Here is a 57,671-nt window from a genome sequence, read left to right as displayed (position 1 = left end):
CGCGGCGAAGGTGCGTGACCATGTGGCCGACGGCGACGGCCTGTTGGGCCGCCGCCCGGTGACGCTGGCGGCGCGCAGGATCGCCGACGGCTGGGAGCGTGCGGGTGCCGCGGGCGGCGAACGGATCGGCTTCGACACGGCCGTACTGCTCGGCGCGGTCGAACGGCAGTCGGAGATCGAACGGCTGACGAGTCTCGGCGACTCGCTGCTGGCGGTCACGGAACCTACGGAGACGGCAACCGCCGCGGCCTTCGCGCACACCGCGGTGCTCGCCGGCCGCCCGGGCAACGCCGAGCCGCTCGCGGAGGCCGGGCGACTGTTCGGTCGCCTGGCGCATCTGCTCGACGCGGTGGAGGACCTGGACGCGGACGAGGCGACCGGCGCGTGGAACCCGGTCACGGCGACCGGCGCCGACCGCACCGAGGTCCGTCGGCTCTGCGACGACGCGGTCCATGGCATCCGACTCGCCTTGTCCGACGCCGAGTTCGTCGACGGGCGGCTGGCACGGGCGCTGCTGGGCGGCGAGCTGGAGCGTGCCGTCGACCGCGTCTTCGACCCCCGGCACCGCCACCACCAGCACCGCCCCCAGGCACGGGGCCCGCGTGTCCTGCCCTGGCTGGGACGCCGTACGACGGCGGACACGCTCCCGGGGACCGGCACGGGCACGGGCACGGAGTGCGGCGTCAGGGCCCTGACGGACGCGGGCCCGCAAGGCGCGACGATGGCGTCGGGTCGGCCCTCCGAGGACGAGTGCCGGCGGTGTGGCCAGTGGCGCCAGCTGTGCCGCGATTGCAGGCTGTGCTTCAACTGCTGCACCTGCAACGAGGACGAGGGCCCGGATGACTTCGAGCCCTGGCAGTCCGGCGAGGGCAGCGGCAACTTCCGCCGGGACGGTTCCGGCCGGGACGGCTCCAGGGGCGATGGTTCCGGAGGCGACGGCTGGTCCGGCGGTTCGGGCGGCGGCAACTCGGGCGGCTACTCCGGCGGTTCGGGCGGTTCGGGTGGAGGCGGTCGGGGGTCCGGTGGCTCCGGTGGCGATTCGGGTGACGGCTGCTGCGGTGGCGGCGGCTGCTGCAACCCGTGCAAGTGCTGCTGCGACTGCTGCGACTGAGCGACGCACTCGGCTACGGCCGCGACCAGCTTCTGCCTCCACCCGTCGTGTGCCTCGCCGGACCGGTCCGCCTCACGCGGGGGCGCGCGGAAGGCGGACCGGCGCTCACGTCGTGACGGCCGGGGCATGCCCGCGCGGCATCCCCCGGCCAAGCCGTCACCGCACCGCCCGCCGTTCCGCGTTCCACCGCCGCAGGGCAAGGGCGAAGCCGACTCCGGCCAGCAGCGCGGGAACGGCCAGTTCCACCGCAAGCGACGCCATCCAGTCGGGAATCATCTTCCGCGTCAGGCCACTTGTGTACTGGCAGGTCGCGCGCGGCGGAAACAAGCTGTACTCCAGCGTCTTCGGCGCTTGGGTCCCCCAGTCCGCCCCCACCGAGCAGGCCGACGACGGCCCCGCGAACAGCTTCCAGCCGACCAGCACGTAGAACATGAGGAACACGGAACCGATCACGAAGAACGCCGCCCCCGTGCGGCGGAGCTTCTCCACCCTGGACATCGGCACCACCAGATCGCCGCCGAGTCGCGGCTCGAAGCATTCCGCCACGAGCGCCACGATCAGCGACACGACCAGGACCAGCAGAACGCCCCAGAGCAGCACACCGAGGACTCCCCGGCCGCCGATCGAGGCGACCTCCCCGTTCTCGAACTCGCAGATGGTGGCGGGGGGAAATGCCTGGTCGCGCACCCGCAGGAGTCGGCCCGGCCCCCGCGTCAGACCCTGCATACACCGCTCGTCGAACTCCAGCATGCCGATCAGGGCGACCCCTGAGCCGACGACCAGGGCGACGAACGACAGTCCCGCCGCGGCCCATAGGCCGCCCGTCCGATAGGCGCCATGCGTGCGCGTGTTCGACATTGATGCACAGTAACCAACCGCGACGGTGTTCCAGGCGCGATCTGCGGCCCACGCAGCATGGGCGCCCCCCAGGGGGCGGAGTCATAGCGGTGTGGCCGCGTACCGCGCCCGTGCCGCGCCGCCGAGCGGAGCGAAGGGGCCTGCCCGTCAGCCCGGCGCCACGTCCGAGATCAGCGCCCGGACGCGGGTCTCGATCGCGTCGCGGATGGGGCGTACGGCGTCAACGCCTTGCCCGGCCGGGTCGTCGAGCTGCCAGTCGAGGTAGCGCTTGCCAGGGAAGACGGGGCAGGTGTCGCCGCACCCCATGGTGATGACGACGTCGGATGCCTGGACGGCCTCGACCGTGAGGATCTTCGGGGTTTCGGCGGAGATGTCGATGCCGACCTCGCTCATCGCCTCGACCACGGCGGGGTTGACGGTGTCCGCGGGAGCCGAGCCGGCGGAGCGGACCTCGATGCGGTCGCCCGCGAGGTGGGTGAGGAAGGCGGCGGCCATCTGGGAGCGGCCGGCGTTGTGGACGCAGACGAACAGGACCGACGGACGCGGCGCGGTGGAAGAGCTCATGAGCAGGGGCCTTCTCGGCGTAGCGGATCGGTCAGGAGACAGCGGGTTTCGGATCGCCGTGCGGGACGACGACCCCTTCCGGGGCGTGAGCAGAGCGGCCGTAGACCAGCACGACGACCCCCAGCCCGACCACGGCTCCCAGCAACTGGGCCGCGATGAACGGGGCGACGGAGGCAGGGGCGATGCCGGCGAAGGTGTCGGTGAACGTCCGGCCGATGGTCACCGCCGGATTCGCGAAGGACGTGAACCAGTACGCGGCCCCGATGTAGGAGGCAACCGCAGCCGGGGCGAGGGCGGCGCGGCCGATCCGGCTGAGGCCGAGGATCAGCAGAATCAGCCCGGCCGTTGCGACGACCTCGCCCAGCAGCAGGTGCCCGGCGGACCGGTCGTGGGTGGAGAACTTCACCAGTGGCTTGGCGAACATCGCGTCGGCCAGGACCGCGCCGCCTATCGCACCGGCGATCTGGGCGGGTAGGTATGCGGCGACGTCCCGCAGGGCCAGACCATCCGGATCACGACGGCGGGTGAACCAGGCGGCCAGCGTGACGGCCGGGTTGAAGTGCGCACCGGACACGGGCCCCAGCAGCAGGATGAGCACGCCCAGGCCGAAGACCGTGGCGAGCGAGTTGGCGAGCAGCTGCACACCGACGTCGTGCGTCAGGTCGGTGGCCTGGATACCGGAGCCGACCACGACCGTCACCAGCAGCGCGGTGCCGATCGCCTCGGCGGCGACACGGCGGCCGAGCGGTGCGTTCACGCGGTGACTCCGGCGGGTCGGGTGGCGGTCAGGAACGCGGCGAGGTTGTCCAGGACGCCGGGGAGCGCCCAGTAGTAGACCCATGTGCCACGACGCTCGCAGTCGATCAGCCCGGCTTGGCGCAGGAGCTTGAGGTGGTGGGAGATGGTCGGCTGGGACAGGTCGAAGGCCGGAGTCAGCTCACAGACGCACACCTCTCCGCCCTGGCCGCGGGAGGCAATCATCGACATCAGACGCAGTCGGACGGGATCGCCCAGAGCCTTGAAGACCTTCGCCAGGTCGGCGGCCTGGTTCTCGTCCAGGGGCGCAGCCGACAGGCCAGGGCAGCAGGCTGCGTCCTGGCCGATCACCTCAAGCTCTTGCTTCGACATACCTCTATGTTGACATTCTTCAATTCAAGGCGCAAGGTTGAATTGAAGAACGTCAATACAAGACGTTCCGGGGCCTTGCCATGCCCCGCCACATGGGAGTGTGAAATGAACGAGCAGACCACCGACCTGCGAGAGTCCGTCCGCCGACGGTACGCGGCGGCGGCCGTGAAGGTCACCGAGGGCGGCAGCGCCTGTTGCGGGCCCGAGCCGGTCGAGGTCGACGAGAACTTCGGCTCCACCCTGTACGCCGCCGACGAGCGCGATGCCCTGCCCGCCGAGGCCGTCGCCGCCTCACTCGGCTGCGGCAACCCCACCGCCGTAGCCGAACTCCGCGAAGGTGAGCGCGTCCTCGATCTCGGCTCCGGGGGCGGCATCGACGTCCTGCTCTCGGCCCGCCGCGTCGGCCCGACCGGCAAGGCGTACGGGCTGGACATGACCGACGAGATGCTCGCCCTGGCCCTCGCCAACACGGCGAAGGCCGGCGCGACGAACGTCGAATTCCTCAAGGGCACCATCGAAGCCGTCCCGCTGCCCGCGAACACGATCGACGTCGTCATCTCCAACTGCGTGATCAACCTGTCCACCGACAAGCCCGCCGTGTTCGCCGAGACCTTCCGCGTCCTGCGACCCGGCGGCCGGATCGGCGTCTCCGACGTCGTCGCCGACGACACCCTCACCACAGACCAGCGGGCCGAGCGCGGCGACTACGTCGGCTGTATCGCCGGCGCGCTGTCCTTCGCCGAATACCGCGCGGGACTGGAGGCGGCCGGCTTCACGGACATCGACATCACCCCGACCCACCCGGTCGCCGACGGCATGCACTCCGCCATCGTCCGCGCCACGAAGCCCACCACAGACGCCCCCGCAACGTCTGCTTCCGATTCCGACGGCTCCTGCTGCGGCGTCACCGCCTGCTGCACCCCCGCCGAGCAGGCGACCGACCCGTTCACCACCGTCAGCGCGGCCAAGGACGCCGCCGGATGCGCCTGCCAAAGCTGACCCCTCACGCCCGCCGACAGGCACGCACACACCCACTGGTGCGTGGTTCGGTTGCTCCTCCTCAGCGCAGTTGCTGGGCCAGTCCGATGATGATGCCCTCCGGGCCGCGGACGTAGCAGAGCAGGTAGCTGTCCTCGAACCGGGCGATCTTGCCGAGGAGTTCGGCGCCGTGCGGGCGCAGTCGGGCAACGGTGTCCTCGATGTCGTCGACGGCGAACATCACGCGATGCGTGCCCAGGATGTTGTGCGGCTGGTTGCGCGGCCCGGCGCTGACAGCCGCCGGGCTGCGGTACTTCGCCAGCTCGAGCCGACTGTGACCGTCCGGAGTACGGACCATCGCGATGTCGCAGTGCACACCGTCGAGTCCGGTGCACTGATCGGCGACGAGGCCCTCGACCTCCGTCCGGCCCTCCAGCTCCAAACCGAGCTCCACGAAGAACGCGATAGCGGCGTCCATGTCGTCGACGACGATGCCCACATTGTCCATCCGCTGAATCGCCATGCCGGTTTCTCCCTCTTCCTCGTACGGCCGCTGGTGGCCGCTGATGTCCCTGGGACGGAGCCGCCGGCGCGTTCTCGACATCCGCGGACCGCCGAACTCCGAGAGAATCCAGATCGCACCTCAGCACCACCGCAGGGGACCTGCGGGCCAGGCACCTTCACCGAGGCTCCGGGAGCCACTCCTCTTCGAGGATGCTGAAGACCTCGGAGTCCCGCTAGCCGTCCCGGATCAACGCGGTGTGCCGATGCCGCCCCTCATACGTCATACCGAGCTTGCCGAGCACCCGAGACGACGCGCGATTGCGTGGGTTTGCAGGTCGCGTAGATCCGGTGGAGCCCGAGCCCCTCAAACCCCCGCGCCAGCAGCTGTCGCCCGATCGCCGTGCCCACGCCACGCCCCCAGACCCTCGGGTGCACGATGCATGCAATCTCGCCCTGACGCTGCGGACGGCTACGAACGTGCAACTCCCCCATGCCGACGAGTTCATCGTCGAACCGAGCAATGTAGGCGAATCTCTTCTGATCGGCGTGCGACCAGGCCTCGACGGCGACTTGCACGAACGCGCGCGTCTGCTCCTCGCTGTTCGGCCCCAAGGCTGATACCGGCAGGCCTCCTCAAGGCCGGCCCAGGAGTGCACCGATTGCCAGTCGCCCAGCTTGAGCTGACGCAGAGTCACCCGATCTTGGTCCACGCGCTGATCTTGGCACATCTCGGGTACAACGGTGGCAGGACGTTGACTGTCCGTCACCACCGCGAGGCCACACCCCGAGAACCCGCATACGGATGCTCCGGCACCTGACGTTGGGCGCCGTCAGGACCAGCCGACGCCACGGTCAGGTGCTGCGTGCTTTGAACACCGCCGCCACCAACGCCAGCACCCGGTCCCTCCAGTCATGGGCGGGGTGCGCCATGGCCGACTGAGCGACCTTGGAGAAGTACTCGTCGTCCGACACTTCGCCCGCCATCCACCGTCGGCCTGATTCGATAATGTCACCGTCAGGAGTGCCCATGGTGTCCCCCCAGTCGTGCGGTCGTGACGTCAGCGTAGGTGTCGATATCGCCGCTCACTCCTATTTGCACCTCTCAGCCTTCTCTACCCGAAGTAGCGGTATTCTCACCGTCCGGCTCACCACCCGGTTGTCCTGGAATCACGGGTGGCACGGTTGGCTCCGCTTTCATCGCACCCGCTGTTCCCAGCAGACTGGCCACAGCTCGTACGTAGGACTCCCGTACCGTCGCCTTATTCAAAGATCCTTTACGGGGGGCGTCGATCACCAGGACGCCCTGCGGCTGACTGCCTGCACAGACGGGGGCGACCACCACCGAGCGATGCCCTCCCCCCAGACTGACCTTGACGTCATCGTCGTCCTGGTTGTCGGGTACGTAGCGGATGCGGTCCAGGTTCAGCAGTTGCCTCTCCACGCTCGGGTCGAACGAGCGGGGTGCCGCGTTGAAGGTGGCTTCGGCGAGTTCCAGTTGCCCGGAGGGCGTCAGCGCGTAATAGCTGCATCGGGCCTGTTTGGGCGCAGCATGGTCAGCAAGCCGCTGGACCAGCTTGGACTCGATCTTCGCGCAGTACTTCGTGCGCTCGCCCGGCACCGTCACCATGAGCCCCAGATGGTCAGCGACCGCTGCGCTCGCCGCCTCGATCTCCACCACAGTCGCCGTCCGGTCCCGCTTTTGTGCCCTGTGCGCCACAAACGGAGTCACCACCGTCGACAGCACACCGATCACAATGAAGGTGATCCTGGCCGCTCCATGCGTCCGCGCCGCCTGTGTGCCGCACAGGAACGTGACACCGGGAGCAGCGACGGATACAGCAACAAGCACGCGGCGCGCCCATTTACGGTCTTTCCGTATCGACATGACGCCTTTCTCAGTCATAAAAGGTCCCGCCTGTCGGCCGGCCGCATAGCGGCACGCGCCAACGAACAAACACAAAGCACGGATTATGACGCGGCATTGGTTCCGAGTCCGCTCAATGCGTCACCTGACCGAGTGAAATCCACCAGCGCGTGGAAGCACGGACCGCCCTGGTCTGCACGCCCCGCGCACTCCCTACGCCAAGGCAGCCGTACCTCAGCAGCTCACAAAGATGATCGCCACCCAGGAGACGCGTTGGCCGAACGAGTAGCCCCCGAAGAAGACTTGTGCACGGTGTACGAGCGAGGTCAGAACCAGTTCAGGCAGTGTGGGGAGCGTTCGGTGCGGAAGAGGGTGTCGGCGCGGGTGGCCGGGCCCGCGTGTCTGATGTCCAGGGACAGGACGGGCTGTCGGTCCGTTGGGACGCAGTCGGCCTTACCGTCCCGGATGGTCAGCAGGTAGCGGCTGTGTTCATTGAGGAACGGGTCGTCGATATCGAGGACGAGTTCGCCGTCCGTGAGCCTACCGCGCCCGGTCAGGGCACGCGGGACGTCCAGCAGCCGTACCCAGAGCCAGTCAGTGTCGCCGCTCACCTCGGCGGCGCGGAAGTTCGCGAACTGCCGGCGCAGCGGGTGGTCGGGCGGGACCGTGAAGACGGCGTCGTCGGTGGCGACGGTCTCGTCGACCGTCATGGTGCCGGACTCGATCGAGCAACTGGCGTACCCGTCCCCGGGACGCCGTCGACGTCCCGGTGGACAGCGATGTACCGCGGCGCCAGCGAGATCAGGGGCTGCCCCGCGCGCAAGGCCCACCAGCGGTGCGGCCGGGACAGCGCGCCGGGATGACCGCGGCGCTACCGGTCGTAGACCTCTTCCAGAATCTCACCGCACTCGGCCCTACGCAGCACTTCGACCGAGCCGTCGTCCGGGCCCGTCGCTGGAGCCTGGGTCACTCCCCTCGCCCGGGGAGCGGCGAGGGCGGCCTCGTGGCGCCGCACCTTCAGCCGCGCCGTGCAGGCCGCCGGTCCGTAGCCGAACCTGCCGTAGATCGGGGCCTCGGAGGCCAGCAGCACGGAGAAGAGCTGGCCGCGGGCGCGCAGTACGGCGGTCACCCCCTGGGCCGGGATGAGCTCGAAGGAGTGCGTGGCGGCGGTGCCGACGGGCCGTCCGTCCGACGTCAGGGCGAGCCGGCAGCGGTCCATTTCGAGCGTCGACCACCCGAGTCCGCCGCCGTCGATCGGGGTTTCCGGGAAGCGTCCGAACGCGGCATGCCGCTGCCTCCTCGGGTGCCGCACCACGACTCGTGAAGTCCGGCCACAGTTCAGCGTCGACCCGTGACTAGGGCAAGCGAATTGCCTCAGACATGGAGTTCCTGCGGGAAGCCGGTCCAGCGGAGCTCCGCGGGGAGGTGACGGGTGTCGTTGAAGAGGAGGAGCGACGGGGGGCGGTCGGGCGCGTATCGGATGACGGTCAGGGCGGCGTTGGCGTGGTTGATGCCCAGCCATCTCCACTTCGGCGCGGCGAGGGCGGCTCGGACGAGCCAGCCGACGAGGAAGTTGTGGGTGATGACGAGTTCGTGGCGCGTCTCGTCGCCGGGGACGGGGCCGGTGAACTGCGCGAGCGCCGCCGCCGCGAGCGCGGGTCCCTGCTCGCGCTCCTCAGCAGGGAACTGATCCAGGAACTTGACCCAGGTATCGGCTGCCTCTGGGGGGAGTTCTTCGCGTGTCGGCAGGTAGGGAATGTAGTCGCCGGCCGCGCTGGAGCTTCGTAGGGGGATGCCGTCGAGCTCTTCGCCGACCAGCCGGGCGGTCTGTTCGGCGCGGGCGAGTGGCCCATGGTGGATCGCCGTCAACGGGACCCCACGGAGCCGCTCCCCGAGCAGGGCGGCCTGGCGGCGGCCCGCGTCCGTCAGCCGGCTCTCGTCCGACGTGGCTTCGCCGTGCCGGGTGAGATAGAGGTAGCGGGTGGCCTTGCTCGTCACGGGCAGGTCCTCCAGTGGCGTCGATCTTGCTGACTCCTGGAGGGACGCTGACCCACGCAGGCCGGTTCCACGACGAGGTCGGCGGCCCACGGGACCTCGGCTCCCGCCCGGCCGGCAGTTCACGACGGTGGGATCAACCACCTGCGGGAAGGGACGCGGGCCTGCGCAGCAGCCACTGCCACAGCGTCCGACGCGGGGGCCGCACCACCACCTTGCCGTGGGCCTTCTGACCGACCAGCTCCACGCGCAGCGTGACCGGCGTGTCCGGGGACGCCCGTACGTGGCGTTGCTTGAGCTTGCAGTGGAGCAGGGCCAGGCCGTCGACATCGACCTCGACGCCCGGCCTCGTGACCAGCGTCAGGCTCTTCCCCGCCATGGCCACATCGATCCGCAGGGTGTCCTGCGTGATCACCGCCTCGGTGAAGTCGAGCGTCACGTCGCACCAGGTCACCGCGAGCTCAAGCCGCCGCGGCAGCACCCAGCGGCCGGTGCGCTCGACCGCGCCGCTGAACACCTGATCGATCCTGACGACGTCCTTGGGCTCCGCCACCTCTGCCGCGACACCGTCGGCGGTCGACACGGCCGGCAGGTCGGCGGTGAGCACGGCCAGCTCGCTCAACGTCCGCGCCGACAGGGCGACTTCCAGGCGCTCGTCCAACTCCTCCGCGGTCAGCAGGCCGTCCCCCGCCGCGATACGCAGCACGTCCACCACCCGGTCCCGGTCCGCGTGAGAGGCTCGCAGCTCAGGCGACGGGTCGAGGCCGGGGCCTGAGCCCTTCCCGGTGGGCGAAATCTCTCCCGACATGCTTCCGTCCCCCTCCTGTTGAACCTCTTTGCGTGACGCAGGCAGCAGCGTCTCAGGGAGCAGACTAGCGCTATATCGCGACATGGTTCCCGGATGGGCTCATCACCGCGAGGCGATGGTCAAGTCGGTGGCCACTCGCGGTCTGGTTCTACGGCGCCAGGGTGCGTAGGACACAGAACTCGTTGCCCTCCGGGTCTGCCATGACCTCCCAGTTGGAGTCCGAGCCCTGGCCCACGTCCGCCTTGGTGGCCCCGAGGCCGATCAGTCTGGTCACCTCGTCCTCTGTGCTGCGGTCGATCGGGCTGACGTCGAGGTGAAGCCGGTTCTTCAAGGTCCTGCCCTCGGGTACCCGTACGAACAGCAGGGTGGGCGGCATCTGGCGGGCCCGAACCTCTTCAACGGTCGGCACCCAGGAGCCGATCTCGACCTTGCCTTCGCTCCGGTCGATCACCTTGAAGTCCAGGACCTCGCACCAGAAGGCCGCCAGTCCCTCCGGATCGTGGCAGTCAACGGCCAGTTCCGTGAACCTACTTGTCATGACTCTCCCAGGTAGTACGGACGGGCTCAGCGTATGCGTACGCACCCGCCATCCGCAGGGCTGGTCAGTCTGCCTCCGGCGCGCTGCGGACGGCGTTTGGGCCCGTCACGACTGCGGCGGGATGTCGACGATCTGATCGAACGTCAAGCCGCTGGACCCCTCGCCTCGTCCGGTCTGTTTGCGTACCCCGAGCCATACCCATGCTCGCCCGTCGCTCCATCGGGTGCGTTGGAAGCTCTGGGTGACCCGGACACCGGCCCGCGGCACCTCTTCCTCGTGCAGTCTGTACCCCACCTGCTGGGCGCCTTCCAGCCCCTCGCGCAGGAGTGAGGTGCGCGGCCGGACAGGCTCCGGTGTGGGGTTCGTGTCGCCCTCCATGATCCGGAGCATCACCGCTCGTTGGAGCTGGACCTCGCGGTTGTCGCCATCCTTGTGGACGGGAATCATCGGGATCCAGTTCTCGGGGACCGAACTCATCACCTTGTAGCGGATTTTCGCGCCTTCCGCGGGCGCCACCGGCTGCGGCGGAACGCCGAGGACGCGCTCAAGTTCCCGCTCGTAGAAGTCGCGTGTCTGGTAGGCGGCCTCGCGGCCGTCCTTCGGCTCGCCCGACGGCATCGGCACGGTGCGCTCGATGCCCCAGACCATGTTCGCCATCTCGTCCCGCGCGAGGAGGACTTCTTCGAGTGGGTCGCCTTCGAGGACTTTCTGCGCCGCGGGCGGGATGACGAGGCTGAGGTCGGCGGGCGTGCGGGCGTCGCCTCGTGTGGACAGCAGGAACATCGCCCAGCGTTGGCGGTCCTCGTCGTCACCCGCGCCGGCCGCCGTGATCCATGTCCGTTCGTTGAACACGTTCGTCACGGCGATACCGCGCACGCTGGCGATGCCGGCGGCAGGCACGGTGAACGGCACGACGAACCAGTCGTTGGCGTAGACGAGTCCGAACTCGATGAGGAGCAGTTTGGCCAGGTCGGTCGTGTCCGGCTTGATGTCGCCGAAGTTGGTACGGCTGTCCTCGAACCGCCACCATCGGGTGTTGGGCATGCCGTTGAACGTCGCCTGCGTCGGCAGCATCGTCAGCGTGGTCCGTACGGGAGGCTCGGCCTGCGGGTCGGGCTCGCCGAGGGTCCCGGATTGCGGGTCGACGTCGAAGTTGTACCAGTCGAGGTGCCCTTGGAAGTACTGCTCGGCCACGAGCACCTTCTCGCCCTCGGCCTCAGGTGCAGACGTGGCGAACCGGTACTCCAGGCGATCGCTCTCCCATGCGCCCGTGCCTTCGGGTTGGTACACGAGCCGTTCGAACCAGGCCACGAAGCGTGCCGCGATCGGGTCGATCAGCGCGTCCATCCCGGCCAGCGAGGCGATGCCGTCGGATGCGTGGTTCGCCGCCCCGTCCACCAGGTGGAAGTAGAGGAGCGCGCCGTCCATCCGTCGGCCCGCCACAGCCGCGAAGTTCGACCATGCGTCGGCGTGAGCGCAGGTGGGGGTGTCGAGTGGGTCGGTGGGGTCGGGTTCGTGCACCGGATAGCGTGCGAGGAACTCCTGCGCCGCCGCGGGCGGAGCGACGCCCCGGATCATCTTCAGCCACTGCCGGCCCATGAGGAGGCGGATGTCGAGGGCGATGCGGTGGGGTTCGGCATCGGGGCGGGCGCGCTGGGAGAACCGCAGCGGCATCCGCTCCGCGTGCGCTTCCAGCGGGATCGCGTCGCTGTACGGCTCCACCGGCCCGCTCGCCGCCTGGTACTTCTGCAGTTTCGTCGTTTCCAGCCGCACCTTCACGGAGATCGGCGAGCCTGCGTCGTCCCCCCGGAACTCTCCCATCTGCCACTGGCGTGTCAGGAACCACAAGGGGTCGCGGACTTCCGCGCGCAGCGCCCGGTCGAAGGCCTCCGTGCGCGGCCGACCCTCCAGCCGGTTCCAGAGGGTGATCCCCGCCTTCGACTTGCCGAGAACGACGGCGGCCAGGTCGGGCGTGCGGAAGGAAGAGGCCACGTCGATCATGTCTCCCGGACGGCGATGTTGTTGTTGAGGGCCAAGTCGGCGGCGATCGTCAACTGCTGTACCTGGGTGGCGAGCACGGTCGCCGGGAGGAAGGGGGCGTACGGCGAGCCGTCGAGGTCGGCGGGTTCGACCGCCCGCTTCTTGGCCAGGTCGAGCGTCTCGTTCAGTGCGTCGATCAGGTCGTCCCAGCGCCAGCGGCCCCGGAAGGCGGTCGGTGTGACGAGCAGCATGGCCTGGGGCGCCTCGGAGTTGGGCCGGTCGTGGTGGAAGACGATGCCGGTGTCGACGCTCTCGACAGGGATGGTCTCGGTCCACTCGTCCAGGAGCAGGCCGCATTGCCGGGCGGTCTTGTCGAAGGCGACGGCATGGTGGGCGGTGTAGAGGAGGCGGTCGCCGTCGAGGGTGAGCGACGCCGGGAAGTCCAGGCCGATCCACCGGTCGTCGGCGGTGAACGGCAGCTGGACGGCGAGGAGTTCGGGCTCGGGGCGCTGGAGGGCACCGGCGAACATCACCACCTGCTCCCAGGCGTGCAACTTCTCACGCACCCGGGCGATCCCATAGAGCCAGTCGTCGACGGGGAAGTCGACGGGGAAGTCGACGGGCGGGCGCTCCGGATCGGTGGGGTGCGTCAGATACGCGAACAACTCCCCCGACGTCGAAGCTGCCACGGCGTTGGCCAGCTCGTCGCCCTGCGCTGTCGCCAGGCTGAACTCGGGGTAGATCTGGAAGTCCTCACCGAGGAGCGCTCGGGCGGCGTCCGCAAGGGCGGCGAGGCGGGTGGCCGCCTTCGACGAGCCGTCGTGCTCGTCGAAGCGGTCCTGCGCCGACCTCAGGCGCCGGTCCAGCTCGGCCTGGACTACGGTGGCCACCCGCACGGCGTCCTGGGTGAATCTCACCATCTCGTCCTCGTGCGCGGTGAGGTCGAACGCCACGAGGTCGAAGTCCGAGATCTGGAGGGCCTTGACGTCGGCGAGGAGCCGGGCGACGGTCCGGCGCTGCGTCGCGGCGAGGGCGGCGAACTGTTGCCGCCTGGCGTCGAAGGCGGGGCGCTTGACGTTGACCAGGTTGCTCTCGTAAGCGGCGGGTGTCGGCAGTGGCGAGGTGGCCGTTGTGGAGATCGCACGTTCGGCCTGGGCGAGGAGCGCGAGCTTTTCGTCGTCGGTGGCGGCGGTGTGCGAGGCGGCGACGACAGTGTCGAACTCGGTGAGACGATCGTCCCAACGCTTCACCAGCGCGGCGCATTGCTCTAGGAGGGCGGCGAAGGCGCGCCGCCGGAAGTCGTAGGCGAAGCCCCACCCGGCCTGCGGGACGGCGAAGCGGGCGGCGCGCGACAGCAGTGCCATGAGGTCGGCGGCGTAGGTGTCCACGTCGGTGAGGATCTCGGTCTTGCGGTGTGCCAGATCGGCCAACGGGCCTTCGAGGCCGGGCAGGAACGACGCGAGGTCGTCACGGAGCGTCTGCATCGAGGCGCGGACGACGTCGAGTCGGGACTTGTCGGCGACCGGTCCGCGGTTGGTGTCCTCCTTGGCCTCGTTCATGAGGGTCAGGTCGGACGGCCGCAATGCCCTAGACCTGGTGGTCAGTTGGCGGAGATTCCGGACCAGGGGCAGCAGCTCGAACACGCTGAAGGGCGCCGACGGCCGCTTCATGTACTCGATCGAGACGGGTACATCGGGCCGGGGGTCGAAGGCGGCCTCCACCGCCTGCACGATGCGGTCGTCGAGTTCGGCCATCGCCTGCTCACGGTCGTCGCGGACGACGACGAGGAGATCGGCGGGCTGGAGGCCGACCTGATCGAGGGTCACCTCCTTCGTCACGGTGGTGCCGGTCGCGGCGGATCGGAACGTCACCGCGCAGCCCACGTCCACGGGTGGCGGCAGGACGCCCGCCAGCCAGCTGTTCAGCGCCGGCTCGGCCTGGGCGCGTGGCGTCATCGGCACCCCCGGTACGGGCGAGTTCGTCGCGCTGACCCCGGGCTCCAGGTGCAGAGCGACCCGGTGGGTGAGGCCGAGCCCGTTGCGGGGCGTGCGGACGACTTCGGGCTCCGGAGGGAAGCTGCCGCGCGCGTAGGCGTCGTAGGTGGATGCCACGCGGTCGTAGTTGCCGAGCACGGCCTGGTGCACGCCTTCCGACAGGGCGAGGTCGGCGATGGCGTCGTGGGCCTCGCGCAGACGGTCGGCCTCGGCGTCGATGGCTGCCTGCTCGGCGGGTGATAGGGGCAGCAGCATGTCACCCTTGCCGAACGGGTAGGTGAAGGTGTCCGTCGCGGTCATGTGCTCGACCAGGGCGAGGCCGTCGACGACGTTGCGGGCCTCGATGGACTCGATGGACACGCCTTCTTGCGTCCGGGTGGACTGGATACGGTCGGCGCGCATCGGGAACGCCTTGCGCAGCTTGTAGATGATCTTGTCTACTTCGGCGAGGCCGTGGCGGTCGTGCAGGCCGCGTTCGAGCTGGTAGCCGAGCAGGCTGGACAGGCTCTGCCCGGCGCGGATGCCCTCGATCATCGCCAGCGCCGTCCGTACCCGCTCGGACGTGAGGTTCACCGCCATCGTCCGGCGGTTGGCGGGACTGGAGTTGGAGAGGTAGCCGTTGCGCAGTACCGCGGCGGTGACGGCGTGATTGAGTGACGGGGCGTGCACGTAGCCGTGGTTGGTGCTGTCGCGGACGAGAGCCGGGGTGCCGGCGAAGGCCTTGCTCAGGTCGTCGTCGGTCAGCTCGACCGGTTCCAGCACCTTCCCTTCGGGCCGCAGTGGTTCGAGCCAGGCGTAGCCACCGAGATGGATGCCCTCGCGGGCCGGTTCCTCCGAGCCGTCCCGCAGGTTGCGCATGGCAGCCAGCTGTGCGTTGACGATGCCGAGCAGCCAGGCGTCGAGCCGGTAGCCGCAGCAGTCGACGTGGTCGGCGAACACGCGCTCGAGCTGTGCCGTCGGTCGGTCCTCCAGGCGTTCCAGGGCCTTGAGTTGCTCATGGAGGTGGGAGGAGGACAGCACGGTGGGGAGGCCGGCGGCGATGTACTCGTGCACCGGCTGGACGGCATGGCCGGTGATGGCGGGCGCCGCGGTGTACAGGGGGAAGTAGCGGCTTTCGCTGTCGAGCCGGTTGTCCCGGATGTGCAGGAACGGGTCGTCGCTGCGGGCCGCCCGCACCTTCTCGGGCGAGTAGATCCCGGCCGACTCGAACAACCGGATGCCGGCATCGGAGTAGCCGAGTTGCAGTGCGTGGCGGAGCAGCAGGTACATGATCGCCGTGGGCTGTTGCTCCCCGGCGAAGCCCCGCTCCTGGTACAGGGCATCGTGCGAGGTTCGGGCAGCGTCGATCAGCCAGCGCACGTAGTTGGCGCCGTCGGCGGTGTAGGAGCGGATCGGGGCCGTCTCGGACAGGGGCCGGTCGTCGACCACGCCGCCCTTGAGGACGTTGTGACGTCCGGAGAACGAGAGGTCGAGGATCGGCGGGTCCTTCTCGCCGGCATAGCCGAGCGAGCCGAGTTTCTGCCGGGCTGCCACGCGTTCGAGACGGGTGAGGAGGGTGCCGGCGAAGTCTCCGAGGCCCAGCAGGTTGAGCCGGTTGAACAGCGTCTTCAGGCTCTCCGCGTACCGCTGCGCCCACTCGACGGAGCCGGAGTGCAGACCGAGGATGTCGAGCAGGATCGCGTGGGGGTCGCCGCTGCCGCCCACGTGGGCCACATCGGCCACCTTCGTCCGGATGTCCTGGTCGATACCGAGCAGGACCGGGTACAGGCGCCGGAGGTAGTCGGCCGTCGGACCACCCGTACCCGCCCCCGTGACGCCGATCCCGCCAGGGCGGTCGAACCACGCCATGCGGGAGATCGCGGTCGTCGGCAGGATGCCGTAGGGCTGCTCGCCGATCCGGATCGACGGGCAGGCACCGCCGGCGATGACGTAGCGGGTGAAGAACGCGCGGGTCGCCTCGATCGCGTCGTCGCTGAAGACGGGAGCCAGCATCGTCTCCATCCAGTAGCCGAGGGTCGCCGGCCACAGTGCCGTGTTCATGGCGCGGGCCGCCGCTTGGTCGCGCCCGCCTGCCGCGTGCGTATGGGCGAACACGGCCGGGTCGATGCCCAGATGCTCGGCCAGCCACTGTCCGTCGCTCTTGTCCAGCCAGTCCCTGGCGTGTGGGAACAGCGGCTGTTTCAGGTCGTCGAAGGCGTCGTCGGGATCGTCGAGGGGGCGTCCGGAACCGACGTCCTCGGTGTTGTTGGTCGGCGTGCCTTGGGGCACGACCGCCAACCCGGTGCGGCGGTAGGAGTGGTGCCGAAGGAGTTCTTCGAGCTCGGCCTTGGCCGCGTTCTCGTCGGCGTTGATCCGCAGTCCCACCACCAGCACCCGGTCGAAGCCGCGCCGCGCCTGGACGGGCGTGAGGTCGACGACGATCCCCATGCCCACGGACACGGCCTCCTCGAAGTCGGCCATCCACCGCAGTTCGTCGGGAATGACGAGGTTGCCGTCCTCGTCGAGGCGGAGCTGGTCGGCCTCTGCGGCGCCGGGGTCGGGCCCGAGGATCAACGGGGAGGGGACCGGTCGGCCCACGACCACGGAAGGAGTGGCGTCGCCGACGCTGTCGTAGCCGACGAAGACGAAGCGGTCGGGCAGGATGTCCGCGCGTGGGGGCCTGGCCCATGCCGTCTGCTTCGTGTCGGCGGCAGGAAGTTCCAGGTAGGCGACGGAGACGGTGACATCGGGTTTGCTGAAACCCGCCGCCGGCGGAGCGTCGAGGTTGGCGGGCGCCGTCGTCGCCACGAGGTGCTCGGCACGAGCGGCGCCGACCGCCGCGACCAGTGTGGTGCGGGCGGCGGCCGTGGCGGCGGCTTCGCCGTCGGCCCGCCATACGGCTGTCCAGTACGCGGCGACGGCGTCCGGCTCGGTTCCTGGCAGCGCCGTGTCCACCACGATGGTGAGGATCACGTCCTGCGGGCTCGCCTTGGCGGGTTTGGCAGGGAGGTTGACGGGTCGGTACTGCCGCACGATCCAGGCGGACCGGCCCGATCCGTGGGCCGAGGCCAGGGCCCGCCATGCGCCCCGCTCGTGGTCCTCGATTCCGCCCGCCTGCCAGATCGCGGTCCAGTAGCGTCCGGCGTCCTCGAACTCCGAAGTGGTGAGGGCCGGATCGAAGGTGTCGATCCAGCAGTCGTCCGGGTAGACGCGCACCAGTAGCTCGTCGCGGGGTTCGGCGCCGGGCTCGGGGGCCGACCTCCTGAACCTCGTCTCCAGCCGCACCGGCATCAGCAGGATCGGGATCGAGTCGTCGAGCCGCCCGATGCCGGTCACCGGGTCGCTGAACACGGCGAACTCTTCGGCCAGTTCCCGCTCGGCCGCGACGGCCACCGCCCGCTCACCGCGCAGCCGCTCCAGCTCCGCGTCGAGGCGTGCCCGCTCCCTGCCCAGCGCCTCCCGGGCCGCGCTGTGCTGTGGATCGTCGGCGTCGAAGACGCGCCGCAACTGTGCGTCCCGCAGGGCCAGCCGCTTCATCTGCTCGCCGGTCGCCTCGATGGCGGCATCGGCGCCGTCGCGTGACTGCCGGGCCCGGCGCAGCTGTTCGCGGAGAGTGTCGAAGGTGCTCATGCCCTACCTCCGGGGAGCATCTCGGAGGCGTGGAAGGCGACCAGAACCGGTGCCTGGAACAGCACGTAGGCCAGCTCGGCGGATGTCATGCCGGCCCGGCTCCACTGCACGTGAGCGTCGTCCTCGAACTGCGGGAACTTCTCGTCGTCGGTTCCGGGGCTGGTCACCGCCAGCGTGGCCGGTGCCGCCGCGATGTCGATGCACCGGCCGTCGGCGACGTTGATCTTCGGCCAGGACAGGTCGTTCCACACCTGGACCGGTTCCTGAAGGTCCTCGTCCAGGCCGAAGCGCGGCTCGCCGGGACGTTCCTTGATGACGAAGAACCACCCGGGATCGTCCTCGGGGTCCAAGCCGTCCTCGCCCTTGGCCTCGTCGACCGTGAGGTCGAAGCCGAAGAAGTAGATGTCGGGGTCGACCTTGGCCTCGTAGAGGGGGGTCAGCACCTTGCTCTTGGGCGGGCTGAGTTCCTCCTCGGGCGTCAATGAGACCAGGCGGCGCTCGACGGTGTTGTCGATGGCACCCGATCGGCGGCACGGCTCCAGGTCCTCGTCGGACGCCGTCACCGTCTTCCGCTGCCAGCAGGCCCGATGGGCGTAGATGACGGCGTTGGGATAGCGCTTGAGCAGCTCGCCGCGAATGGCGAGCACCAGCTCGTCCTCCTTCTCGCCCGGCGCCTCGCGGTTGTCGTGGTCGCCCAGTTCGCTGTCGGGCGCCCACGTGTGCAGCGGCGGAATGTCGCGCAGCTTCTCCTTCAAGGTCTCGTCGTCGAGGCTGTCGGCGTTGAAGAACCCGCGGACGTCCCAGAACTGCCGGAAGGTCGATCCGCGCTGGTCGGTCGGGTACTCGCGCCACAGCAGCTCGCGTGCGAACTCGTGGTTGAGGCCGACCATGTACGACTCGATGAAGCGCTGGTTGGTCTGCAGCAGGGTGACGCTGTTCGGCTCGATCAGATTGATGTTGGGGAGGAACAGTTCCGACGAAAGGGCCTTCAAGGGCTCGTACATGGGCACGTCGATGACGGGATAGGCCATCGGTTCCACGAACGCCGCCGATGGCGGTGTCACCAGGTCGTCCTGGATGCGGGGTGGGACGAAGATCCCGGCCATCACGCGCCGCGGGATGGTGCGCGAGGGGCGGATGGCGTCCAGCCCGGCGTCGGCCTTGGCACCCAGGTCGAGCGAGCCGCGTACGGGGGGCCGGCCGGCGGCGTCGCTGAGTCGGCGGCCCTCGAACGTGTCCCGGAGCGCTGTCTTGAAGCGGGCCGCCTCCACGCTGTCGGCGGCACCGGTGTGCGGCACGAAGCCGGAGCCCGGCTCCGTGATGACGAAGTCGGGGGCGCCGGGGAGCCGGTCGACGGACTCGGGGGTCTGGTCCTCCCCCAGCAGCTCCGCCGCCAGGACGGCCTGCCGCCAGCGGCCGAGCCGGCGGTGGAGGAACAGGCCGATGGCAACCAGCACTACGGCCGGCACCACGCCCACCGGGAACAGCAGCAACAGCAGCACGAGTGCCAGGGCCACGGCGGCCAGGAGCACGAGGAGCGGCAGGAACGCGAACCGCCTCAACCAGGCGAGGCCGAACGCGGGCACGCCCTGGGGCAGCCACTGCTCGGCGAGCTCGCCGCTGGTGACGACACCCGGCGGTGCGGTCTTGGGCGGTGCCGCTGACACCTCCCCCCGGTTCACCCGGTCGATCAGCCGGCCCGGAATGAGGGTGGCGTCGAACGGCAGCGATCGGACCAGTCGTCCCCGCGGGCGCACGACGCGCCGCATCGCGGTCGAGGTCATGGTCGGCTGGACGAGGCTCTGGGCGTAGGCATGGTGCAGAGTGGCGCCGTCGTGGACGATCCGCTTGTTGAGCGGCGCCATGAGCAGCAGGCCCTGTTGGCGGCTGACGCCGACGGCGGGCACGAGGTGGCGGTCGTACCACATGCCCGACACCAGCAGGCCGAACTGTCCGAGCCGGATGCGGCGTTGCGCCTCGAGCACGTTCCCGATCTGCTCCCAGGCGGCGTCCATCAGCTTCTCTTGCTGGTCCTGGATCACTCGGGTGCCGATGCCGGCGGCGGCGCGGAACCGTGGGTCGAGGTTGAGGCGCTGCACCCAGGTCTCGGCCGGTGTGATCGGGGTGCCGTCGCGCTGGTCGAGCACCCGCTTGGTCATGGCGTGCCAAGTGCCGTACAGCGGTGGGGTGATGACGGGGTCGGGCTCGCCCTCGGCCCGGTAGCGGTCGGGGAGGTTGATCAGCCGGGCGAGTTCGGTCTGGAGCGGGCGTGGGAACGGCGTGTCCCACGTCTCGTGCGGGTCGGGTGGCGTGGGCGGCACGGGGTCGGGTGGTTGCAGGGCGCCGCCGAGCTTGAGGATGCCGCCCAACTCCGGTTTGTCGAGCCGGGGCACGCCCGATCCGGGGTCGAGCAGGTCCATCTCGCGGAATCCGACGCGCGGATCGACGGGCTTGGGCTGCAGCAGCCGTACGAGGGCTTCGAAGTCCCCGGTGTCGCCGGTGCGGAAGAACCAGCGGTAGTAGTAGGGAAACGACTGGCCCTCGGGGCGGGCGGTCGGATCCCACGCCGATTTGGTCGCCTCGACGTCGGCGAGGTCGAGGTTGAGTCCGGCGCGCCGGCCCGTCTCGAAGGTGGGCATCAGGAAGGCGTGGTAGGCCTTGTTGGCTTCGAGGTGCCGCGGGCACACGATGCGCGAGTAGGCCAGGTCCGGGTTCTCGTTCAGCACGTCGAGGAACCTGGGCATGACCGCCGCCATGTTCCTCGACACGAACTCGGTGTCGTCGGCCGCCAGGCTGCGGTTGACGTGCACATGAGCCCACGCCCACAACTCGTCGGCCTTGGGAAACGGCGCCAGGGTCGACACGGTGACGTAGGGCAGCGGACGGTCCTTGACGTCGGGTCCGTCGTCGAACTCCCCTTCCTCCAGCACGATCAGCGCCAGCCACGGGCGCAGCCGGCCGGTGGCGGCGTCCGGCGCCGCGGGCGTGTACCGCCACGGCAGGTCCTCGTCGTAGAACTCCATGGCCGCGAGGTAGTTCGGTTCGAAGTTGGTGACCCAGTCGCGCGGCTCGACCCGGAAGATGGCGCGTTGGTCGACGCCCACGATGTCACCGGGCCCGAACAGCGCCACGGGCTGGTCGAGGGTGGCGACGGTCTCCGTACCACCGGTGACCTTGTCGCCCTTCACGTCCAGTCTCACGTTGACCTTGGCGCGGACCTTGACGGCGGGGTCGAAGTCGAGGGCCTGGATCTCGTTGGCCAGGCCCAGGCGCAACCAGGGGAGGAACGAGTACGTTCCCAGTGGCGACGTCACGCCGGTACCACCTCGAAGGTCGGGATCACATGGATGGTGTCGGCCAGCGACGGATCGGCTGCCACCTGGCTGTTCAGGTACTCCCGCGCGCCGGCCTCGCTGGGGAACACCGCCGCGTCGGCGTTGAACGCGGTGTTGTCGGCCTGGTTGACGACGCTGTACGTCTCACCCTGGACGTCGATCTTCTCCGTGAAGGGCTGCAGCCTGCCCTTCGCCGCCTGTGACAGCTCGCACTTGGACACCGCGGCGCCGTTCAGGAAGAAGTCGAACAGCACTCCGAAGAACCCCCGGAAGCGTCTGGCGAACCGTTTGTAGTGGGTATCGATGACAATCTCCTCGTACCGCACGACGCGGCGCACCATGACGGCCGAGCGAACCTCGGTGCCGGCGGCGGACAGGTCGATGCCCGACCGCTCGGGCGCGAAGGCCGGTTTGGAGAGCTTGTCGGCGTCGGAGAAGTTCTGGAACTGCGCCGGGGCGAACTGCTCGAAGGCGTCGCCCTTCCTGTCCAGCGCTCCACCCGATACGTCGATCGACAGCCGGTGGTAGTCGCTGGGTTTCTGCGCGCCCACCCGGTCGAGCGTCAGCCCCAGCGGCAACGCCCGCTGGGAGAAGCGGAGCACCCCGACCGGGTGGAGCACGAGTCCCGGCTCCGATTCCGGGATGCTCCGCAGTGTCACGAGCAGGTTCACCCCGGCCGGCGGGATCGCCCGCCAGTTCTCGGTCTTGCCGAACTCCGCCGTGATGATCGGCTTGATCGGGACGGGGGGCATCTCGGTGAGCCGGGGCTCGCCCCAGGTGGTCTCGAAGTCGACGTCGATGTCCCAGAACAGCAGCGAGATCGAGCCGTGCCCCTTCATGTGCCACGGGGTCGGGCCGTCCAGGAATCCCTTCACGCGCACCGAGAACAGCCCGATCCCGAAGACCTTCACCGAGAACGAGGCCGAGATGTCGATGACGAAGTAGAAGGGTGAGAACTGGAACAGGGCGTCGAAGGCCACATGGCCCTGCACGCTGAGGCCGCTGACGCCGAAGAAGACCTCCGCCTGCGCACCGAACTGCACCGTGTTGGAGGTGACGGCGAAGTAGCCCTCGATACGCACCCGCGCCATCGGTGAGTTCAGCAGGCTGACCGCGATGCGCTGGGGGCTGGGGAAGGGCAGCGGAGGGGGCGCGAACCGCGGGTGGAAGCCGCCGACGCTGACGACGAAGTTGGCGTCGGCGCCGAAGGCGACCAGAAGTCCCATCTCGCCGTCGATGGTCAGGAACGCGATGCGTGACTCGAACAGCGAGGCGAAGAACCACACGCGCTTCTTGTCGAACTCGACGGCCCCGACGAAGTTGACCTGGAGCACGATCACCGCGACGTCGTCCGCGGGGATGGCGATCCTGACCATCCCGACGATGGCGATGTCGCCCGGGATCTCGATGACGATCCCGAGCGAGATGCTGGCGAGTGTCGGGGTGCCCCAGCCGATCTTGACCATCGGGCCGATCAGGAACGTCCCCTGTCGCTGCGGGAAGAACGTGCGCAGGTCGCTGATGATCTTCGGGGCGTTGGCGATGATGTCATGCGGGAACATCACCGACTCGATGGCTCCGGTGCGGACACCGTCGGCCAGGGCCTGAAGGTTCATCGTCCGGTTCAGGCCGATCAGACCACCGACGGCTGACAGGGTGAAGCCGAGGCCGAGTTGGAACCCGCTGCCGAACTCGACGGACATGAGGATCAGCAGTGAGAAGCCCTTGCCGCCGTCGGGCAGCTTGGTGGTGATGATGCCGATCGCCTTGATCGTCACCACGTCGAGGAGCGCCAGTTCGAGGGCGCCGGCGTACTCACCGCGGTCGGGGTCGATGAAGAGGTAGCCGCCGCCCCTCACCACGCCGACGTCGAGCGACAGACCGACGCCCTTCGGCGGCTGGAAGGCGAACGCCAGGTCGACAGGACCGAGGTTGCCGTCTCGGGCCGGAGGGAACGCCAACAGGGCGCGCACGCCGACGTCTTCGACAGCGGCGGCCAGCGGCCCGAGCCGGGCGGTGAGCCCCGTCGCCGCGCTGACGTTCAGGCCGTCACGCTTGAACTCGGCCTCCAGGCTGAGGTGGTTGAGGTCGATCGGCCCCAGGGTCAGGTGCAACGGCAGGCGGATGACCAGTCCGGACGCGCCCTTGAAATAGACGCCGCCGACGTTGGACAGTCCCAGCCCCAAAGAGAACCCGGCCTGGAGGCCGTCACCGCCGACCACCTTCGACACGAACCCGTCCGCCGAGCCCGTGCCGAACACGAACAGGGCGTCCTTCACATCGGTTTCGACGAAGAAGCGGACGTCCGAGAGCTTCTCCAGGCCGACACTGAGCTCCGCCGAGCCGAGCTGGAGCGTGGCGCCGAGCGGCAGCCCGAGCGCGAGGACGGGGCCCGGACCGGCCTGATCGCTCGGTTTGAGGGTCAGCTTCAGGCCGAACTGCACGGCGTCGAGCGGCGACGAGCCGCCGGTCCCGACGACGCCCCCGACGAAGCGCGGCGATCCGTCGACATCGACGGTCACTCCAAGGTTGCCGCCGAGTGACGCCGCGCTGGTGACCGACAGCGTCCACGAGTCCCCCAGCGGGATGTTCAGCTCGCCGCCGAAGCGGATCGCGGCACCCAGCCCGGTCCGCTTGTGGGTGGCGGGGTCGATCCTGGGATACAGCTCCAGGCCAAGATCGACGTTCGGGTCGCGCACGAGCGGGAAACGCAGGGCCGTGAGGTCGTCGAAGAAGTCCTGCGTGGTGAGGTCCTGACCGTCGTTGAGCTTCTCCAGCAGGTCGGGGTCGGGCACGACATAGGTGGCGGGCAGGCCGATCCCGACGGCGAGCACGCGCAGGAAGAACATGAACCGCTCGTAGAGGAACTCGTCCGGCTCGCAGACCGTCTCCTTGAGAGCTCGCACCGGATCCGAGAAGAGAAGAGACAGACGGTTCCAGTGCACGCTCCGGCGGCGATGCGGGCTCTCGTGCGCATTCGCCGGGTCCCTGTCCTCGAGTTCGATGATCCCGACGGCCAGCAGGGCCGCGTACAGGGTCGGGAAGCTTCCTTCCACGAACCGGGCGACAAGGTGGTCGACGATCCTGGTGCCGATCTGCGCCAGGATGTCGGTGTCCGCCAACAGGGGCGTGCCGGCGAAGTTCGCCTGGATCTCGGCGCTGAAGGCGCCGGCCGCCTTCGCGATCTGTGAGCCTGCTGCGAGGAGTTCGCCGAGCGCGACGACGGTCAGCGCTGCGTCACCGTCCTCGAGGGCGTCGAGCAGATGGTCGATCCCGTCGGTGAGCCGGCCGACGCCGTCACCGAACGATGTGAAGGCGGTGACCTCGCTCGGCGCGAGATAGCCGAGCTCTTCGAGGAAGGCCGCTGCCTGCTCGGGGCTGTCCGCCGCCTCGACCAGCGGTAGGACGAGCTTTGTCACCAGTTCCAGATACGGGGCGAAGGCGTCGTCATCCATTACATGGCACCGTTGGTCCGCAGGAACGACAGGTAGGCGGCGGAGGCGTCCGCCCTCGGGCGCGTCGTCACGATCTCCTCCTTCTTGGGGTTCGGCTTGGCGAACGGCGACTCGAAGAGCTCATCGATCGTGAGCGGCTTGAAGGTGAGCTTGCCCCTCACCCGTGTGAACAGCTCGTAGTGCTTGGCCGCGTTCGTGGACCGGTCCTGATAGACGAGCTTCCAGTCCGTCGCCTCGAACTGGGCGGTGCCACCCGGATTCGTCCCCAGGCGTTCGAACGAGATGGGCTCGAGAACCTCGCCCGTGCTGACGATCTCGATGATCCTGCGCTGCTTCGCGATAGAAAAGAAATTCTCGGTGGGTGAATAGACGATGGCGAATCCCGTCTCACTGATCTCCGGCTGCGCATTCGCCTTCGCCGGAGCCTTCTGGAAGTCCCGGTAACGGAATCCCACATCGAACTGATGCAATTCCAACGGAACCGTGGTCCCGTCCGGCTTCGTGCGCGTCGTGCTGTCCGAGAGCGACGGCGCCGGGCTCCCGTTCTTCTTGGAGTTCAGGAAGATCGCCGCGATACGGAACGAGCGGTGCAGATGGGTCTGCAACTCCGCGAGGAAGTCGTCGTAGAAGTCGTAGACGGTGCCTTCCTTCCCGTGGCCGCCGAAGAAAATCCCCTTGCGGGAGCGAACCCCGCGATCCCCGCAGCTGTACACAAGGCTGTGCTCACCGGTCCACGATCCGGTCGGCTTGAACACCTTGTAGAGCGGGTGATTGAAGATGTAGGCGTGATCCCCGACCTGGAGGTCACCGACGAGCGTCGGCACGCGCTCGAACAGGCCCTCGGCGCCGGTGTCCAGGATCATGCTCTCCGGCGTCTCGCGGGTGGTGGAGTGGATGCCCAGACTCCTCGGTCCGCGCGAGTCGACCTTCTTCAGCAGCTTCGGCGCGTCCTTCGCCTCGACGAGCGTGTCCAGCAGCACCGCACCACAGGCCAGACCGCAGTCGACGAGGTTGCCGTCACATGCGTTCGCCTTGGCGGTGAAGACCTTGGAGATCGCCCGCACATAGTCGGGGTCGCCGCTCGCCGGACGCTTGAGCAGGAAGTGGTAGATGCCGGGCGGAGGGGTGTTGGATCCGCCGAGACGTTCCCAGAAGGGCTGGGCGTCGGTGTTCAGCCGCCAGACACCCCCGGCCGACGGGCAGCGGTCGGGGTAGCGGAAGTAGCCCTGCGAGTTGGGGTTGACGAAGAAGTCCATGCGGGTCACGCCGCGCAGCCGTCTGCGGGCGATCCAGAGAAGCATGTCCTGGTTGGCCGGTTCGATCAGCGTCGGGTTGGACGCGATGATGCCGTACAGGATTTCGATCCGCCGCCCTGACTGGATCTTCGCCAACGACGCACCGAGTTTCACCCCGATGGTGTAGTCCTGCTGGGCTTTCACCACCGCTTTGCTCTTAGTGACGACGTCCGTCACTTTGCTGGTGATCGCGGCATCGGTCGGCGTCGGAGTTTCGGCTTCCATTTTACGGATCAGCCGATCAACGAACCACGCGCGGCCCTCGGCTGCGTAGTTCCGGTGAAAATTCGCGGGGACCGCGAGCTTCTTAATCAACGCCTTCTTGGCTGCGGCGTCCATTCGGCCAGCTTGGCAGGCGCAACGAGCCACGACAAGCGAACGCGCGGCATGCCGTCACGCACGGCGCCTCTCGGGTTCGGTCAGGGGCGGAAGCCCTTGACCGCGAGGTCCATCAGCAATCCGCGCTCCGAGGACGAGATGGTCAAACCGGCCCGCGACGGAGTGCTGCGGGTCCTGCGCGCGGCCCGGGACGCCGGCGTACGACGTGTGGTCCTCACCTCCGCGATCGGCGCCGTCGCCTACGGGCACCCGGACCGGAGCACACCGTTCACGGAGGCCGACTGGACGAATGTGGACGCGGGGATCGAGCCGTACCAGAAGTCCAAGACGCTCGCGGAACGCGCCGCCTGGCACTTCGTCGAAACGGAAGGCAGCGGCCTGGAGCTGACCACCGTGAACCCGACCGGCGTGCTGGGGCCCGTCCTGGGACCCGACTACTCCCCTCACTCGGCCTGATCAAGCGCATGCTCGACGGCTCCATGCCGGTCGCCCTGAAGTTCGCCTCCGGCTATGTCGACGTCCGGGACGTGGCCGACCTGCACCTGCGCGCGATGACCGATCCGGCGGCCGCGGGCGAGAGGTTCATCGCCTCCTCCGGCCGGGGCCTGTGGGTCCGCGACGTCGCCGCGATCCTCCGCGAACGCCTCGGGGAACGCGCCGCCGGTACCCCCACACGCGAGATGCCCGTCTGGGCGGCCCGCAGCCTCTCCCTGGTCAACCCCGACCTGCGCACCCTGCGCAAGCTCCTCGGCAAGAACCTTGACGCCACCTCCGAGAAGGCCCAACGCCTCCTGGGCTGGCAGCCACGCCCCATCGAGGACACCATCACCGACACCGCGGAAAGCCTCCTCGCCCTCGACGCCGTACCCGCGAACTGAACACCACACCGCCACGCGATGGGCAACCGTGGACAACCTCCACCAGGCCCACGCTTGTCCCGAGCTGAGGAACCACTCACTGGTACACGGCAGCAATTGCCGTACCAACGCTGGTACCGGCACTGTCGACCCTGTAGGAAATCGTCCAGAGGGCGTCGTTCCTGTCCGGGTCGCCGTAGAGGTGGCCGCCCTCCTCGCAGGCGTAGTTCATTCGCTCGCCGGCAAGGACCGTCGTGGCGCCCGTCATGACACGGCAAGTGTTCCCGTCCGCAAGAACAACCATGATGGGCGTGATCGTCGGCCCTCCCGGGATGTGGAAGTTGTTGCCCGGCAGCGGCTCGGACAGGACGAGCCGCACCATCCGGTTCGGCTGGGTGCCCATACACAACAGGGCTTCCCGCTCAGGACTTTCGTCCGGGCCGAAGCACGGGTCGAGAATCTGGCTCTCTGCAGTGCATCGCCACGCATCAAAACGCATCGTGGCTTCCGAGGACGACCAGCAGGATCCAATGGTTTCCCCGGTGATGGTGACGTCATCAGCCGGGTAGCCGCCTACTGCCCACGGAGCGATCGTGTTGACCACCGTCCTTGTCAGCGTCGCCGCGGGAGTTGCCGTGGGGGCGGGCGAGGATGAGGCAACGGTGCGAAGGGTGCGAGTGGGACTCGGCGATGTTTCGTCCGGGCTCTTCTTCGCAGAAGGGCTGGCGGTAGTAGGGCTCTTGGACGTCGCGGCAGCCCGTGTACGCGGTGTGTCCGGAGATATGGCACCCAATGTGCCCAGGCCTGCTGCGGTGAGCACGACCGTCGCAGCAACCGTGAGCCACGCTGCACGCTTGTGCCGCCTGCGGGTTTCTGCCGCCCCCCACGCGGGGTCTTCCTCGACCCCTGGTATGTGCCACTGACCCGACATGTTGTCCTGGACCAGGGTGGGGTGGACGGGCGCACCGTCCAGGACTTGGGTCGTCTGTCTGCTCAGCAGGTCCGCCGTCTTCTCCGCGAGACTCTGGGCCGTGGGGCGTCCGACGGGCTCCTTCTCCAGGGAGGACTCGACGATGGTGCGCAAGTCGTCGGGTATCCCTTCCAGATCCGGCGTCTCACGCATCACGCGGAACGCGACAGCGTCCGCGGCGCCTGTTCCAAAGGGGAGACGCCCCGTTGCCGCATGAGCCATGAGCGCACCCCAGGCGAACACGTCGCCGGGTGCGCCGACTTCGCCGACGCGGTAGTGCTCTGGACTGATCCACCCCGGGGTTCCCGTCGTCATCCCGGTACGGGTCACGGCGGTCCCGTCGACGATGTGAGCGATCCCGAAGTCCAGTACGCGGGGCCCCTGCGGGGTCAAGATCACGTTGGTCGGTTTGATGTCGCGGTGGATCACACCAGCCGCGTGGATCGCGGCCAGCGCGCGGGCTGTACCCGCGGCCAGAAGATGGAGCTGAACGCCGGCCAGCGACCCATGAATCGCCAAATAGTCCTGCAGGGTTCGGCCGTGAATGTACTCGGTGGCCAGCCATGGAACGTCGGCCTCCGGGTCAGCGTCCAGCAACGGCACGAGACACGGACCATTCACTCGGCGCAGCACTTCAACTTCGCGATGAAAGCGTGCTCGAAACTGCGGGTCAGCCGTGTACTGAGCATGAACGACCTTGATCGCGACGCGCCGCCCGCTGGAATCGGTTGCCGCGTATACGGTCCCCATGCCGCCTGAGCCCAGTCGTCCCAGAACGTTGTACGACGCGATGCGCCTCGGGTCCCCGGGGAGCGGAGAAGTGATCACGGACACGTGGGTGGTTCTCCAGGAGGCAGGCGAGAAGACACGGCTGAGGGACCCCAAACGGTAGCGCCTGTTGTGCACGTCAGTGACCCGAATCTCACGTTGGCCCGCTTAAGAGATCAGGCCCGTCCGGAAGTGCCCGACGCCCAAGCAATGGGCCCCGAGATCATTGATCGGCCCTACCACCGAGATCGGGCACCCGCAGCGAGATCAGCCCTGTCGGGGTGAGCACGCCGAGGAGTTCGTCGTTGACCACGGTGAGCGCGGTCGCCTGGGTGCCGAGGTGGATTCGGCAGGCCAGGCGGTTCGCATCGACATCGAAGAGGGACAGGGTCTCGTCCTGGCCAAGGAGGAAGACGGTACGGCGGCCCTGGAGCATCTGTACCAGGACTCGCTCGGCCCATACGCCGGACTCGCGCCAGCTCGCGCCTACGGAGGGTTCGAGGACCCCGCTCGTCCCCCAGATCCGGTACACCCCACCCCTGTCGGCGAACACCGGCTCGCCGTGCCAGTTGCCCACGCTGAGCACCATGCTGTGGCGCACCTCGCTGGAGTCGACCGCTGACGAGAAGAAGCGCCCGTCCAGGAAGCCATAAATCTCGCGGTATCCCCGTGAGTGCTGTATGAGGATCAGGATCCCTTGGTGGTACTGCGTCACCTGCACATCCGCGTCGGACCCGGCGACGGACGGCATGTGCCACCGGTGCAACAGCTTCCCGTCAAGGCTCCAGACGCCCAGGTAGCTCGCGCACAACCCGACGATCACGTCCTGTCCGTTCAGCCGTGACACGCGCAGCTGAGGGTCGTCTCCACGGCGTACTCCACGCAGTGTGAGGTTCCGGCTGGGCTCGCCCACCACCGTGATCTTCAGGGTGTGTCGGCCCGGCACCGGAAAGTACAGCAAGGGCGCCGCACCGGGGTGTCCCGCAGCCTGCGGGAAGTGCCGGTCGAGCCGGCCGCCGGTACCGAGGGCGGAACCAGTGGCGGCATCCACGACCAGGGCTGGTTCGTTGCCGCGCGGGTGGACCAGCACCGGTCGGCCCGAGACGGTCCCAGTGTGCAGGGGACCCCTTCCGGTGCCGGCGCGGGCGGCGCGGCCACCGCTTTCACTGGGACGCATGGTCCAGGCTCGCAAGGAGGCAGAGCCGCGCTGCCAGGAGACAACGGTGGGCTCACCTCCGGACGTCCGCACCGTCGTGAACCGGGTTCCCGGCCGCGGGTCGACGGGAGTTCGCCAGGCGACTCTCCCCTTGGTGTTGATGAACTCGGCCCCGCCCGACACCGGGTTCATCAGATGGGTCTCGCCCTGCACCCGGACAAACCGACAGTCCTTGGGAGCCGTGTAGGCCCAAGCCCATTCCAGCGTGGTGCGTGCGAGCTGGAACACCCGGCAGCCGGAGCTCCGGAAGGACAGCACTTCGCGGGTGGCGACCAGGATCGAGCCGCCCTGCACGGCCAACGCCACCACATCAACGCCTCGGCAACTCCGGACGAGGTCGGGTTCGAGCCACTGGTCGGGGGTGCTCGGCTCGACCGTCCACCCGACGATCGTGGCAGGGTACGCGGTGTACGGAACTCCGCCCTCACCGTTGAATCTCACGCTGTCCATCGCGGCGGCCACGGTGAGCCGACCGCCACTGCTTTCGATGGCCAGCAGCTTCGGCGGAACCCGGGTCTCGGGGTCCTGCCGTTCGGGAACCTTCAGGGTCGCCAGGTGGCGGCCCTGGAGGAGATCGATCACGTGGAGCTTGCCTCGCCGCGAATAAGCCGCGTAACACGTACCGCCCGACTCCGCGAAGGCCCACATAGACGCCCGGGACAAGTCGTCCCCCTCGGAGCCGAGCCCCACGGTCTGCCGGCTGGCAGGGTCAACGACGAGCGGTGTTCCGTAGTTGCGCGTAACGATCAGCAACGGCCCACACGCACTCAGAGCGTGCACGTCGTATCCCCCTACGTTCCCCACCTGCCCGATCAGTTCCCCACTGTCGAAGTCCCACAGCCGTACCCCCCGCCCCGACTCCCCCGTGGCCAGCAAGGTCCCCCGCTCCGTTTCCACGGCGACGACGTCCAGGACGGACGAGTCGAAGGTACTGATCGTGCGATACGGCGTCGCAGGGTGGAACGGCAGCACGAACCGCGTGTCCCAAGGCAGGTCGGGAGCCCGCTGCCGGATCCCCTGCGCCAGCAGTGTCGCCCCCGACTGCAGGGCGGCCAGCTTCAGTTGGGCGTAGCGCTGTCCCTGGTCCGGCTCACTCGCAAGGAGCGAGCCGACCCGTTCGTAGGCGGTGCGGGCCGCGACCGCCTCGGGCGAGGCCACGTGGGACAGCGCCCGCTGGAGCGCGCCGGGTTCGGCGGTCAGCAGGAACAGCGGGTCGACGACCAGCTCGTCCAGCATGCCGGCCTCCGCCGCGTGCGTCGCCAGGTGAGCGCAGACGTACGGCTCCGCGGCACTCCAGTCGCGCAGTCCCGTGGCGGAATCGACCGGAACCGATGCCAGCAGCGCCCGGGTGACGGCGGAGGAGGTGCGGGGGCCGGCTCGTTCGGCGCGCAGTTCGTCCGCGAATGACTCGTGGTAGAGCCGGTAGACGGACCGGTCGTCGGGATCCAGGGCCTCTACGATGTGCGAACCGGCGTTGTCCAGGAGCCAGCGAATGTCGTCCGCGGTGACGGGAGCCGCGGAGACCTCGGAGGCGATCGCGGGCCACAGCCCGGTGGACGGCAGGCCCACACCCTCGGAGAGAGCGAGGGGCAGCAGGAGGCGGCCGGCGCGCTCGGACTCGGCGCCCAGTTGCTGGTCAAGTGCCCAGCGGAAGGCAGGTCCAGCAGGGCGGGGGCTCTTGGCGGCGGGGCGGGGCAACTGCTCGGCCCAGTCGGGGACACTCGTGTCGAGCAGGGCGGCACGGTGCGCGAGCGCACGGGCGGTGAGCCGGGCGACCAGGTAGTTGCCCTCGGCACGGACGGCGACGGCCTCGGCGACCGTGGCGGCGAGTCCGGGGGCGGTGTACACGCCCTTGCTGCCGGGGCCGTCGGGGGCCCGCAGGAGTTTGCGGGCGTAGGCCGCGAGATCACCTGGTGCCGTCCACTGCTCGTCGTCGAGGTTCATGACCGAGAAGCGAGCACCGAGCGCGGGCACGACGTGCGGCCGGGCTCCCACCACCAGCCGCAGGCCGCCGGTTTGGGCGAGCCGGTCCAGGAAGGCGGCGACCAGACGCCCGTCTGCTCCGTCCGTGCCGGCGGTGCCCGCCTCGTCCAGGGCGTCGACGACGATGACGAGCGGCTCGCTGCGCTCGGCCAGCGCGCGCAGCAGCGTCGCCCGGTCGGCGGCGACTCCGGCGGCGTCCGCGACCGCCGTGACGATGTCGTCCAGCAGCTTGTGACGGGCATGGATCGCAGCGTCGACGCGGCCGAGGGGCAGCGGGGTACCAGGAGTGAGGTCGGACAGCGCAGCACGGTGTACCGGGTCGGCGATCAGGACGAGGCGGCCCAGCAGCGAGGACTTGCCGACGCCCGCGCTGCCGGTCACGACGACCGCGTCGCCGAGGTCCGACGCACCGTCGATCCACCCGCACAACTTCCGCAATGCGCTCGTCCGGCCCGTGAAGTAGGCGCCGCGGTCGGAGGTGCGCTCCAGCCCGCGGCCGCGGGGGCCGAAGTGGCTGAGGAATTCCTCCCGGCGCCGACGTCCCTCGGGGGTGAGAGCGGTGCGCTGCTCGGCCAGGTCGATTCCCTCGTGCGGGGTGTCCGGTGCATAGCGGGGGTTGGGCAGGAAGTCGAAGCCCTCGCCGCTGGGCAGAGTGCCCCAGGTGGCGTGCTGAAAGGGGCCGAGGAGGTCATTGACGCGATCAACGACCTGTTCGAGGTAGAGCTTGGGCTGACGGTTGCCGCCGAGGGTGGGGTCGTCCAGGGCGGCCCGCAGTGCGTGCGTGAAGGCCCCGTCCTCGGCGAGTTCCTGCGGGCGCGCCGCCGCGATGACCGAGAACGCGGTGAGGGTACGGGGATCCGCGTCCCGCGCGGCGACCAGTTGGGCGGCAAGCCTGCGCACGATGTCGACGCCGCCCTGACCGGCGTAGCAGGTGTCCACGATCAGCAGCAGCCGGGACAGACCGGTCTCCGTGACCAGTCCGACGAGGTCGTCGGCGGCGAGGGCGGTGCCCTTGAGCCGGTCCGGGCTACTGTCGCGGCAGAGCAGGTAATGCCGCTCGTCGACGGGGCTCCGATCGCCGTGACCGCTGAAGTACAGGGCGAGGGCGCCGTCGCCCCGGTCGCCGTCGGCGGCCCAGTCGGACAGGAACGCACGTAACTCGGCAGCCGTGGCGTCGAGTTTGCGGCCGGCGTCGTCGTAGCCGAGGTCCGTGAACAGCCCTTGGACCGTATCGAGATCGCGGGGAACGAAGGGGAGCTGCGCGTTCCCGTCGTGGTCGTAGGTGCCGTTTCCGGTGACGACGACCCATCGGGACACGGATCTGAGTACGGGCTCTTCCCCAGTCATGACCTGTCCCGCAGGCCGTTGTCGACGGCAACGGCGGCCATAAACCCTCCCCCGAGTCGCACACCGCGAACCAGCCCACACTCCCGCAGACCGGTGGTGTGGCGGGTGCGATTCTATGGCTCTTCCCCGCCGGGCGTACGCTGCCAGACCATCACCACGACCCAACTCGTCCACGCACAGGTCGCGTTGCACGCCACGGGCTGCCACGGTCAGGACTGTGAACCCGTCTGCTCCTGACCTGAACGGGAACCCGGCCTTTCGACCCGGCTTCCGTATGCGGCGAACCAGTCCAGCATGTGACCGTCCGTCACAGTCCCCGGGCCGGTAACATCATTTGCGCGGGCGCCCTGCAGGATCCGTTTGACGGGGACTTCGAGCTTCTTGCCGGTCAGGGTTCGGGGAACCGCAGGTACTCGCGCGATCACGTCGGGCAGGTGGCGTGGGGAGAGCTGTCGGCGGATGGCTGCGGTGATCCGCTCGCGGAGAGCGGCTTCGGGTTCGTTGTCGTCGTCCGTCACTACGAACAGTGGCATGAAGTAGCCGCCCTCGGGCTGCTCGACGCCCACGACCAGGCTGTCCCGGATGCCGGGCAGTTGCTCCACCACGGCGTAGATGTCGGCCGAACCCATGCGCACGCCCATGCGGTTGAGCGTGGAGTCGGAGCGGCCGGAGACGACGACCGACAGGTCCGGTTCGACGGTCGCCCAGTCACCGTGCCGCCATACACCGGGGTAAGTGTCGAAGTAGCTGGCCAGGTAGCGGGCGTCACCGGGGTCGTCGACGAAGCGCAGGGGCATGGACGGCAGTGGCGCGGTCACCACCAGTTCCCCTTGCTCGCCGATCAGGGGGTGTCCTGACTCGTCCCACGCGGCCAGTGCCACGCCGAGTGCCGGGCACTGGATGCGGCCCGCGCGTACGGGAAGGAGGGGGGAGCCGCCCGCGAGTACGGAGCAGATGTCGGTTCCGCCGCAGATCGACTGCAGCCACACCCCGGGGGCGAGGCGCTCGTGGACCCATCTCCAGGTGCTGGTCGCCATCGTCGACCCGGTCTGCAGGACCGAGCGCACGGCGCTCAGGTCGAGGTCGGCCGCTGGGTGCAGTCCCGACTTCTCCACCGCCGCGAGGTAGGCGGCGCCCACCCCGACGATCGATGCCCCGGTCCGTTCGGCCACGTGCCAGGCGCCCGCGGCGTCGGGGAAGGTGGGGCTGCCATCGTGGAGAACGATCGTGCTGCCGTGCAGCAGACCGCCGACCAGGAAGTTCCACACCATCCAGCTGGTGGAGGTGACGAACATGTACCGGTCCCGGGGGCGCAGGTCGAGGCCGAGCCCCAGGGCCTTCAGCAGTTCGACGACGATGCCGCCGTGGCCCTGGACGATCCCCTTGGGGACACCGGTGGTTCCGGACGACCAGAGAATCCACAGCGGGTGGTCGAACGGTACGTGCGCGAAGTCCGGCGCGCGGCCGGTGGAGGGCAGAGCGGACCAGGCGTGCACGGTGACGTCGGACCGCACCGGCCAGGCGTTCCCGTGCGGTGGGAAGAGGTTGTCGACGGTCAGGAGGTGACGGACGGTCGGCAGTCCGTCCAGGAGCTCGGTGACGGTGGAGCGTCTGTCGTGGTCCTTGCCGCCGTAGCGGTAGCCGTCCGCCGCGACGAGGACCGTCGGCCGGGCCTGCCGCAGCCGTGCGAGCACGCTGGGGGTGCCGAACTCGGGTGAGCAGGCCGTCCATACGGCACCGACCGCGGCGGTGGCCAGGAGCGCCACCACCGCCTGGGGCAGGTTGGTGAGGTACCCGGCGACGCAGTCTCCGGGTTGTACGCCCATCCGCCGGAGCGCCTCGGACACGGTCGCCACCTCGCGGCGCAGCCGGTCCCACGACATCTCGACCGGCTCGCCGTCCTCGGTCACGCTCACCAGCGCCGGACGCTCGTCGGTGGCCTGGGCGAGGCACCGTTCGGCGAAGTTCAGGCGCGCGCCGGTGAACCAGCGGGCTCCGGGCATGGTGGCGTCGGCCAGCACCTCGTCGTAGTCGGTTACGGCGTCCAGGCCGTAGTACTCCCACACCGCGGACCAGAAGGCCGTGAGGTCGGTGGAGCTCCACCGCCACAGCTCGGCGTAGTCGGTGAAGCTCAGGCCGCGGGTCTCGTACAGCCAGGCCATGAACAGCGCGACGTTGGAGTCCTCCGACTCACGGGGCCCCGGGGTCCAGAGGAGATCGGGATCGGGTCTCATCCGGGTTCTCCGGTGGGTGTGGCGCCGATGGGGGCCAGGGCGGGGCCTGACTCCAGCGTGGCGATCAGTTCCTCGGCCAGGGGCCAATCTCCGTGTCCCGAGGCCGGGTTCAGGTGGCCGACCGCCCCGAGGTCCACGAGGTGACTGCCCCAGGCGCGGGCCATCGCGGCGACGCGTTCCGGTGCGCCCAGCGGGTCGTCGGCGCTGGCGGCGACGATGCTGGGGAAGGCGAGCGGCTCGCGGGGCACGGGTGTCCAGCCGTGGTGGGCGAGTTCGGCGGGGGTGGGGTAGCCGTCCGGCAGCGGAGTCTCGAAGTCCGGCGGGGTGGCGAGGATTGCGCCGCGTACGTCGGCGCTGTGGCGCGCGGCCCAGTGCACTGTGGTGATGACGCCGGCGCTGTGGGCGACCAGCAGGACGGGCCCGCTCAGGGGTGTGAGCGTCGCGGCCAGATTGGCGACCTGGGCGTCCAGCGCGAGCCGCTCGCCGGTCAGCGGCGGAACGGTGTGCACGGCGCGGCCGGCCGCGGTGAGGCGTTGGGCCAGTCGTGTCTGCCAGTGGTCCGCGACGTGGTCGCGCAGGCCGGGGACGATGACGATGGTGGGTGGTGGGGTGGGGTTCATGTGGCCATCTCCGACGGCTGCTTGGGCTCCGCCGACTCCGCCGGGGCGGTGAGGGCGGCGAGGTCACGTGCGTAATAGCGTCGTCCGATCAGGAAGGCCACTGTGGCGGCGACCGCGACGAGAGGAGCGACCCGCAGGGCGCCCAGCAGGCCGACGCGGTCCGCGAGCGCGCCGGTCACCGCGGGGCCCGGGGCCAGCCCGAGCAGGCTGTTGGCCAGGGTGAGGGTGGCGAACGCGGTCGCGGCTACGGCGGCGGGGGTCAGGTTCGCCACCATGGCCGCCGCGGGTCCGGCGGAGCCGGCCGACAGCAGACAGCCGACACCCAGGGTCAGCAACTGCGCGGGTCCGGTGGGCAGTTGGAAGGCGAGACTCAACAGGAGAAGTGAGCCGAGGCTGCAGCCGACGGCGACGGCCCATTTGCGGCTCGGGGCCGTGGCGCTGATGCGGTCGGAGACCAGTCCGCCGAGAATCATTCCCAGGCCGATGATCATCGCGAAGCCGCCCGCAGCTCCGCCCGCCTTCGCTGGCGCCATGTCGTAGTAGCGATCGAAGAAGCTGGGCAACCACGCCAGCAGCGTCGCGGCGACGAAGAGCTGGAGCCCGCTGCCGACGTAGGCGCTGATGACGGAGACGGAGGAGAACAGGCGGGGCAGGTGAGCCCTCAGCTTCTCGGGCGCCCTGTCGTCGTCCCCCTCGGCGGCCGACTGTTCGCGCGGTGCCAGTCGGCTTTCCTTGACCACGAGGCCGTACAGGGCGGCGAGGACCAGGCCGAAGATCCCCATCACGGCGAACGCCCATCGCCAGCCGGCCGCTTGGGCCACGGCGCCGCCGACGGCGACGCCGAGCACGGAGCCGAAGGCGCCGCCGGCGATGAAGGCGCCGGAGAGGGTGGCCCGCAGGGTGACCGGGAAGATGCTGAGGACCACGGCGATCCCGACGCTGCCGTACGCGGCCTCGCCGATGCCGACGAAGAGGCGGCCGAGGAACATCTCCCCGTAGTTCGCCGACAGGGCGCACCCGAGGGTGGCCACGCTCCACAGCGTGGCGGCGAGCAGCAGACTGCGCACTCTGCCCCACCGGTCGGCCATGAAGGACATGGGGAAGGCGAGCACGCCGACGGTCAGGGCCACGATGCCGCTGAGCGACCCCAGGGCGGCGTCGGACAGCAGCCATTCGGCTTTGAGCAGTGGGAAGACGGCGTTGAGGACCTGGCGGGACATGTAGTCGGACAGCAGCAGGCCGAAGCTGAGGGCGAAGACCGTCCAGGCATAGGCCTTGGGGACGGGCCAGGCCGACGCGGTCGGGGCCAGGGGCTGCGCAGTGGTGTGAAACTCCATTGTCATCACCTCGACTGCTTGGGAAAGGGGCAGGTCAGAAGGGTCTGTCGCCGACGATCCCGGCGCGTTCCATCTTGCGGACGGCGGGCCAGTAGTCCTGGACGGCGTAGTGCTGGGTGGAGCGGTTGTCCCAGATGGCCACGCTGTTGGGGGTCCACCGCCAGCGCACCTGGTACTCGGGGATCGCGGCCTGGCTGATCAGGTAGTTGAGCAACTGGCTGGCGCCCGGGGCGTAGTCGAGGCCGAAACGGACGTTCTCCGGTGTGTGGTAGTTGACGAAGTGCGTCGCGAAGGCGTTGACGAAGAGGATCTTCTCGTCCGTCTCGGGGTGGGTGCGCACGACGGGGTGCTCGGCGTCGGGGAACCGGTCCTTGAGCGCATGGCGCTGCTCCTGCGGCATGACGGCGCCGAAGGTGGCCTCGATGCTGTGCCGCGCGCGCAGCCCCTCGATGCGGGTCTTGATGTGGTCGGGAAGCCGTCGGTAGGCCTCCGCCATGTTGACCCAGATCGTGTCGCCGCCGACCGGAGGTGATTCGACGCAGCGCAGTACGGCGCCCATCGACGGGTTCACCCGCCAGGTGCCGTCCGTGTGCAGGGCGTTCTCGTAGTGCTCCGGGGGGCTGTCCAGGTCCTTGTAGATCCGGACGAGTCCGGGGTGGTCGGGGTCGCTGCCGGCGACGGGGTGGTCCTCCAGCGGGCCGAAGCCTGACGCGAAGGCGACATGGTCGGCTCGGGAGATGTCCTGGTCGCGCAGGAACAGGACCTTGTACCGCAGCAGCAGGCTCTTGATCTCGGTGAACAGCTCGTCGTCATGGGCCGCGTCGGCGAGCCGCACACCGTGCAGTTCGGCTCCGATGGTGCAGGTCAGCGGTTCGACGTCGATCGTGGTGCGCCGCGCGCCGGGGCGCCGCGCGGACGACAGGGTGTCGGGCATGGGTGCGCACTCCATGAGAAGAGGGGGCTGAGGGGGCCGCGCTCGGCGGGCTCAGGGGGGCGAGAGGCTCACAGGGCGAAGACGGAGGACCCGGTGGTCCGCCCGGCTTCCAGGTCGTGGTGGGCCTGGACGGCGTCGTCGAGCTCGTAGCGCTGGTTGATCTCGATGGTGACGCGCCCCGAGGAGACGTGGTCGAACAACTCCCCCGCCAGGGCGTCGCGTTCGGAGGGGTCGGCGATGTAGTCGGCCAGTGCGGGCCGGGTGACGAACAGCGAGCCGCGGACGGCGAGTTGCATGGCGTCGATCGGCGGCACGGGGCCGGAGGCGGTGCCGAAGCAGACCAGCAGTCCACGGCGGGCCAGCGAGGCCAGCGAGCCGGCGAAGGTGTCCTTGCCGATGCTGTCGAGCACCACCGGCACACCTGCGCCGTCGGTCAGTTCCCGCACCCGCTCGGCCACGTCCTCGTGCCGGTAGCGGATGACGTGCTCGCATCCGTGTGCGCGGGCGAGCTCCGCCTTCTCCTCGCTGGAGACCGTTCCGATCACACGGATGCCGAGCAGTGCGGCCCACTGGGAGACGATCAGGCCCACGCCGCCGGCGGCCGCGTGCAGCAGGATCGTGTCCCCTTCCCGCAGCGGGTGGATCCTGCGCAGGAGGTAGGCCGCCGTCAGGCCGCGCATGGTCATCGCGGCCGCCGTCTCGCAGCTGATCTCCTGGGGCAGCCGGATCAGGTGCGAGGCGTCCATGACCCGTTCGGTGCTGTACGCGCCGAGCGGGCTGCCGGTGTACGTCACCCGGTCCCCGGCGGCGACATGGGTGACGCCGTCGCCTACCGCCTCCACCACACCGGCCGCTTCGACGCCGAGGCCGTCGGGCAGCCGCACCGGGTAGAGCCCCGTACGGAAGTAGGTGTCGGCGAAGTTGAGGCCGACGGCTTCGTGCCGGATGCGCACCTGGCCCGGCCCGGGGTCGCCGACGGACACCTCCTCCCAGGTGAGGACGTCAGGGCCACCGGTTTCGTAGAAGCGGACGGCGTGTGCCACAGAAAGCTCCCGCGGGGGTTCGTGGGGTGGGGACGGGGTCGGGTCAGGCCTGGACGTCGCGCAGCATGAAGCCGCGCTGTCCCGGGCGGCGGTTGGGCACCATGCCGAGCCGGGCGAGGGTCTCGTCGGCGTCGGCGTAGTACTCGCCGATCTGGTAAATACGCTTGGCGTCGGCGCCGGTGGCGATGTCGCGGCCGAGTGCCTCGGAGATCTTCACCATCTGCTCGATCTGGGCCACCGACGACATCCGCTCGCCCTTGGCGCCCCACAGGTTGTCCTCGTTGCCGACGCGCACATGCTGGCCGAGGGCGATGGCGACGGCGTTCATCGGGGCCACGGCACGCATGGAGCTCTCGATGGTCAGCACGGCGCCGTCCGGCACCCGGCGGATGAACTCGACCAGGTCGGCGGGGTGCCGTCCGGCGAAACCACCGCCGATGGCCACGTAGTTGAGGATCAGCGGGCCGGTGTAGACGCCCGCGCGGATCAGCCGCTCGACGGTCTCCAGCTGCGCCAGGTGGGCGAGTTGGAAGTGGGGCTGGATGCCGCCGGCGTGCAGCCGCCTGAGGTGCTCCAGGTAGAAGTCGGGACCGGCCTCGACGACCATGTCGCGGTAGGCCCGGTAGTAGTCGGGCTTCGCGATGGAAGTGCCTTCCAGGTCATCGTCGTTCATGATCTCGACGATGTTCATCTGGCTGGTGTTGATCGCGATCGTCACCTGGTCCGGCGCCGGGGTGAGTTCGGCCAGCAGGTGGCGGGTGTCGTAGGCGAGCCACTTGGCGTCGCCGCCCTCGCCCTCGGGGGCGAAGGAGATGGAACCGCCGATCTGGAGCACCATGTCGGGCACGGCCTCGCGCAGCCGCCCCAGCAGCTCGTTGAACATGGACATCCGCTTGGAGCCCTTGCCGTCGAGCTCCCGCACATGGATGTGCAGCACGGTCGCGCCGGCGTTGTAGCAGTCGACGGCGGCCTGTACGTGCTCGTCCATGGTCAGGGGCAGATCGTCGGCGTCCCCGGGCAGCCACTCGGGGCCGTACGGCGCGGCCTGGATCACCAGCTTCTCCTGGTTCTCCGGGAAGAGGGAGTCGTCGTGGAAGTGCACGGGTGCTTCTCCTTGGCATCGGGGAGACGGCGTCACGAGGCAGGCGGCGGACGAGAACGACGGAGACCTGCGGCTGCGGTCGTCCGGGCCGGTGGCTGTGGGTGGCCCGGTTGGTCGCGGACCGGTCCGGAGGGAATCCCCTCAGGGGAGTCGAAGGGTCTTCCCTCCAGAGGCCGGCCGCCTGCGCGGTGGTGCCAAGGTAGGGCGGCCGACAGGCGCCTGCTTTGCCTGTGGTGACAGGTGACTTGTCTATCAGGGACACCCGGCGGACGCGGCGGCACTACTGCCCCATGCGTCCGGCTTGGTTCAGCTCCCGCCCGGCGCCGCGCCCGTCCGGGCCTTGCGCCACTCCCGCGGTCCGGTGCCGAACTGTTCGTGGAACCAGCGGGAGAACGCGCTGAGCGAGGAGAACCCCAGGAGGGCGGAGACCTCCGTCAGGGAACGGCTGGGATTGGCCACGAACTGCTCCGCGAGCGCCCTGCGGGTCGTGTTGAGCAGCGAGGAGAAGGTCTCGCCGGACCGGGCCAGATGGCGGTGCACGGTACGCCGGTCCACGCCGAGGCTGCGCGCGATCTGCTCGATGGAACAGCGCCCGGTCGGCAGCAGCGCCTCGATCAGGTCGCGCACCCGGTCGGCCTCGGACACCTCCCGGGGAGCGGCGACCGGCTCGAAGTACTGCCGGGTGTAGCTGCGCAGCTGGGCGTCGGCCATGGCGTTGGGGGCGTCGAGGTCCTCGGTGTAGAGGACGATGCCGTTGAAGTCGCGGTCGAACTCCACCACCGGCCCGAACACCCGGCGGTGTCCTGCGCCGTCACGGGGTGCCGGGTGGGTGAAGGACACCGACTCCGGACGCCACCGCGGGCCGAGGAAGCCGCACAGCACACGATGGAAGGCGCCCACGGCGAGCTCCGTGGCCTGCCGGGCCGGCCGCGGCTCGCCGAGTTCGATGTCGACCTTGAGCGTGGCCACCCCGTGGCCTTCGGAGAGCCGGGCGTGCAGCAGCTCGTTGTAGGTGTGCTGATGGCGGATCAGCAGGGCCAGGGCGCTGCGCACGTCTGGCTCCTCCCGCACCAGCAGGCTGATCGGGCCGAGGTTGGAGAAGCGCCGCCGCTCGGCGAGGAGCAGCCCGAAGTCCTCGCGCCCGGAGCGGGCGGCCGACAGCTCCAGCAGGCCGACCACCGCCGTGCCGGAGATCCACCGGTCCTGCACGGCGAGATCCGCGGCGTGCAGGCTCACGCTCTTCATCAGCGCCCGCGGATCCAGACCGAGGGAACGGCTGAGCTCGACGTAGCCGTTCAGCGCGGCAGTGCGGGCGAGAGGCCTCATGGACACGCTCCGGGGGGCGGTGGGGTCCCCGCGGCGGGGTCCCCAAAAGTTAAGTTTCCCGTCCCTGTCCGTCAAGCATCGTGCACGGGTGCTTCGTAGCATCCCCGTTCGAGGCGGCTCGACGGCCCGGCGGCGCGCGGCGACGGGCGGGCCGTATCGCCCGTGCCGCCGCTCCACCGCCGCAACCTGCCCGGCTCTTCAGACCTCACGGAGACGACCATGGCCGAAACCCCGGATGCCACACCGCCGCCGATCTCTCCGTTCACGGGTCCCGCCCTGTGGTACGGGCCCGATATGGCGGGCCGCGACGACTGGGTCCTGACGCTGTCGGCCGGGCACCGTGAGGAACTGCGCGGGGCTGTGCGCACGGCCCGTCGGCGTGCCGCCACTCTGCTGCGGATGTCGGTCGCCGACTTCCCGCTGCCCACGCTCGCCGCCGTACTGGGGCAGGCCGGGGCGGCGCTGGCCGAGGGACCCGGCTTCGTCCTGCTGCGGGGCGTCCCGCCGGACCTGCTCGGCGAGGCGGAGGCGTGCACCGTGCTGCGCGGGCTCGGCCAGTACCTCGGACGGCCCGTGTCCCAGACGCCCGACGGCCGAACCCTCTGCCACATCCGGGACACCGGCGCGGCGCCCGACACCGCCGCAGCCCCCGATGCTCCCGCGCCGCCCGCGTACCGGACCCGGGCGGCGATACCGTTCCACACCGCCGAGTCCGACCTCCTCGCCCTGCTGTGCCTGCGCCCGGCCCGCTCCGGCGGGCGCACACTCCTGGCCAGTGCCGCGGCCGTGCACAACGCCGTACTCAGCGCCCGGCCCGACCTCGCCGGGAACCTGTACCGCCAGCACCACTTCGACGGTCAGCCGGAGCGGACGTCCGGCGAGGAGACCTCTCTGGCGTCCCCTCTCATCACCCGGCACGGCGACAGACCCAGCATGCGCTACGACCGAGCCCGGCTGGCCCGCGGGCCGCACGGCAGCGAACCGACCTCCGCACCGGACGTCGACAGCCGGCTCTACACGCTCATCGACTCCACGGCCGCCTCCCCCGTCGTACGGCTGGACCTGGACCTGCGGCCCGGGGACCTGCTGCTGCTCGACAACCACGTGGTCCTGCACGCCCGTTCGGCCTACGACGACTTCGACGCCCCGCAGGCCAAACGCCACCTGCTGCGCCTGTGGCTGGCCCGCCCCGACGACACCGCGCCCGGCGACCCGAGGGCCGAACCTCCCGCCCGCCCCCTGACCCGCACCGGAGTCACCCCGCGCGACATCGTCCGCCCCCGCGGCCCGGGGGTGACGGGCCCCGGGTGGGACTGTCCGCCGCCGCGCGCTCTTCGAGGAGAGGCGACGACGCCTCTGTCGTAGCCGAACCGCCCGGCTCTGCGTGCACTCGGCTGCCGTGGGCCAGGCGCACAACGCCGTGGCCGTACGCACGCGCCGCCCGCCATGACGACGCGCCACGGCAGACGCCGTTCGGTCAGTCCGCCGCGCGAGTCGACCGCGCCCCTGTGACCGCGCGGCGGGCCACCGTGACCAGCTCCGCCGCCGGGCCCTGCAGGCGCCGCCCGCTCGGCCAGACCGCGCGCAGGTCACGCGTCAGGTCGACGCCCTCGACGTCGACGCCGATCAGCCGTCCCTCGGCGATGTCACCACGGACGGCCAGCTCGCTGAGTACGGACGGCCCGGTGCCCGCGATCACCGCGCCGCGCACGGCGGCCGTCGAGCCGAGCTCCACCAGGGGCCGCACGCGTTCACAGCCGGCCAGATGCAGGGCCCGGTCCAGAGTCTGCCGGGTGCCGGAACCGCGCTCCCGCAGCACCAGCGGCGCACGGGACAGCTCTCGCGCCGACAACGGCTCAGCGCGCCGCGCCCATGGATGCCCGGGGTCGACCACGACCACGAGCCGGTCCTCGGCCACCTGCCGCGTGGACATCACGCGCGACAGACGTGGCCCCTCGACGAATCCGATGTCGGCCTCGCCCGCATCGACCAGCTCCGGTACGTGCTCGCTGTTGCTCACCTGAAGCCCGATGTAGAGCCCCGGCCGACGGCCGCGCAGCTCGCTGATCCAGGCCGGCAGCAGGTACTCCGCGACGGTCAGGCTCGCCGCGACGCGCAGCTCGGCCTCCCTGCGGTCACGCAGCCTGTCGGCGTCGGCGAGCAGGTCGTCGAGTCCGTCCATGATCCGCCGGGCGTGCCCGGCCACCTCCTGCCCGGCCAGCGTCAGCCGGGATCCGCGACGGGTCCGGTCGACCAACACCAGTCCCAGCCCGCGCTCCAGCGTGGACAACCTACGGCTGGCGGACGGCTGGGAGATCCGCAGGCGCTCGGCCGCCCGGCCCAGACTCCCCAGGTCGGCGACGAGGACGAGCAGCCGCAGCGACTCCAGATCGGGAGTGCGCAGCGGAACGGCACCGGGACGGGGAGGCGGAACGGATGCGTCTGTCACAGCGACACCGTATGGGTTGGTCATACGTCTGCGCTATGAACTGATGCTCGATCAAGGGCTACAGAGCCCGCGCGGTGCCGCCCAGAGTGGCGATCATGACTAACGCCGACTACTCCCCACGGTCAGGCACCCCCGCGCCACCCCGCCTCGCCGCCCTCCGCAGGCCCGGTGCCACGCCAGGCGCCCGCTCCACCGCTGTCGTCGCCCGGCTGCCGGGGCTCGCCCTCGCCTGCGCCGTCGCCCTGGTCGCGACCGCGGCGGGGCGGCTGGCGCCCGTCATCGGCGGGCCGGTGAGCGCGGTCGTGCTCGGGGTGCTGGTGGCCGTGGCGGTGCGGCCCGGGGAACGGCTGCGGCCGGGCATCGCCTTCGCCGGGCGCGGTGTGCTCCAGGCCGCCGTGGTCGTCCTTGGCGCGCAACTGTCGCTGACTCAGGTGCTGCGGGTCGGTGTCGGCTCGCTGCCGGTGATGATCGGGACCCTCGCGGCCTGTCTCGCGGCCGCCTACTGGATCGGACGCCGGCTCGGTGTCGTCCGCGACCTGCGCACCCTGATCGGTGTGGGCACTGGTGTCTGCGGCGCCTCCGCGATCGCCGCGGTCACACCGGTCATCGGCGCGGCCGAGGCGCAGGTGGCCTACGCCATCTCCACGATCTTCGTGTTCAACGTCGCCGCGGTGCTGAGCTTCCCCGCTCTCGGCCATCTGCTGGGCATGGGCCAGGAGGCCTTCGGTGTGTTCGCCGGCACCGCGGTCAACGACATGTCGTCGGTGGTGGCCGCGGCCGCCACCTACGGCGGCCCCGCGGCCGATCACGCGGTCGTGGTCAAGCTGGCCCGCACGCTGATGATCATCCCGATCTGCCTCGTTCTCGCGGCCATTGCCCGCCGTCGGACGCGGACGGCGGAGGATGCGGCGGCGGACACCGAAACAGCGGGTCCCGGCCAGGGTGCCGCCGCCCCGGTACGCGTCGGCCGACTGGTGCCGTGGTTCCTGATCGGCTTCCTTGCCCTGGCGGCCGCGAACACCGCCGGTCTCGTCCCGCCCGCCGCCCACGGCCCGATCGGCACACTCGCCGTCTTCCTGATCACCGTCGCCCTGTCCGCGGTCGGTCTGTCCACCCAACCCGCCAAGCTGCGCCGGACCGGCCTCGCGCCCCTGCTGCTGGGCGGCTGCCTGTGGGTGGTGGTATCCGCCACCAGCCTCGGCTTCCACTTCTTGGGCCAGTACCTGTGAGAGTCACCTGTACCCGCGGACCACGGGAGTTTCAGGTGCGCCGTCTGGCGATCCAGCCTCCTCCTCCCCTACGCTCCGGGCTTGCACCACCGAACCCTTGGCTGCCTGCCGACAACGGGTTGGTAGGAGCCGCCGTTCTCGGGGGAGAGCCAGTATGAGGCGTACGTGGCGAAGATCGGTCGTTGGGGTGGCCGCGGCAGCAATGACCTTTTCCCTCTTGGGAATTCCGGCTTCCGCGGCGGAGGGCGAGCCGCCGCCCAAGCCGGAGCCGGAAAGCTATGCGGACTTCCAGCCGGGGCTCAGGCTCCTCCTGGAGGACGTACGGTCCGGGCGGCTGCAGGAGGAGGCGTTCGTCAATCACGCGTACGCCAAACTCGGGTACCAGGGCGGGGTTCCGCAGCGCTACCGCGACGAGAGCGTGCCGCCGCAGCAGGAGGCGATCCTGGCGATGGCACTCGGGCGGGAGTTGGGAAAGCTCCCGCACCCGGTCCGCCGCAGTGTGCAGAACCGGCTCGGCGGCGCCGCTGATCTGGCACCCGTCATCGCCCGCGATCCTCAGGAACCGCAGCCCGCGGCCGGGGACGTGAAGGCTGCCTTGCAGGCATCGGCCGCCGAGTGTGGCACGGCGTTCCCCTCGGGCCAGCGCTGCACGTACAACACCGCCAACTTCAGTCTCATCTACAACCTCGGTGGCGAGAACGACACCAACCCCTACGACGGCGCGGGGAACGCCACGGTCGGCGATGTGCCGGGCAACGGGGTGCCCAACTACGTGGACCGGATGGGCCGTTCCTTCGAGGTGGCCTACGCGAAGTACGCCTCCCTGGGCTACGAGCCGAGGGACGCCGGTGAGAAGCGGGTCGCCGTCTTCATCGGTTCGGAGCACGCTCCCCCGGGCACCGGGGCCGTACAGCCCTACGAGGTGGCCGACGCCAATGTCATCCACCTCGGGTCGAAGTGGAGCGCGGGGCAGGAGGCGGACGAGTACTACCTGCCGCGGCACGAACTCTTTCACTCCATGCAGTACAAGTACATCGGGGTGAGTCTGCTCTTCAACATGAAGAGCCTCAACGCCTGGATGGAGGCGACCGCGGAATGGGGCGCCCACCAGGCGATCAAGGATGACGCGGCGATGCCGATCGCGGAGCGCGACGACTACGCGAAGCACCTGGACATCTTCTTCCAGCGGCCCGACGAGTCGCTGACCGCCTGGGACGGATGGGGCGGCGAGTCACGGCAGTACGGAGCCTTCATCTTCGCCGAGTTCATGGAGGAGCGGCTCGGGACGGAGTCCGTCCGCAAGTCCTGGGAGCGGATCGGCGACGCGTATTTCCCGGACGGGCAGACCGAGATCCGGGACATGATGAGGGATGAGTACGACGCGGATCTCGCCGAGGAGTTCCGGGCCTTCGGGGTCGCCAACTACCAGATGTGCGGCACTGGTTCGGCGTCCGACTTCGGGTCGTACTGGCACTACCGGGATCCCGATGTGTCCGACTGGTGCAGCGCGCTCGCCGGCACCGGATCGGACAGCACGTTCCCCGTCGCCCGCCCGGCGCACGAGACGGTGACGCTGGCCCCGGACACCGGCAAGGCGTCGGGGAAGGCCACCGTCAAGGACGGCGGCGTGCACTACGTCGACCTCATCGGCAGCAACAAGCCATCCGACCTGTGGAACATGGCCGTACGCACCATGCAGGACGATGACGAGCGGCTGACCTTCACCGTAGTCAACTGGGAGACCATCCCCCGGCGTTGTTTCGCCGAGGACAAGAGCGCGCGCCGGCAGGACACCACGCTGGACACCCGCATCGGCGGGAAATGCCATGTCGTGACGTTGATGATCAGCCATGGCGGGTTGGACGAGGACGAAGAGGAGGGGCGCTGGGAGACCCAGTACACCTCACGCTTCGGCGGGGTGGTCGGCAACAGCGGCATCGAGGTCGGCGTACAGCCCGGTGGGAATCTCATCTCACCCGGGAGTCCGCCCAGCGCCGGATCGAAGACCACCGATCTCGGCATCCGGCACAAGGCCACCAACTTCGAGGGAGTCGCCGCGCGCGGCTGTCACTGCGAGGGCTGGGGCATCCAGGTGACCCCGCCCGGCGGGGTCGGCCAATGGAGCGGCTACGCACACGGATTGAAGGGCCTCTCCCCCAACGCGACGGTCACGCAGTTCGTCACCACGGACTACCAGGTGGTCTCAGTCGTACGGCTGACCGGCACGGACTATCCGGTGACCGTGACCCACGAGTTCAGGCCCTCCTCGCGCAGTTCGCTCTACGACGTGAAGGTCACCATCACCTCGGAGGCTCCCCCGGGCGAGGTCCCGCACATCACCTACCGGCGGGTCGTCGACTGGGGTGTGGAACCGACCCCGTTCGACGAGTTCATCACCGTCAAGGCCGACCACGCGCAGGTCGAGTTCTCCAGTGACCACGGGCGGGGTGACCCCGACCCCGCGTCCGGACGCACCAAGGACCGCAAGGAAGGCTCCTTCACCGACGAGGGCCCCTACGACGGTGGCACCATGCTGGACGTCAATGTCCCCATGAAGCCGGCGACGGGCTCGCCGGGTGTCGGCGTGAAGGGTGAATTCGATCTCTTCTACGGGGCCGCCGACAGTGCCGACGACGCGCGGGAAGCGCTGAGCGCGGTCGGTGCTCCCGTCTACTCCCTCGCCAAACCCAACGAGCCGGGGAATCCGGGTTCGGGCCGGCCGGTGACGTTCATGCTGGGCTACAAGCCCGGCAGCTGAGGCGGACCGTGTGCCGCACCGCCTGGACCGTGCCGGTTGACGCCGGGACGGCCCGGGCGGGCCGCCTCTAACGGTGGTCCAAGTCCCGCCGCTGCCCAGGGTGACTTCGGCCGTGGGCAACCTGAAATGCTGTGTCGTGCTGTGTTTGTCAGGTGCTGCGGGGTTCGGGCCGGCGTGCCTTGGCCGCCTGTTCACGAACGTACGGGTCGGGGTCCGTACTCAGCCGGTCGAGCACAGCCGAGGTTGTGAGATCGGCGCGCTCCGGGACGGGGAAGCGACCCAGGGCAATCGCGACCCAGGCGCGGACGCGGGGGTTGTCGTCGTTCGCGAGCAGGCGGATCTTCCGCAAGGTTCTTGGCTTCTGGAGGAAACCGAGGGAACCGAGAGCGCAGATGCGCACTTGCGCGGATGGATCGTCCAGCAGGTTCAGCAGCAGGTCGACGGCCGCCGGGCTTGTACCGTGGCTGCACAGTGTGCCCACGGCCGCGGTCCGGATCCGTTCGTCCGAGTCCTGCGCGGCGTGGGCAAGCAGGCTGAGATCAGCGGGTTCGGGGACGAAGCCGAGCAGCCAGATCGCCGCCCGGCGAAGGTCCTGATCGCTGTCATCGGCGCACGGCACGAGGATCTCGCGCGCGGAGGACGGGTCCTCCTGCGCGCATACGTAAAGCGTCGTCGCGAGAGAGTCCTGGTCGTCACCCAGATCGCGAGCGTAGGCACGCAACAGGGCAGCCAAAGACGTGCGGCCGGCCGTCTCGGCCAGAATCCGGGCGAGCACATGACGGGCGTACCAGCTGCCCGCTTCCACGGCCGCCGTGAGGTGCGCCTCCAGGTAGGGAACCAGCTCCCGTTGCCGGGCGGCTATCAACTGCTCTTCGATCTCTGCAAGGGCATCGACGTCGCAGTCCGGGTCCGCAAGCCCGGCCGCGAGCTCGTCGAGGCGCACCGTGAGATCGCTCGCTGACCGCGCGTCGTCCAACCTGTCCTCCTCGTGATTCTTCCGACCGTACCGATCCCACGCCGACAGGCTCGCGGCGGACCTCGCCGCTGCGTTCCGGCGCCTCACCGCAGGCCGGCGTCCCGGAACAAGATCGAGCGGTGCGTCCGCAGCGTGATCACCCAGCTGTCGGAGGACGACGTCGCTCCATACTTGCGGACCACCCTGGCGGGCAGGCCCCAGATGCATCGTGCGGACGCCCAGGAACCCGGCCCTTCACATCGCGTCGCGGACCGCCCGCTCGAACCCCTCGACATGGCTGCGGGCCAGTCGCGCCGCCCGCTCGGGGTCACCGGCGACGATCGCGTCGATCAGCGGTCCGTGCTCTGCGACGTGGCCGGCCATGTCGGAGAGCCGGTCGATGAACAGGCACCAGATGCGGGTGGCCAGGTTGTCGTAGCGGACGAGGGTGTCCTCCAGATACGGGTTGTGCGTGGCCGCGTAGACGGCGCGGTGAACCTGGAGGTCCAGGTGCAGGAGCTCGGTGGCGTCCTGTCGCCGGGTGTCCCCGCTCTCGAGTTCCTGCCGTAGCGCCGTCAGGGTCGCCCGGTCCGTCGCCGTGGCACGCCGGGCCGCCTGGGCCGCGGCGAGGGGTTCCAGTTCCTGGCGCACTTCGGAGATGTGGGCCAGGTCGGTGATGTGGACGTCGGTGGCGAAGGTGCCGCGTCGGGGGTAGGTCGTGATGAGGCGCTCGTACTGAAGCCGCTTGAGCGCCTCGCGTACCGGTGTCCGGCCGACGCCGAGGGACTGCCCCAGCTGCTCCTCGTTGATCGGAGCACCCGGCCGGATCTCCAGCAGGACGAGCCGGTCGCGGATGACGCGATAGGCGCGCTCGGCGAGGGAGAGCTCCTCGTTGCTGGGCTCGGTCGCCATCTGCTGCATCAACGCCCCCTTGACCTGTCCGGCGAGCTCACATACCTTACCGCAAGGGCTGATATATCAGTCACCTTTCAGTCGTCTCCCAGGATGGTGTGCAGATGGCAACCACCCCGTCGACCACGACCGCCTCCTCCCTGTCCCGCCCGCTCGGCGACCTCGACCCGGACGTCGCCGCCGCGGTCCACGCCGAACTGCGCCGTCAGCAGTCGACGCTGGAGATGATCGCGTCGGAGAACTTCGCCCCGGCCGCCGTGCTGGAGGCCCAGGGCTCGGTGCTGACCAACAAGTACGCCGAGGGCTACCCCGGCCGCCGCTACTACGGCGGCTGCGAACACGTCGACGTCGTCGAGCAGTTGGCGATTGACCGGGTGAAGGAGTTGTTCGGCGCCGAGGCCGCGAACGTGCAGCCGCACTCGGGCGCCCAGGCCAACGCGGCCGCGATGTTCGCGCTGCTGAAGCCCGGCGACACGATCCTCGGCCTCGACCTGGCGCACGGCGGTCACCTGACCCACGGCATGCGCATCAACTACTCCGGCAAGCTGTACAACGTCGTGCCCTACCACGTGCGCGAGTCCGACCTGCGGGTCGACATGGACGAGGTCGAGCAACTCGCCCTGGCCCACCGGCCCAAGATGATCGTCGCGGGCTGGTCGGCGTATCCGCGCCGGCTGGACTTCGCCGCGTTCCGGCGGATCGCCGACGCGGTGGGCGCGTATCTGATGGTGGACATGGCGCACTTCGCGGGGCTCGTCGCCGCGGGGCTGCACCCGAGCCCGGTGCCCTACGCCGATGTCGTCACGACGACCACGCACAAGACCCTCGGTGGCCCGCGCGGTGGTGTGATCCTCAGCCGTGCCGACCTGGCCAAGAAGATCAACTCCGCTGTCTTCCCGGGCCAGCAGGGCGGACCGCTTCAGCATGTGATCGCGGCGAAGGCGGTGGCCTTCAAGGTGGCCGCGGGCGAGGAGTTCAAGGACCGTCAGCGGCGCACGCTCAAGGGCGCGAAGATCCTCGCCGGGCGGCTGCTGGCCGATGATGTCGCGGAGGCCGGGATCACGGTCCTGACCGGGGGTACGGAGGTCCATCTGATCCTCGTCGACCTGCGCGGGTCCGCCCTCGACGGGCAGCAGGCCGAGGACCGCCTGCACCGCATCGGCATCACCGTCAACCGCAACGCGGTGCCCTTCGACCCACGCCCGCCGATGGTCTCCTCGGGCCTGCGGATCGGCACCCCCGCTCTGGCCACCCGTGGCTTCGGCGACGCGGAGTTCCGCGAGGTCGCCGACATCGTCGCCGAGGCCCTCAAGGGCGAACGCCCCGACGACGAGCTGCGCGCCCGGGTCGAGAGGCTCGCCGCCGACTTCCCCCTCTACCCTCACCTGAACGGAGCGCCGGCATGACCGCCGCACCGCTGCCGGAGCACCCGGACTGGCTCTGGCGCAATCCCGAGCCGAAGCGCTCCTACGACGTGCTCATCGTCGGCGCCGGCGGTCACGGTCTGGCCACCGCCTACTACCTCGCCAAGAACCACGGCATCACCGACGTCGCCGTCCTGGAGAAGGGCTGGCTGGCCGGCGGCAACATGGCCCGCAACACCACGATCATCCGCTCCAACTACCTGTGGGACGAGAGCGCGGCGATCTACGAGCACGCCCTGAAGCTGTGGGAGGGCCTGCCGGAGGAGCTGGACTACGACTTCCTGTTCAGCCAGCGCGGCGTCCTCAACCTCGCGCACACCCTCCAGGACGTCCGGGAGGGCGTGCGCCGCGTCAACGCCAACCGGCTCAACGGAGTGGACGCCGAGTGGCTGGAGCCGGACGAGATCGCCAAGGTCTGCCCCATCCTCAACCTCTCGCCCCGCACCCGCTATCCGGTGCTCGGCGGCACCTTCCAGCCCCGGGCCGGGATCGCCAAGCACGACCACGTCGCCTGGGCGCTGGCCCGCCGCGCCGACGAGCTGGGCGTGGACCTGATCCAGGGCTGCGAGGTCACCGGCTTCCTCAAGGACGGCGACCGGGTCGTGGGCGTCGACACCAACCGGGGCCGCATCCTGGCGGGCCGGGTCGGACTCGCGGCCGCCGGCCACAGCAGCGTGCTGGCCGAGCGCGCCGGGATCCGGCTGCCGGTGCAGTCCCACCCGCTCCAGGCACTGGTCTCCGAGCTGCACGAGCCGGTCCACCCGACGGTCGTCATGTCCAACCACGTGCACGTCTACGTCTCCCAGGCGCACAAGGGCGAGCTGGTGATGGGCGCGGGCGTGGACTCGTACAACGGCTACGGGCAGCGCGGCTCCTTCCACGTCATCGAGCGGCAGATGGCCGCCGCCGTCGAGCTGTTCCCGGTCTTCGCCCGCGCGCATGTGCTGCGGACCTGGGGCGGCATCGTCGACGTCTCCCCGGACGCCTCCCCGATCATCGGCGCGACTCCGGTGCCGAACCTCTACGTCAACTGCGGCTGGGGCACGGGCGGTTTCAAGGCCACCCCGGCCGCCGGCTGGACCTTCGCGCACACCCTCGCCACGGGCGAACCGCATCCCCTGAACGCCCCGTTCGCCCTCGAACGCTTCGCGACGGGCGCGCTGATCGACGAGCACGGCGCGGCCGCCGTGGCCCACTGAACGCCTGTTGAGAGAAGGACGCCGTGCTGCTGATCCGCTGCCCATGGTGCGGTCCCCGCGACGAGACCGAGTACCGCTACGGGGGCCAGGCCCATGTCCCCTACCCGGAGAACCCCGCGGACCTCACCGACGAGGAGTGGGCCGAGTACGTCTTCTACCGCGACAACCCCAAGGGCCCGTTCGCCGAGCGGTGGATGCACAGCACCGGCTGCCGTCGCTGGTTCAACGTCCTGCGCGACACCGTGACCCATGAGCTGCTCGCCGCCTACCGGCTCGACGAGCCCCGCCCCGAACTGCCCCAGGCCGGAGGGAACCGATGACCGACCAGCACTTCCGGCTCCCGCAGGGAGGACGCGTCGACCGCGGCACCGTGCTGCGGTTCACCGTCGACGGACGGGAGTTGACCGGCCACCCCGGCGACACCGTCGCCTCCGCGATGCTGGCGAACGGGATTATCGAGGTCGCCCCGTCGCTCTACCGCGGCCGCCCGCGCGGCATCGTCGCCGCGGGCGTCGAGGAGCCCAACGCGCTGCTCCAGATCGACGGCCCGTGCTCGGAGGGCATGCTGCCTGCGACGACGGTGGAGCTGTACGACGGCCTGGGTGCCACGACGCTGTCCGGCATGGGCCGCCTCGACCCGGCCCCCGACTCCGCCGTCTATGACAAGAAGTACGTCCACACCGACGTCCTCGTCGTCGGCGCCGGACCGGGCGGACTCGCGGCCGCCGCCGCTGCCGCCGGTTCCGGCGCGCGGGTGATACTCGTCGACGACCAGCCCGAGCCGGGCGGTTCACTGCTCGCCGGCCCGGAGAGTGACCTGCGGTGGGTCGCCGACGTACGGGCGGCGCTCGACGCAGCTCCCGAGGTCGTCGTCCTGCAACGCACCACGGCGTTCGGGTCGTACGACGACAACTATGTGCTGGCCGTCCAGCGTCGCACCGACCACCTGGGAGCGGCTCCGGACGGCGTCTCCCGCCAGCGGCTGTGGCACATCCGGGCCCGCCAGGTGATCCTCGCGACCGGCGCCCATGAGCGCCCGCTGGTCTTCGCGGGCAACGACCGGCCCGGCGTGATGCTCGCCGGCGCCGTGCGCACGTACCTCAACCGGTATGGCGTCAGGGCGGGTTCGCGGGTGGTGGTGAGCACGACCAACGACAGCGCCTATGACACGGTCACCGATCTCCACGCCGCCGGGGTCGTGGTGGCCGCGGTCGTGGACGCGCGCCCTGAACTGTCCCACCGGGCCTCGGAAGTGACCGCCGCGACCGGGGTGCGGGTGCTGCCGGGCAGCGCCGTCGTCGACACCACGGGAGACTCCCGGATCACCGGCGTCACCGTGCGGGCGCTCGACGCGGACGGTGAACTCACCGGTACCGCCGAGTCGTTCGACTGCGACCTCCTCGCCGTCTCCGGAGGCTGGAGCCCGGTGGTGCATCTGCACAGCCAGCGCCAGGGCCGGTTGAGGTGGGACGCCGACCTGGTCGCGTTCGTGCCCGACGGGACCGTACGGGACCAGCAGGTCGTCGGTGCGGCGCGCGGGACGTACACCCTCGACGGGTGTGTGGCCGAGGGTGCGCGCGCCGGTGCGCTGGCCGCGACGGAGGCCGGGTTCCCGGTGCCGGTGCCGATGCCGTCGTACGAGGAAGTGCGCTCCGACGTCCGCGCGCTGTGGCTGGTGCCCGGCCCGGACGACGACTGGGACACGCACTTCGTCGACCTCCAGCGTGACGTCACGGTCGCCGACGTACAGCGCTCCACCGGCGCGGGCATGCGGGGTGTGGAGCACGTCAAGCGGTACACCTCGCTCGGCACGGCCAACGACCAGGGCAAGACCTCCGGCGTCAACGCGATCGGTCTGATCGCCGAGATCCTCGGCGGTTCCCTGGGCGAGATCGGCACCACGGCCTACCGCGCGCCGTACACGCCCATCGCCTTCGCCGCACTCGCCGGGCGGGAGCGCGGCGAGCTGTTCGACCCGGAGCGCATGACCTCCCTCCACACCTGGCATGTCGCGCACGGCGCGGAGTTCGAGGACGTCGGGCAGTGGAAGCGCCCCTGGTACTTCCCGCTGCCCGGTGAGGGCATGGACACGGCCGTGGCCCGGGAGTGCCGGGCGGCCCGGGAGGGCGTGGCGTTCATGGACGCCTCCACCCTCGGCAAGATCGAGATCTGGGGCGCGGACGCGGGTGAGTTCCTCAACCGCGTCTACACCAACGCCTTCAAGAAGCTCAAGCCCGGCATGGCCCGCTACGGCGTCATGTGCAAGCCCGACGGCATGATCTTCGACGACGGCGTGACGCTCCGCCTGGACGAGAACCGCTACTTCATGACCACCACGACCGGCGGTGCCGCGGGCGTCCTGGACTGGCTGGAGGAGTGGCTCCAGACCGAGTGGCCCGAACTCGACGTGCACTGCACCTCGGTGACCGAGCAGTGGGCGACGATCGCCGTCGTCGGGCCGAAGTCCCGCGAGGTCGTTGCCCGACTCGCCCCCGACGTCGACCTGTCGGCGGAGGCGTTCCCCTTCATGGCCTTCCGCGAGACGACGCTGGCCTCCGGTGTCCCGGCCCGGATCTGCCGGATCTCCTTCTCCGGCGAACTCGCCTACGAGATCAACGTCTCGGCGTGGTACGGCCGGTCCGTGTGGGAGCAGGTGTACGAGGCCGGGCAGCCGTACGGCATCACCCCGTACGGCACCGAGACCATGCACGTCCTGCGGGCCGAGAAGGGCTACATCATCGTCGGCCAGGACACCGACGGCACCGTCACACCGCAGGACGCGGGCATGTCCTGGGTGGTCTCCCAGCAGAAGGACTTCATCGGAAAGCGGTCCTACTCCCGCGCCGACACCTCCCGCACCGACCGCAAGCAGTTGGTCGGCCTGCTGCCGAGCGACCGTACGACCCGGCTGCCCGAAGGCACCCAACTGGTGACGCCGGACGTCTCCTTGACGACGGTGCCCGTGCCGATGCTCGGTCACGTCACCTCCAGCTACCACAGCCCGGCCCTCGGCCGCCCCTTCGCCCTCGCCCTCGTCGCCGACGGCAGGGCACGGATCGGCCAGACCCTGCTCGCCCCCGTGGGCGAGGACCTCGTCTCCGTCGAGGTGACCGACTTCGTCCTCTACGACCCCGAAGGGACCAAGCGCGATGGCTGAGCCGACCGCCGCCGACCCCGCAGCCCTGCGGACGAGCCCGCTGGCACACCTGGCGGAACGGATGCGCGCCGCCACCGTCACCGGCGCCCGGGGCGTCGCGCTGACCGAGTGGCAGTTCCTCACCATGGTGAACGTGCGCGTCGATGTCGCCTCCGAAGCGGCCGACCGCGTGGAGAAGGCCCTGGGGACAGCGCTGCCGACGGAGTGCGGCACCACTACCGGCTCCGGCCCGCACACGGTCGTATGGCTCGGCCCCGACGAATGGCTGGTGCTCTCCCAGGCCGAAGTGACCGCCGTGGTAACGGAGTTGCGGGAGGCACTGACAACGGCCCCCGGTTCCGTCGTGGACGTCTCGGCCAACCGCACCACCCTGGAGCTGAGCGGCCCGGCCGCCCGGAAGGTCCTGGAGAAGGGCTGCCCGCTGGACCTGCATCCGCGGTCCTTCGGTCCCGGCCGGGCGGTGTCGACGACGGTGGGCCCGGTCCCCGTGCTGCTCTGGCAGACCGACGACACCCCGACGTACCGGCTCTTCCCACGCTCCTCGTTCGCCGACTACCTGACCCGCTGGCTCATCGACGCGATGGGCGAGTACGGCGGCCCGGAGATCCCCTGATGGCGCTGCGCGCGTTCGCCCTCTACTCGGTCGGCTTCGGTCCTTACATGAAGTCAAGTACAGAAGACGGCGCGGGGCGGACTCGCGGTCAACGTTGTCGAGTGCCAGGGAAACAGGCGCTGAACAGCGTGTTCGTGTCTTTCAGCACTGTCAGAACCTTCCCTGCTTACGCGGCGAAAAATCCCTGACACCTCCCTGGGGCAGACGTGAAAGTCCCTGAAAAAGTCCCTGGGATGTCCCTGCTTCTCCTCGTGCTGAGGCGTGTTGCACAAGGCAGCGTTAGGGCAGGTCAGGGGCCATTCAGGCCGGTTTCTGATCATGATGCGAGGGCGAGGTTGTGCATGTGCGCGACGGCCTGGACTGCGTGGTGGAGACCGTTGCCGTTCTGTCGGCAGTCGCGGAGGATCTTGTAGTTCTTCATCCGGCCGATCACATGCTCCACCCGTGCGCGGACCTTGCGGTGGGCGGCGTTGTGACTCCCTGGCAGTGCTCGGCCAGGCCGGAGGCCCGCCATGCATACGCATCCGCGGTAGTGCCCGGTACTGGTCGAGCGGCGGCGATGACGAGGCGGGAGTCGGCGTCCACGATGAACTGCACATTCGCCGAGAACCGGTAATTGCGGCTGGAGGAGGCGACCTGCGGGTCCCGGACCGGGATGAGGGTGCCGTCCACGATCCACAACCGGTCCGCGGCATCGGCAGGACGCGCGACAGGCTCGAACGCCAGCAGCGGCCCCAGCCGTTGGATCACCCGGCACACCGTGGAAGAGGAGACCCCGAACAGCGGCCCGAGCTGGCGCATCGTCAGGTTCGTGCGGTAGTGCACCGCGACGATCAGGACGCGCTCGGCCAGGGGCAACGCCCACGGCCGACCCTGCAAGGTG

40 protein-coding genes and 2 pseudogenes (2 of these 42 cut by a window edge) are annotated in these 57,671 nt (G+C 69.7%); 12 read left to right on the top strand and 30 right to left on the bottom strand.

Annotated features, from left to right (window positions below):
* A protein-coding gene (locus tag STRCI_RS40225) for a DUF5685 family protein (protein ID WP_269663955.1) crosses the window boundary here: on the top strand, positions 1-1,111 show its 3' portion. It extends 293 nt beyond the left edge of the window; 1,111 of the gene's 1,404 nt are visible here — the last part of the coding sequence; the start codon falls outside the window, past its left edge; its stop codon occupies positions 1,109-1,111.
* Between the two features lie 156 nt (positions 1,112-1,267).
* Here STRCI_RS40225 and STRCI_RS40220 read toward each other — a convergent pair whose 3' ends face one another.
* The 4 genes from STRCI_RS40220 to STRCI_RS40205 form a co-directional block, all read right to left on the bottom strand.
* Positions 1,268-1,969: a hypothetical protein gene (locus STRCI_RS40220; protein WP_269663954.1), complete on the bottom strand. Its 702-nt coding sequence runs from the start codon at positions 1,967-1,969 to the stop codon at positions 1,268-1,270.
* Positions 1,970-2,116: 147 nt separating this feature from the next.
* Entirely contained in the window at positions 2,117-2,533 is a 417-nt protein-coding gene (locus tag STRCI_RS40215; protein ID WP_269663953.1) for an arsenate reductase ArsC, read from the bottom strand.
* A gap of 31 nt (positions 2,534-2,564) precedes the next feature.
* The gene (locus STRCI_RS40210; RefSeq protein WP_269663952.1) at positions 2,565-3,290 is read right to left on the bottom strand and encodes an aquaporin; all 726 of its coding nucleotides are present in this window, start codon (positions 3,288-3,290) and stop codon (positions 2,565-2,567) included.
* Positions 3,287-3,661, bottom strand: coding sequence for an ArsR/SmtB family transcription factor (locus STRCI_RS40205; RefSeq protein ID WP_269663951.1), 375 nt, complete (start codon positions 3,659-3,661; stop codon positions 3,287-3,289). The genes STRCI_RS40210 and STRCI_RS40205 overlap by 4 nt, the downstream gene beginning before the upstream one ends.
* Before the next feature lie 105 nt (positions 3,662-3,766).
* Here STRCI_RS40205 and arsM point away from each other — a divergent pair, with 105 nt between their 5' ends.
* Positions 3,767-4,660 carry an arsenite methyltransferase gene (gene arsM / locus STRCI_RS40200; RefSeq protein ID WP_269663950.1) on the top strand — a complete coding sequence of 298 codons (894 nt, stop codon included), beginning with the start codon at positions 3,767-3,769 and terminating at the stop codon, positions 4,658-4,660.
* Between the two features lie 61 nt (positions 4,661-4,721).
* On the opposite strand, the gene STRCI_RS40195 is transcribed toward arsM, so the two are convergent.
* From STRCI_RS40195 to STRCI_RS40135, 13 genes and pseudogenes are all read right to left on the bottom strand, one after another.
* Complete coding sequence (locus tag STRCI_RS40195) at positions 4,722-5,162, bottom strand: VOC family protein (RefSeq protein ID WP_269663949.1); 441 nt, start codon at positions 5,160-5,162, stop codon at positions 4,722-4,724.
* A gap of 254 nt (positions 5,163-5,416) precedes the next feature.
* On the bottom strand, positions 5,417-5,719 hold the full coding sequence (locus tag STRCI_RS40190) for a GNAT family N-acetyltransferase (protein WP_269664772.1): 303 nt from the start codon (positions 5,717-5,719) through the stop codon (positions 5,417-5,419).
* 276 nt (positions 5,720-5,995) lie between these two features.
* The gene (locus STRCI_RS40185) at positions 5,996-6,127 is read right to left on the bottom strand and encodes a hypothetical protein (protein WP_269663948.1); all 132 of its coding nucleotides are present in this window, start codon (positions 6,125-6,127) and stop codon (positions 5,996-5,998) included.
* 118 nt (positions 6,128-6,245) lie between these two features.
* The gene (locus STRCI_RS40180; RefSeq protein ID WP_269663947.1) at positions 6,246-7,046 is read right to left on the bottom strand and encodes a GAF domain-containing protein; all 801 of its coding nucleotides are present in this window, start codon (positions 7,044-7,046) and stop codon (positions 6,246-6,248) included.
* Positions 7,047-7,333: 287 nt separating this feature from the next.
* Positions 7,334-8,349, bottom strand: a pseudogene (locus tag STRCI_RS40175) (sterol carrier protein domain-containing protein).
* Positions 8,350-8,381: 32 nt separating this feature from the next.
* Complete coding sequence (locus STRCI_RS40170) at positions 8,382-9,005, bottom strand: histidine phosphatase family protein (protein WP_269663946.1); 624 nt, start codon at positions 9,003-9,005, stop codon at positions 8,382-8,384.
* A 133-nt stretch (positions 9,006-9,138) separates the two neighbouring features.
* Positions 9,139-9,810: a DUF1707 SHOCT-like domain-containing protein gene (locus STRCI_RS40165; protein WP_269663945.1), complete on the bottom strand. Its 672-nt coding sequence runs from the start codon at positions 9,808-9,810 to the stop codon at positions 9,139-9,141.
* Positions 9,811-9,958: 148 nt separating this feature from the next.
* Positions 9,959-10,348, bottom strand: a complete 390-nt coding sequence (locus STRCI_RS40160) for a VOC family protein (RefSeq protein WP_269663944.1) — start codon at positions 10,346-10,348, stop codon at positions 9,959-9,961.
* Between the two features lie 105 nt (positions 10,349-10,453).
* The gene (locus STRCI_RS40155) at positions 10,454-12,349 is read right to left on the bottom strand and encodes a hypothetical protein (protein WP_269663943.1); all 1,896 of its coding nucleotides are present in this window, start codon (positions 12,347-12,349) and stop codon (positions 10,454-10,456) included.
* Positions 12,346-17,931 (bottom strand): hypothetical protein, encoded by a 5,586-nt coding sequence (locus tag STRCI_RS40150; RefSeq protein WP_269663942.1) that lies wholly within the window; start codon positions 17,929-17,931, stop codon positions 12,346-12,348. Before STRCI_RS40150 ends, STRCI_RS40155 begins: the two co-directional genes overlap by 4 nt.
* Entirely contained in the window at positions 17,928-21,245 is a 3,318-nt protein-coding gene (locus tag STRCI_RS40145) for a hypothetical protein (protein ID WP_269663941.1), read from the bottom strand. Before STRCI_RS40145 ends, STRCI_RS40150 begins: the two co-directional genes overlap by 4 nt.
* The gene (locus tag STRCI_RS40140) at positions 21,242-24,721 is read right to left on the bottom strand and encodes a DUF6603 domain-containing protein (protein WP_269663940.1); all 3,480 of its coding nucleotides are present in this window, start codon (positions 24,719-24,721) and stop codon (positions 21,242-21,244) included. Before STRCI_RS40140 ends, STRCI_RS40145 begins: the two co-directional genes overlap by 4 nt.
* Positions 24,721-26,355: a hypothetical protein gene (locus tag STRCI_RS40135; RefSeq protein ID WP_269663939.1), complete on the bottom strand. Its 1,635-nt coding sequence runs from the start codon at positions 26,353-26,355 to the stop codon at positions 24,721-24,723. The genes STRCI_RS40140 and STRCI_RS40135 overlap by 1 nt, the downstream gene beginning before the upstream one ends.
* 96 nt (positions 26,356-26,451) lie before the next feature.
* On the opposite strand from STRCI_RS40135, the gene STRCI_RS43445 reads away from it, so the two are divergent.
* Positions 26,452-26,811 (top strand): NAD-dependent epimerase/dehydratase family protein, encoded by a 360-nt coding sequence (locus STRCI_RS43445; protein ID WP_336298834.1) that lies wholly within the window; start codon positions 26,452-26,454, stop codon positions 26,809-26,811.
* An 8-nt stretch (positions 26,812-26,819) separates the two neighbouring features.
* The gene (locus tag STRCI_RS43440; protein WP_336298833.1) at positions 26,820-27,233 is read left to right on the top strand and encodes a Rossmann-fold NAD(P)-binding domain-containing protein; all 414 of its coding nucleotides are present in this window, start codon (positions 26,820-26,822) and stop codon (positions 27,231-27,233) included.
* A 76-nt stretch (positions 27,234-27,309) separates the two neighbouring features.
* Here the strand turns inward: STRCI_RS43440 and STRCI_RS40125 are convergent, their stop codons facing one another.
* From STRCI_RS40125 to STRCI_RS40085, 9 genes are all read right to left on the bottom strand, one after another.
* Positions 27,310-29,010, bottom strand: coding sequence for a serine/threonine-protein kinase (locus STRCI_RS40125; protein WP_269664771.1), 1,701 nt, complete (start codon positions 29,008-29,010; stop codon positions 27,310-27,312).
* A 163-nt stretch (positions 29,011-29,173) separates the two neighbouring features.
* Entirely contained in the window at positions 29,174-33,466 is a 4,293-nt protein-coding gene (locus STRCI_RS40120) for a caspase family protein (RefSeq protein ID WP_269663938.1), read from the bottom strand.
* Between the two features lie 239 nt (positions 33,467-33,705).
* On the bottom strand, positions 33,706-35,730 hold the full coding sequence (locus STRCI_RS40115) for an acetoacetate--CoA ligase (RefSeq protein WP_269663937.1): 2,025 nt from the start codon (positions 35,728-35,730) through the stop codon (positions 33,706-33,708).
* Positions 35,727-36,350 (bottom strand): RBBP9/YdeN family alpha/beta hydrolase, encoded by a 624-nt coding sequence (locus tag STRCI_RS40110; protein ID WP_269663936.1) that lies wholly within the window; start codon positions 36,348-36,350, stop codon positions 35,727-35,729. Before STRCI_RS40110 ends, STRCI_RS40115 begins: the two co-directional genes overlap by 4 nt.
* The gene (locus STRCI_RS40105; protein ID WP_269663935.1) at positions 36,347-37,687 is read right to left on the bottom strand and encodes an MFS transporter; all 1,341 of its coding nucleotides are present in this window, start codon (positions 37,685-37,687) and stop codon (positions 36,347-36,349) included. Before STRCI_RS40105 ends, STRCI_RS40110 begins: the two co-directional genes overlap by 4 nt.
* A gap of 34 nt (positions 37,688-37,721) precedes the next feature.
* Positions 37,722-38,621: a TauD/TfdA dioxygenase family protein gene (locus STRCI_RS40100; RefSeq protein WP_269663934.1), complete on the bottom strand. Its 900-nt coding sequence runs from the start codon at positions 38,619-38,621 to the stop codon at positions 37,722-37,724.
* Positions 38,622-38,689: 68 nt separating this feature from the next.
* A complete protein-coding gene (locus STRCI_RS40095; RefSeq protein WP_269663933.1) occupies positions 38,690-39,664 on the bottom strand; it encodes a quinone oxidoreductase family protein in 975 nt (324 codons plus the stop codon).
* Positions 39,665-39,707: 43 nt separating this feature from the next.
* Positions 39,708-40,766 (bottom strand): beta-keto acid cleavage family enzyme, encoded by a 1,059-nt coding sequence (locus STRCI_RS40090; RefSeq protein ID WP_269663932.1) that lies wholly within the window; start codon positions 40,764-40,766, stop codon positions 39,708-39,710.
* 306 nt (positions 40,767-41,072) lie between these two features.
* Positions 41,073-42,092, bottom strand: coding sequence for an AraC family transcriptional regulator (locus STRCI_RS40085; protein WP_269663931.1), 1,020 nt, complete (start codon positions 42,090-42,092; stop codon positions 41,073-41,075).
* Positions 42,093-42,311: 219 nt separating this feature from the next.
* Here STRCI_RS40085 and STRCI_RS40080 point away from each other — a divergent pair, with 219 nt between their 5' ends.
* Entirely contained in the window at positions 42,312-43,457 is a 1,146-nt protein-coding gene (locus tag STRCI_RS40080) for a TauD/TfdA family dioxygenase (RefSeq protein WP_269663930.1), read from the top strand.
* A gap of 112 nt (positions 43,458-43,569) precedes the next feature.
* Here STRCI_RS40080 and STRCI_RS40075 read toward each other — a convergent pair whose 3' ends face one another.
* Positions 43,570-44,541, bottom strand: coding sequence for a LysR family transcriptional regulator (locus tag STRCI_RS40075; protein ID WP_269663929.1), 972 nt, complete (start codon positions 44,539-44,541; stop codon positions 43,570-43,572).
* A 95-nt stretch (positions 44,542-44,636) separates the two neighbouring features.
* Here STRCI_RS40075 and STRCI_RS40070 point away from each other — a divergent pair, with 95 nt between their 5' ends.
* Both STRCI_RS40070 and STRCI_RS40065 read left to right on the top strand, forming a co-directional pair.
* Positions 44,637-45,770 carry a YeiH family protein gene (locus STRCI_RS40070; protein ID WP_269663928.1) on the top strand — a complete coding sequence of 378 codons (1,134 nt, stop codon included), beginning with the start codon at positions 44,637-44,639 and terminating at the stop codon, positions 45,768-45,770.
* A 217-nt stretch (positions 45,771-45,987) separates the two neighbouring features.
* Positions 45,988-48,528 (top strand): hypothetical protein, encoded by a 2,541-nt coding sequence (locus STRCI_RS40065; RefSeq protein WP_269663927.1) that lies wholly within the window; start codon positions 45,988-45,990, stop codon positions 48,526-48,528.
* Positions 48,529-48,676: 148 nt separating this feature from the next.
* Here STRCI_RS40065 and STRCI_RS40060 read toward each other — a convergent pair whose 3' ends face one another.
* Both STRCI_RS40060 and STRCI_RS40055 read right to left on the bottom strand, forming a co-directional pair.
* Positions 48,677-49,504 (bottom strand): HEAT repeat domain-containing protein, encoded by an 828-nt coding sequence (locus tag STRCI_RS40060; protein ID WP_269663926.1) that lies wholly within the window; start codon positions 49,502-49,504, stop codon positions 48,677-48,679.
* 234 nt (positions 49,505-49,738) lie between these two features.
* On the bottom strand, positions 49,739-50,404 hold the full coding sequence (locus STRCI_RS40055; protein WP_269663925.1) for a GntR family transcriptional regulator: 666 nt from the start codon (positions 50,402-50,404) through the stop codon (positions 49,739-49,741).
* Between the two features lie 95 nt (positions 50,405-50,499).
* Between STRCI_RS40055 and glyA the strand changes: the two genes are divergently transcribed.
* The 5 genes from glyA to STRCI_RS40030 are packed head-to-tail and all read left to right on the top strand — an operon-like array spanning position 50,500 to position 56,788.
* On the top strand, positions 50,500-51,801 hold the full coding sequence (gene glyA, locus STRCI_RS40050) for a serine hydroxymethyltransferase (RefSeq protein ID WP_269663924.1): 1,302 nt from the start codon (positions 50,500-50,502) through the stop codon (positions 51,799-51,801).
* Positions 51,798-53,018 (top strand): sarcosine oxidase subunit beta family protein, encoded by a 1,221-nt coding sequence (locus tag STRCI_RS40045; RefSeq protein WP_269663923.1) that lies wholly within the window; start codon positions 51,798-51,800, stop codon positions 53,016-53,018. The genes glyA and STRCI_RS40045 overlap by 4 nt, the downstream gene beginning before the upstream one ends.
* A gap of 23 nt (positions 53,019-53,041) precedes the next feature.
* Complete coding sequence (locus tag STRCI_RS40040; RefSeq protein WP_269663922.1) at positions 53,042-53,338, top strand: sarcosine oxidase subunit delta; 297 nt, start codon at positions 53,042-53,044, stop codon at positions 53,336-53,338.
* Complete coding sequence (locus STRCI_RS40035) at positions 53,335-56,175, top strand: sarcosine oxidase subunit alpha family protein (RefSeq protein WP_269663921.1); 2,841 nt, start codon at positions 53,335-53,337, stop codon at positions 56,173-56,175. Before STRCI_RS40040 ends, STRCI_RS40035 begins: the two co-directional genes overlap by 4 nt.
* Positions 56,168-56,788: a sarcosine oxidase subunit gamma gene (locus STRCI_RS40030; RefSeq protein WP_269663920.1), complete on the top strand. Its 621-nt coding sequence runs from the start codon at positions 56,168-56,170 to the stop codon at positions 56,786-56,788. Before STRCI_RS40035 ends, STRCI_RS40030 begins: the two co-directional genes overlap by 8 nt.
* Positions 56,789-57,104: 316 nt before the next feature.
* On the opposite strand, the pseudogene STRCI_RS40025 reads toward STRCI_RS40030, so the two are convergent.
* Positions 57,105-57,671, bottom strand: a pseudogene (locus STRCI_RS40025) (transposase family protein) (it continues 109 nt past the right edge of the window).

It is taken from the genome of Streptomyces cinnabarinus (assembly GCF_027270315.1).
GTDB classification, from domain to species: Bacteria; Actinomycetota; Actinomycetes; order Streptomycetales; family Streptomycetaceae; genus Streptomyces; species Streptomyces cinnabarinus.
The sequence above is the reverse complement of the archived record's forward strand: the minus strand, read 5'-3'. Positions and strand labels throughout refer to the sequence as shown.

Bases quoted from the DNA above. Each gene is read 5' to 3' on its own strand.
- STRCI_RS40220 (WP_269663954.1), bottom strand. From the start codon at position 1,969: ATGTCGAACACGCGCACGCATGGCGCCTATCGGACGGGCGGCCTATGG.
- STRCI_RS40215 (WP_269663953.1), bottom strand. From the start codon at position 2,533: ATGAGCTCTTCCACCGCGCCGCGTCCGTCGGTCCTGTTCGTCTGCGTC.
- STRCI_RS40205 (WP_269663951.1), bottom strand. From the start codon at position 3,661: ATGTCGAAGCAAGAGCTTGAGGTGATCGGCCAGGACGCAGCCTGCTGC.
- arsM (WP_269663950.1), top strand. From the start codon at position 3,767: ATGAACGAGCAGACCACCGACCTGCGAGAGTCCGTCCGCCGACGGTAC.
- STRCI_RS40195 (WP_269663949.1), bottom strand. From the start codon at position 5,162: ATGGCGATTCAGCGGATGGACAATGTGGGCATCGTCGTCGACGACATG.
- STRCI_RS40185 (WP_269663948.1), bottom strand. From the start codon at position 6,127: ATGGCGGGCGAAGTGTCGGACGACGAGTACTTCTCCAAGGTCGCTCAG.
- STRCI_RS40180 (WP_269663947.1), bottom strand. From the start codon at position 7,046: ATGACTGAGAAAGGCGTCATGTCGATACGGAAAGACCGTAAATGGGCG.
- STRCI_RS40165 (WP_269663945.1), bottom strand. From the start codon at position 9,810: ATGTCGGGAGAGATTTCGCCCACCGGGAAGGGCTCAGGCCCCGGCCTC.
- STRCI_RS40160 (WP_269663944.1), bottom strand. From the start codon at position 10,348: ATGACAAGTAGGTTCACGGAACTGGCCGTTGACTGCCACGATCCGGAG.
- STRCI_RS40155 (WP_269663943.1), bottom strand. From the start codon at position 12,349: ATGATCGACGTGGCCTCTTCCTTCCGCACGCCCGACCTGGCCGCCGTC.
- STRCI_RS40150 (WP_269663942.1), bottom strand. From the start codon at position 17,931: ATGAGCACCTTCGACACTCTCCGCGAACAGCTGCGCCGGGCCCGGCAG.
- STRCI_RS40140 (WP_269663940.1), bottom strand. From the start codon at position 24,721: ATGGATGACGACGCCTTCGCCCCGTATCTGGAACTGGTGACAAAGCTC.
- STRCI_RS40135 (WP_269663939.1), bottom strand. From the start codon at position 26,355: ATGGACGCCGCAGCCAAGAAGGCGTTGATTAAGAAGCTCGCGGTCCCC.
- STRCI_RS43440 (WP_336298833.1), top strand. From the start codon at position 26,820: ATGCTCGACGGCTCCATGCCGGTCGCCCTGAAGTTCGCCTCCGGCTAT.
- STRCI_RS40115 (WP_269663937.1), bottom strand. From the start codon at position 35,730: ATGAGACCCGATCCCGATCTCCTCTGGACCCCGGGGCCCCGTGAGTCG.
- STRCI_RS40110 (WP_269663936.1), bottom strand. From the start codon at position 36,350: ATGAACCCCACCCCACCACCCACCATCGTCATCGTCCCCGGCCTGCGC.
- STRCI_RS40105 (WP_269663935.1), bottom strand. From the start codon at position 37,687: ATGGAGTTTCACACCACTGCGCAGCCCCTGGCCCCGACCGCGTCGGCC.
- STRCI_RS40100 (WP_269663934.1), bottom strand. From the start codon at position 38,621: ATGCCCGACACCCTGTCGTCCGCGCGGCGCCCCGGCGCGCGGCGCACC.
- STRCI_RS40085 (WP_269663931.1), bottom strand. From the start codon at position 42,092: ATGAGGCCTCTCGCCCGCACTGCCGCGCTGAACGGCTACGTCGAGCTC.
- STRCI_RS40080 (WP_269663930.1), top strand. From the start codon at position 42,312: ATGGCCGAAACCCCGGATGCCACACCGCCGCCGATCTCTCCGTTCACG.
- STRCI_RS40070 (WP_269663928.1), top strand. From the start codon at position 44,637: ATGACTAACGCCGACTACTCCCCACGGTCAGGCACCCCCGCGCCACCC.
- STRCI_RS40055 (WP_269663925.1), bottom strand. From the start codon at position 50,404: ATGCAGCAGATGGCGACCGAGCCCAGCAACGAGGAGCTCTCCCTCGCC.
- glyA (WP_269663924.1), top strand. From the start codon at position 50,500: ATGGCAACCACCCCGTCGACCACGACCGCCTCCTCCCTGTCCCGCCCG.
- STRCI_RS40045 (WP_269663923.1), top strand. From the start codon at position 51,798: ATGACCGCCGCACCGCTGCCGGAGCACCCGGACTGGCTCTGGCGCAAT.
- STRCI_RS40035 (WP_269663921.1), top strand. From the start codon at position 53,335: ATGACCGACCAGCACTTCCGGCTCCCGCAGGGAGGACGCGTCGACCGC.
- STRCI_RS40030 (WP_269663920.1), top strand. From the start codon at position 56,168: ATGGCTGAGCCGACCGCCGCCGACCCCGCAGCCCTGCGGACGAGCCCG.